This is a genomic window from Kribbella jiaozuonensis (assembly GCF_005233875.1).
In the GTDB taxonomy this organism is placed as follows: Bacteria; Actinomycetota; Actinomycetes; order Propionibacteriales; family Kribbellaceae; genus Kribbella; species Kribbella jiaozuonensis.
Window position 1 is genome coordinate 1,749,557 of sequence record NZ_SZPZ01000001.1, and the last position, 57,671, is coordinate 1,807,227.

Annotated in this window: 47 protein-coding genes and 1 pseudogene (2 of these 48 running past the window's edge); 19 read left to right on the top strand and 29 right to left on the bottom strand. The window is 65.6% G+C overall.

What is annotated here, in order from left to right:
* Window positions 1–123, top strand: partial view of an alpha-(1->3)-arabinofuranosyltransferase gene (locus FDA38_RS08495; RefSeq protein ID WP_137253471.1) — the 3' end only. The gene continues 3,990 nt to the left of window position 1, outside the view; 123 of the gene's 4,113 nt are visible here — the last part of the coding sequence; its start codon lies beyond the left edge, outside the window; it ends in the stop codon at window positions 121–123.
* 20 nt (window positions 124–143) lie between these two features.
* On the opposite strand, the pseudogene FDA38_RS42950 reads toward FDA38_RS08495, so the two are convergent.
* Together FDA38_RS42950 and FDA38_RS08505 are read right to left on the bottom strand one after the other, a co-directional pair.
* Window positions 144–1,181, bottom strand: a pseudogene (locus FDA38_RS42950) (acyltransferase family protein); the annotation flags it as partial.
* Window positions 1,178–2,938 (bottom strand): hypothetical protein, encoded by a 1,761-nt coding sequence (locus tag FDA38_RS08505; protein ID WP_137253473.1) that lies wholly within the window; start codon window positions 2,936–2,938, stop codon window positions 1,178–1,180. The pseudogene FDA38_RS42950 and the gene FDA38_RS08505, both read right to left, overlap by 4 nt.
* 111 nt (window positions 2,939–3,049) lie before the next feature.
* Between FDA38_RS08505 and FDA38_RS08510 the strand changes: the two genes are divergently transcribed.
* Complete coding sequence (locus FDA38_RS08510; protein WP_137253474.1) at window positions 3,050–4,141, top strand: DUF3068 domain-containing protein; 1,092 nt, start codon at window positions 3,050–3,052, stop codon at window positions 4,139–4,141.
* A 22-nt stretch (window positions 4,142–4,163) separates the two neighbouring features.
* On the opposite strand, the gene FDA38_RS08515 is transcribed toward FDA38_RS08510, so the two are convergent.
* The gene (locus FDA38_RS08515; protein WP_137253475.1) at window positions 4,164–4,829 is read right to left on the bottom strand and encodes a fasciclin domain-containing protein; all 666 of its coding nucleotides are present in this window, start codon (window positions 4,827–4,829) and stop codon (window positions 4,164–4,166) included.
* A gap of 144 nt (window positions 4,830–4,973) precedes the next feature.
* Here FDA38_RS08515 and FDA38_RS08520 point away from each other — a divergent pair, with 144 nt between their 5' ends.
* Window positions 4,974–5,840 (top strand): MerR family transcriptional regulator, encoded by an 867-nt coding sequence (locus FDA38_RS08520; RefSeq protein WP_137253476.1) that lies wholly within the window; start codon window positions 4,974–4,976, stop codon window positions 5,838–5,840.
* Between the two features lie 14 nt (window positions 5,841–5,854).
* Here FDA38_RS08520 and FDA38_RS08525 read toward each other — a convergent pair whose 3' ends face one another.
* Window positions 5,855–6,466, bottom strand: coding sequence for a class F sortase (locus tag FDA38_RS08525; protein ID WP_137253477.1), 612 nt, complete (start codon window positions 6,464–6,466; stop codon window positions 5,855–5,857).
* Between the two features lie 29 nt (window positions 6,467–6,495).
* Window positions 6,496–7,335, bottom strand: a complete 840-nt coding sequence (locus FDA38_RS08530) for a DUF4397 domain-containing protein (RefSeq protein WP_137253478.1) — start codon at window positions 7,333–7,335, stop codon at window positions 6,496–6,498.
* Between the two features lie 152 nt (window positions 7,336–7,487).
* Here FDA38_RS08530 and FDA38_RS08535 point away from each other — a divergent pair, with 152 nt between their 5' ends.
* The 3 genes from FDA38_RS08535 to qcrB all read left to right on the top strand — a co-directional run bounded on the left by FDA38_RS08535 (window position 7,488) and on the right by qcrB (window position 10,586).
* A complete protein-coding gene (locus FDA38_RS08535) occupies window positions 7,488–8,066 on the top strand; it encodes a sigma-70 family RNA polymerase sigma factor (RefSeq protein WP_233714596.1) in 579 nt (192 codons plus the stop codon).
* Window positions 8,047–8,817, top strand: coding sequence for an anti-sigma factor domain-containing protein (locus FDA38_RS08540; RefSeq protein ID WP_137253480.1), 771 nt, complete (start codon window positions 8,047–8,049; stop codon window positions 8,815–8,817). The genes FDA38_RS08535 and FDA38_RS08540 overlap by 20 nt, the downstream gene beginning before the upstream one ends.
* Window positions 8,818–8,954: 137 nt before the next feature.
* Window positions 8,955–10,586, top strand: a complete 1,632-nt coding sequence (qcrB, locus tag FDA38_RS08545) for a cytochrome bc1 complex cytochrome b subunit (RefSeq protein WP_137253481.1) — start codon at window positions 8,955–8,957, stop codon at window positions 10,584–10,586.
* Between the two features lie 240 nt (window positions 10,587–10,826).
* Here qcrB and FDA38_RS08550 read toward each other — a convergent pair whose 3' ends face one another.
* Together FDA38_RS08550 and FDA38_RS08555 are read right to left on the bottom strand one after the other, a co-directional pair.
* Complete coding sequence (locus FDA38_RS08550) at window positions 10,827–11,483, bottom strand: response regulator (RefSeq protein ID WP_137253482.1); 657 nt, start codon at window positions 11,481–11,483, stop codon at window positions 10,827–10,829.
* A complete protein-coding gene (locus tag FDA38_RS08555) occupies window positions 11,480–12,619 on the bottom strand; it encodes a sensor histidine kinase (protein WP_137253483.1) in 1,140 nt (379 codons plus the stop codon). The genes FDA38_RS08550 and FDA38_RS08555 overlap by 4 nt, the downstream gene beginning before the upstream one ends.
* Window positions 12,620–12,781: 162 nt before the next feature.
* On the opposite strand from FDA38_RS08555, the gene FDA38_RS08560 reads away from it, so the two are divergent.
* Both FDA38_RS08560 and FDA38_RS42115 read left to right on the top strand, forming a co-directional pair.
* Window positions 12,782–13,258 carry a DUF6326 family protein gene (locus tag FDA38_RS08560; RefSeq protein ID WP_137253484.1) on the top strand — a complete coding sequence of 159 codons (477 nt, stop codon included), beginning with the start codon at window positions 12,782–12,784 and terminating at the stop codon, window positions 13,256–13,258.
* 396 nt (window positions 13,259–13,654) lie between these two features.
* The gene (locus FDA38_RS42115) at window positions 13,655–13,831 is read left to right on the top strand and encodes a hypothetical protein (RefSeq protein ID WP_170989630.1); all 177 of its coding nucleotides are present in this window, start codon (window positions 13,655–13,657) and stop codon (window positions 13,829–13,831) included.
* A gap of 4 nt (window positions 13,832–13,835) precedes the next feature.
* Here the strand turns inward: FDA38_RS42115 and FDA38_RS08565 are convergent, their stop codons facing one another.
* Window positions 13,836–14,075, bottom strand: coding sequence for a hypothetical protein (locus FDA38_RS08565; RefSeq protein ID WP_137253485.1), 240 nt, complete (start codon window positions 14,073–14,075; stop codon window positions 13,836–13,838).
* Window positions 14,076–14,080: 5 nt separating this feature from the next.
* Window positions 14,081–14,890 (bottom strand): alpha/beta hydrolase, encoded by an 810-nt coding sequence (locus FDA38_RS08570; RefSeq protein ID WP_137253486.1) that lies wholly within the window; start codon window positions 14,888–14,890, stop codon window positions 14,081–14,083.
* 199 nt (window positions 14,891–15,089) lie between these two features.
* Between FDA38_RS08570 and FDA38_RS08575 the strand changes: the two genes are divergently transcribed.
* On the top strand, window positions 15,090–15,431 hold the full coding sequence (locus tag FDA38_RS08575) for a hypothetical protein (protein ID WP_137253487.1): 342 nt from the start codon (window positions 15,090–15,092) through the stop codon (window positions 15,429–15,431).
* Window positions 15,431–16,297 carry an NmrA family NAD(P)-binding protein gene (locus FDA38_RS08580; RefSeq protein WP_137253488.1) on the top strand — a complete coding sequence of 289 codons (867 nt, stop codon included), beginning with the start codon at window positions 15,431–15,433 and terminating at the stop codon, window positions 16,295–16,297. Before FDA38_RS08575 ends, FDA38_RS08580 begins: the two co-directional genes overlap by 1 nt.
* 53 nt (window positions 16,298–16,350) lie before the next feature.
* Here the strand turns inward: FDA38_RS08580 and FDA38_RS08585 are convergent, their stop codons facing one another.
* The 5 genes from FDA38_RS08585 to FDA38_RS08605 all read right to left on the bottom strand — a co-directional run bounded on the left by FDA38_RS08585 (window position 16,351) and on the right by FDA38_RS08605 (window position 22,589).
* A complete protein-coding gene (locus FDA38_RS08585) occupies window positions 16,351–17,124 on the bottom strand; it encodes an SDR family oxidoreductase (protein WP_137253489.1) in 774 nt (257 codons plus the stop codon).
* Entirely contained in the window at window positions 17,121–17,978 is an 858-nt protein-coding gene (locus FDA38_RS08590; RefSeq protein ID WP_137253490.1) for an enoyl-CoA hydratase/isomerase family protein, read from the bottom strand. Before FDA38_RS08590 ends, FDA38_RS08585 begins: the two co-directional genes overlap by 4 nt.
* Window positions 17,971–19,320, bottom strand: a complete 1,350-nt coding sequence (locus FDA38_RS08595; RefSeq protein ID WP_137253491.1) for a dihydrolipoyl dehydrogenase family protein — start codon at window positions 19,318–19,320, stop codon at window positions 17,971–17,973. The genes FDA38_RS08590 and FDA38_RS08595 overlap by 8 nt, the downstream gene beginning before the upstream one ends.
* A 124-nt stretch (window positions 19,321–19,444) precedes the next feature.
* Entirely contained in the window at window positions 19,445–19,861 is a 417-nt protein-coding gene (locus FDA38_RS08600) for a VOC family protein (protein WP_137253492.1), read from the bottom strand.
* 1 nt (window position 19,862) lies between these two features.
* Window positions 19,863–22,589: a helix-turn-helix transcriptional regulator gene (locus FDA38_RS08605; RefSeq protein ID WP_137253493.1), complete on the bottom strand. Its 2,727-nt coding sequence runs from the start codon at window positions 22,587–22,589 to the stop codon at window positions 19,863–19,865.
* A gap of 227 nt (window positions 22,590–22,816) precedes the next feature.
* Here FDA38_RS08605 and FDA38_RS08610 point away from each other — a divergent pair, with 227 nt between their 5' ends.
* The 4 genes from FDA38_RS08610 (at window position 22,817) to FDA38_RS08625 (ending at window position 30,427) form a co-directional block, all read left to right on the top strand.
* Window positions 22,817–25,582 carry an ATP-binding protein gene (locus FDA38_RS08610; protein WP_137253494.1) on the top strand — a complete coding sequence of 922 codons (2,766 nt, stop codon included), beginning with the start codon at window positions 22,817–22,819 and terminating at the stop codon, window positions 25,580–25,582.
* A 218-nt stretch (window positions 25,583–25,800) separates the two neighbouring features.
* The gene (locus FDA38_RS08615) at window positions 25,801–28,638 is read left to right on the top strand and encodes an ATP-binding protein (protein ID WP_137253495.1); all 2,838 of its coding nucleotides are present in this window, start codon (window positions 25,801–25,803) and stop codon (window positions 28,636–28,638) included.
* Window positions 28,639–28,733: 95 nt separating this feature from the next.
* Window positions 28,734–29,558, top strand: coding sequence for an alpha/beta fold hydrolase (locus FDA38_RS08620; RefSeq protein ID WP_137253496.1), 825 nt, complete (start codon window positions 28,734–28,736; stop codon window positions 29,556–29,558).
* 14 nt (window positions 29,559–29,572) lie between these two features.
* Window positions 29,573–30,427, top strand: a complete 855-nt coding sequence (locus tag FDA38_RS08625) for an alpha/beta hydrolase (protein ID WP_137253497.1) — start codon at window positions 29,573–29,575, stop codon at window positions 30,425–30,427.
* 881 nt (window positions 30,428–31,308) lie between these two features.
* Here FDA38_RS08625 and FDA38_RS08635 read toward each other — a convergent pair.
* The 7 genes from FDA38_RS08635 to FDA38_RS08665 form a co-directional block, all read right to left on the bottom strand.
* Entirely contained in the window at window positions 31,309–32,385 is a 1,077-nt protein-coding gene (locus FDA38_RS08635; protein ID WP_137253498.1) for an MBL fold metallo-hydrolase, read from the bottom strand.
* Window positions 32,385–35,177, bottom strand: coding sequence for a CHAT domain-containing protein (locus tag FDA38_RS08640; RefSeq protein WP_137253499.1), 2,793 nt, complete (start codon window positions 35,175–35,177; stop codon window positions 32,385–32,387). Before FDA38_RS08640 ends, FDA38_RS08635 begins: the two co-directional genes overlap by 1 nt.
* A 249-nt stretch (window positions 35,178–35,426) precedes the next feature.
* Window positions 35,427–36,044 carry a hypothetical protein gene (locus FDA38_RS08645; protein ID WP_137253500.1) on the bottom strand — a complete coding sequence of 206 codons (618 nt, stop codon included), beginning with the start codon at window positions 36,042–36,044 and terminating at the stop codon, window positions 35,427–35,429.
* Window positions 36,045–36,139: 95 nt separating this feature from the next.
* Window positions 36,140–36,601, bottom strand: a complete 462-nt coding sequence (locus tag FDA38_RS08650) for a hypothetical protein (protein WP_137253501.1) — start codon at window positions 36,599–36,601, stop codon at window positions 36,140–36,142.
* Window positions 36,602–36,799: 198 nt separating this feature from the next.
* Window positions 36,800–37,291, bottom strand: a complete 492-nt coding sequence (locus FDA38_RS08655) for a hypothetical protein (RefSeq protein WP_137253502.1) — start codon at window positions 37,289–37,291, stop codon at window positions 36,800–36,802.
* Window positions 37,292–37,510: 219 nt separating this feature from the next.
* Complete coding sequence (locus tag FDA38_RS08660) at window positions 37,511–39,355, bottom strand: hypothetical protein (RefSeq protein WP_137253503.1); 1,845 nt, start codon at window positions 39,353–39,355, stop codon at window positions 37,511–37,513.
* Window positions 39,356–39,454: 99 nt separating this feature from the next.
* Complete coding sequence (locus FDA38_RS08665; RefSeq protein WP_170989633.1) at window positions 39,455–40,537, bottom strand: DEAD/DEAH box helicase; 1,083 nt, start codon at window positions 40,535–40,537, stop codon at window positions 39,455–39,457.
* A 429-nt stretch (window positions 40,538–40,966) separates the two neighbouring features.
* Between FDA38_RS08665 and FDA38_RS08670 the strand changes: the two genes are divergently transcribed.
* Entirely contained in the window at window positions 40,967–42,958 is a 1,992-nt protein-coding gene (locus tag FDA38_RS08670) for a patatin-like phospholipase family protein (RefSeq protein ID WP_137253505.1), read from the top strand.
* 17 nt (window positions 42,959–42,975) lie between these two features.
* Here the strand turns inward: FDA38_RS08670 and FDA38_RS08675 are convergent, their stop codons facing one another.
* Window positions 42,976–43,170, bottom strand: a complete 195-nt coding sequence (locus FDA38_RS08675; RefSeq protein WP_137253506.1) for a hypothetical protein — start codon at window positions 43,168–43,170, stop codon at window positions 42,976–42,978.
* A gap of 206 nt (window positions 43,171–43,376) precedes the next feature.
* On the opposite strand from FDA38_RS08675, the gene FDA38_RS08680 reads away from it, so the two are divergent.
* The 3 genes from FDA38_RS08680 to FDA38_RS08685 all read left to right on the top strand — a co-directional run bounded on the left by FDA38_RS08680 (window position 43,377) and on the right by FDA38_RS08685 (window position 45,319).
* Window positions 43,377–44,129, top strand: coding sequence for a hypothetical protein (locus FDA38_RS08680; RefSeq protein ID WP_170989634.1), 753 nt, complete (start codon window positions 43,377–43,379; stop codon window positions 44,127–44,129).
* A gap of 138 nt (window positions 44,130–44,267) precedes the next feature.
* A complete protein-coding gene (locus tag FDA38_RS43380; protein ID WP_267901738.1) occupies window positions 44,268–44,399 on the top strand; it encodes a hypothetical protein in 132 nt (43 codons plus the stop codon).
* A gap of 110 nt (window positions 44,400–44,509) precedes the next feature.
* Window positions 44,510–45,319 (top strand): hypothetical protein, encoded by an 810-nt coding sequence (locus FDA38_RS08685; protein ID WP_137253508.1) that lies wholly within the window; start codon window positions 44,510–44,512, stop codon window positions 45,317–45,319.
* Window positions 45,320–45,428: 109 nt separating this feature from the next.
* On the opposite strand, the gene FDA38_RS08690 is transcribed toward FDA38_RS08685, so the two are convergent.
* The 7 genes from FDA38_RS08690 to FDA38_RS08720 form a co-directional block, all read right to left on the bottom strand.
* Entirely contained in the window at window positions 45,429–47,345 is a 1,917-nt protein-coding gene (locus FDA38_RS08690) for a hypothetical protein (RefSeq protein WP_202877593.1), read from the bottom strand.
* Between the two features lie 199 nt (window positions 47,346–47,544).
* On the bottom strand, window positions 47,545–48,678 hold the full coding sequence (locus FDA38_RS08695; protein ID WP_137253509.1) for a hypothetical protein: 1,134 nt from the start codon (window positions 48,676–48,678) through the stop codon (window positions 47,545–47,547).
* Window positions 48,679–48,767: 89 nt separating this feature from the next.
* Window positions 48,768–49,928, bottom strand: a complete 1,161-nt coding sequence (locus FDA38_RS08700) for a hypothetical protein (protein ID WP_137253510.1) — start codon at window positions 49,926–49,928, stop codon at window positions 48,768–48,770.
* An 81-nt stretch (window positions 49,929–50,009) separates the two neighbouring features.
* Window positions 50,010–50,993 carry a hypothetical protein gene (locus FDA38_RS08705; protein ID WP_137253511.1) on the bottom strand — a complete coding sequence of 328 codons (984 nt, stop codon included), beginning with the start codon at window positions 50,991–50,993 and terminating at the stop codon, window positions 50,010–50,012.
* Between the two features lie 170 nt (window positions 50,994–51,163).
* Window positions 51,164–52,840 carry a UvrD-helicase domain-containing protein gene (locus FDA38_RS08710; protein ID WP_137253512.1) on the bottom strand — a complete coding sequence of 559 codons (1,677 nt, stop codon included), beginning with the start codon at window positions 52,838–52,840 and terminating at the stop codon, window positions 51,164–51,166.
* Window positions 52,837–54,777: an ATP-dependent nuclease gene (locus FDA38_RS08715; RefSeq protein WP_137253513.1), complete on the bottom strand. Its 1,941-nt coding sequence runs from the start codon at window positions 54,775–54,777 to the stop codon at window positions 52,837–52,839. The genes FDA38_RS08710 and FDA38_RS08715 overlap by 4 nt, the downstream gene beginning before the upstream one ends.
* Before the next feature lie 84 nt (window positions 54,778–54,861).
* Window positions 54,862–55,239, bottom strand: a complete 378-nt coding sequence (locus FDA38_RS08720; protein ID WP_137253514.1) for a hypothetical protein — start codon at window positions 55,237–55,239, stop codon at window positions 54,862–54,864.
* A 248-nt stretch (window positions 55,240–55,487) separates the two neighbouring features.
* Here FDA38_RS08720 and FDA38_RS08725 point away from each other — a divergent pair, with 248 nt between their 5' ends.
* Window positions 55,488–57,671 carry the 5' portion of a beta strand repeat-containing protein gene (locus tag FDA38_RS08725; protein ID WP_137253515.1) on the top strand. Its footprint extends 3,204 nt past the window's final position, so the window shows 2,184 of its 5,388 coding nt (coding positions 1–2,184); its start codon is at window positions 55,488–55,490; its stop codon lies off the right edge, out of view.

Genomic DNA, 57,671 nt, shown 5'->3' on the forward strand with positions numbered 1-57,671 from the left:
GCGGTCCAGGCGTCGGTGCTGTTCGGCTGTGCGCTCGCATCGCTGTCAGCCTTTGCGGGTGAGACGTCGTACCGGCTGTCTCGTCTGCCCCGACGCATGATCGGGCGCTCCACCCCGAAGTAGCTCGCCACGGCGACAGCGACGGAGATGACGAGGGTTGACGCGAAGATCGGGACGAATCGGCCGCTGAACAGGGTGTAGCCGGTGAGCTGCTCGATCAGGCTCAGCACGATCAGGTGGTACGCGAAGACGCCGTACGAGATGTTGCCGGCGAGGTGCCCGGCGCGGCCGCCGAGCAGCCGGGCCGAGCGAGTCGTCGGCGTCAGCGCCGGGAACAGCGCACACGCTGCAACGGCTGTGTAGAGCAGGCTCTTCATCAGTGCCTGTGCAGGTGTGGGCGCGGACAGGTTGTACGGTCCGGCGATCGGAGTCGTGGCTATCAGCAACAATGCTGCGGCGGCCGTCCAGACCGTGCCGGGGATCTGGGCCAGGGTGTCGAGAGTGGGGGTCGTCAGCTGCCCGCGGGACCGGGCGACCTGCCACAGTGCGAAGCCCATCCCGACCGCGAACCAACCGAGGTACCCGGGCAACCAGAGTCCTGCCTGTGGGTGGCCGGTGGCGTTCACGCCTGCCATCCACACCGGACCGAGCACGGCCAGTGCGGTGAGTACGGCGATTCGCCCAGCGACACTGCGGCGCGTCGGACGGCCGCTGCCGGTCAGCAGCTTGGCCAGCGCAGGCAGGAGTAGGTAGAACGTGACCTCGGTCGCCAGGCTCCACATCTGCGTGAGGCCGTCGGCGGGCGGGCTGTCGAAGTAGATCTGGGTCAGAGTCGCGTGTTGGAGATAGGTGGCCCAGGTGACTCCGTTGTTGTGCGGAACGAGGAGGGCCGACAGCAGTACGGCGATCCACAGCGCCGGGAGGATCCGGAGTGCGCGGTTGCGGAGGTACGGCAGGACGCGTGGCGGCTCGGTGCTGTCGTACCAGGCTGCCACGTGCGGGCGATAGAGCAGGAACCCGGAGATGGCGAAGAAGATGGCGACACCGACGTCCAGCCGGGCGAGGAGTCCGGCGAGCGGGCCGTTCAGCGACGTACCGGTGTGGAACCCGACGTGTGTCGTGAGCACCGCGAGTGCGCCGATGGCGCGCAGGCCGTCCAGGGCAGCGAACCTGGTCTTCATTGCGGGAGTCCGATCTGAAGATCCGTGACACAGAGGTTGCTTGCCGGATCGGCGGACCGGAGCCGCAGTTCGGTGGCGCGGATCCGCTGCGACGGGCCGAGGTACATCGTGGTGGCGCCGGCCGGCCAGTTCCTGGCAGGCAACGCTGTCACCGCTCCATCGGCGTCGAGTAGCTCGACCGAGACCTCGTTCTCCCGATTCGAGAAATAGGCGGCCTTGACGAACCACTCCGCGACCGCGACCTCGTTCTGGGTCGGACTCAACTGGATGGTCAACGGCTCGGTGCCGCGGAGCAAGAAGTTGCAGAAGGCGTTCGGCACGGCTGGTGCGGCGTTGCGGGACCACACCGCGAACGAGGCCGGCCGGATGTGCCCGGTGTCGTCGACGATGAGTGGCTCGCTGCCCGGCTCCTGCACCCGGAACTGCCGACCGGCCATCTGCAGAACAGGGGACAACCGACGGTCCGACATCAAGGCGGTGCCGATGGGCTGCGGCATCGCGGTGTCCCACAGGTTCACGTTGGTGCCGGTCCGGTCCAGCTCGGCGTCGACAGTCGCGAAGTACGCCTTCGCCGGGTTGTTGCCCCACTGCTGGGCGAAGCCGGCGTCCGAGACGATCACTCCGGCGGCGAAACCCACCAGGAGCAGCATGGGGACGAAAGCGCGAACCTGCCGGGCCGCGAGTACGACGGCCAACGTCAGCGGGATCGAGAGATCGGACCAATAGTGGTAGTGCACCGTGAGTACGGAACCGAACGTGGAGAAGCGTCCGTACGACACGAGCACGACCGTGGCCGGTACGTAGACGGCTACTGCGATCCAGAAGAGCAGCGCGCGGCGGTCGCGTCGCCACCCGACCGCCCACAACAGCGCGGTGAGCAATCCACCGGCCAACAGCGCCGCGAGCGGTGGCGCGGCGAGGCTGAACGCCTCACCCGTCCGTGCCCAGGTCCACGGTCCTCCGACGATGGCCGACAGGGGTACCTCGAACCCGCGTCCGAGGAGTCCGACCAGGTCGGCAGGTGCTGGTACCTGGCCTCGCGACGGGCTGGCATGGGTGATGTAAAGGTGCCCGAATCCGAGGACCGCCGCGCCGAGCGCCGCCGCGAACGGCCACGTTCGCCGTAGCCATTGACGGAGAGGTTCATCCCGGAGATACAGCGCCATCGCCGCGACTGTCAGCAGGATCAGGCCTGACTTCTCCCAGCAGGCAAGGGATATCAGCAGCGACAGGGGGCCGTAGGCAACGGCGCGGCGGCGATGGCCGTCGTACCAGTCAATCGTTGCGTGCAGCAACAGTAGGCCGAAGACGTGTGCGGACAGGTTGTTGACGCCGCTGGACAGCGACATGAACGACGGCATGCTGACCGGCATCAGTGCGTAGAGCGCCGTACCGGGAATCACCCACCAGGTCGGACCCAGAACGCGGATCAGCAGCAGGCCCATCAGCGTGATCGCGAGCGCCTGCATCAGGATCCGCCAGATGACGGTGACGTCGTAATTCAGCGGGGCGACAGTCGCGAAGGCCGCGTAGATGAAGCGGAGGCCGGGGGCGATGTGGTCGTTCACCGGCTCGAGCAGTTCGTGCGGCGCGAAGCCACGGCCGCCCTGCACCAGGAAATCGAGATCGTCGGACAGCCATGAACCGCGTCGCGCCAGCAGGCCGAGGACGGTTGCTTGCAGCACGGCCAGCGTCACCACAATGCCGCGGAGAACCGATGTCTCCGGCGAGTTCGGCACGCGTGAGATCCCCCTCATGGGGCGGGACTATATGCCAGTTCGACGTCCCGCGAATCCGTCGTTGTCGGCGTCTTCTCAAAGCCACTTACTCACTGGTAGGGTCCCGCGAACAGACCGGGAGGGGATGCAGTGGGGACTCGTATTCGTGCGGTGCTGATCGGGCTCGGGGTGTTCTGCGTCGGCGTCGCGGCATTGACGAAGTTCTACGCCTATCCGGCATTGGCGGTCGCACCCGCGGATCAGATCGCGCACACGGTGTCGGACGGTCCGAATGCGACGATCTTCAGCGTCGCGGACCTGAAGGTGAAGAGGAACATAGAACTCGAGGCCCGCCGCACGGTGCGCGGTGACGTGGTCGCGGCCGACAAGATCAGCAAGGCGTTGAACCGCAAGGTTGTCGTGTACGACACCGCCGTGGTGACGGACGACTCGAAGAACTACCAGTTCCCCGACGATGCGTCGAAGACCGCGGAGATGCCGCTGAGCTTCGTCCAGGAGCGCGTGGTGCTGGATGCGCGCACCGGTGAGTCGGTCCGGTGGAATCCGTCGGGCAACGACGACAGCGGCGAGTACGTCACAACCACGCTGGAGAAGGCGGACCGGCTCAGGCCCGACCCGAAGAGCGCGCTGTTCAAGGGCCACGAGGGCCTGGTGCTCAAGTTCCCGTTCGGCACCGAGAAGAAGACGTACAACTTCTGGGACACGACACTGCGGAAGGCGTTCCCGATCCAGTTCAAACGCGAGGACGAGCTGTACGGGCTGAAGGTGTACGTCTTCGAGCAGGAGATCCCGAAGCAGGAGGTCCCCCAGGCCAAGCCGCTGGAGGTTCCCGGGAACCTGGTCGGCGAGCCGGGGAAGGACTCGGTCGTGGCGCAACGCACGTACAAGAACACCAGGACCCTGTGGATCGAACCGGTCACCGGCGCGATCATCAAGGGCAAGGAACAGCAACTCGCCACCATCGCCTACAACGGTGCCGACAAACTGACCGCCACGCAGGTCTCGATCGAGTACGACGACGCAACGGTGAAGAAGAACGTCAACGGCGCGACCGAGAACGGCGTGGAGGAGGGCGGCTACCAATCAAAGGCCGGCCAGCTCCACGCCATCGGATTCTGGGTACCGCTTGTGTCGCTGATCGTCGGACTCCTACTCCTCGCCTTCGCCGGCTTCGGTTACACGAGGTTCGGACGCCCGACGTCAAGCAGCGTGAGGGAGTAGCTGACGCCAGGCGTCCGAGCCGTCAGATGTCGAGTGGGCGGAGGACCAGGGTGATGCCGTGGGCGATCTGCTTGTTGCCCTTGTTGATGTCGAGGGCACATCGGTTGAGCCGCGGGTTGCGGTCGTTGGGGTCGGCGTCGATCAGCCGGACGATCCGGAAGCGCTTGCTGATTACGTCGACCCTGATCGAACCGCCGGGCAGAGCCGTCTTGAGCGTGGCGCCGTCGGACCTCAGCGCCGTACGGCTGTCGATCGTCGCCCCTGGGATGACGTGGTACAGAAGGACCGCTTCGATCGTGTCGACGCCGAGCAAGCCGGCCAGACCGGTGAACAGGGCGCTCTCGGACTTGTACCACTTGCCGGTCAGGTCCTTGGCGAGAAGCCGGAACGCGCGATCGCTGGGCAGGAAGGCCGTCAGCGGGACATTGCCGTTGGCCAGAACCTTCACCGGGCTGTTCGGTTTGGCGGCGAGGACGGCACCCACAGCATTCGTGAGTACGTCGTAGTCGTTCCAGTTGTGGTCGAAGGTGTCGCCGTCTGCCGCCAGCACGGTGGCGAGGCTGCGACTGCCCGGCTGGTGATGGGCCGACGCCTGGGTCGTGGTCGCGACTGCGCTCGTGACGACAACTCCGGCTACGACCAGCGCGGTCGCCAGGGAACGAGTCAGGCGTCGTGAGATTTTGCGCATCGGACAACCTTTCGATGAGCACGGCCGCGCCGTCGCGACCGCTGTCACCTACCCTTCCGGTCCGGAGCGCGACACGGATGCAGAAGTTGTGCAGTATCGGTGCAGGATGCGTGCTCAGAAGAGGTTTCGTGTCATCGTAGGAAGATGCCAGATCGTCCGACCGTGCGGGACGCCGGCCACGGGGAGATGGTGTGGCCAGTAGGTCGCGTCGCCGAGATGCTCGGCGTTCCGACTGTCACCATCCGCAGCTGGGAGCGACGGTACGGCATCGGTCCGTCGCAACGCAGCGCAGGGCAGCACCGTCGATACTCTGCCGCGGACGTTGCCCGACTGCGCCGGATGATCGCGCTGATCGCCAAGGGCGCCTCGGCGGTGGATGCAGCTCGGCTCACCGGACGTTCGAGTGCAGTGTCGTCCGCGCCGGACGATCTGCTCGCCGCTGCCGAGTCCTACCAGGTGGCCGCGATGGCGGAGACGCTCGACACTCTGCTCGAGCTGCAGGGGGTCGAGCGAGCCTGGAACGAGGTGGTGACACCTGCGTTCCACGAGCTCGAACGACGATTCGCTGACCTCGGTGATTGCATCGATCTCACCTTCCTGCTCGCTGGGACAGTCGAGGATGCGATCGAGCGGTACGTCGTTGATCGGGGACTCCAGCACAGCGGAAGACCGTGCCTGCTGGTCCCTTGCCCCGACGAGCGCCATACCTTACCGATGACGGTCCTCCGCGGATCATTGCTCGAACGAGGCGTGCCGGTCATCGCCCTCGAGGCGGGTTTCAACGACGCGGCTGTCCTGGCGGCAGCTGAGCGATCTCAGCCGACAGTCGTCGTGCTCTGGACCACGAGGCGACGCGGCGGTCAGGCCGCCCTGAGGCGTCGGCTGGAGAGACTCGGACACCACGTCCTGAGAGCTGGACCTGGCTGGCCCCGACCGGATCGTGATCTGAACGACCTCGACGGAGCCATCAGGCGAATCGTGGCGGCGTCCCGTCGTACTCAGCACTTGTGATCGCAGCAGTGGGATCACGTGGGTTCCGCGGTGACCACGAGGTTGTCGCGGTAGCCTCCGCCGTTGTGATCGTACGGTCCGCCGCAGGTGATGATCCGTAGCAGCGGGGCACCGTCGCGGTCGAAGACCTTGTTGAGGGCCAGGCTCGACTTTGCGATGTCCTCGACAGTCCGGACGCGGTAGCTGGTCACCGAGTTGTTGCTCAGGCGAATCACCGCCATGTCCCCGGGGTGGAGTCGCCGCAGCCGCGCCAGCGGGCCAACGCCGTACTGCTTGCTGTCTATGTGACCGCCCAGGACGACTGAACCGCGGTCGTCGGTGGTGCTCGGGCCGAAGCGGTACCAGCCGATCGTCGCGGGATTCGGGGGAAGCGCCATCTGCCCGTCCGGAGCAACCCCGACGGCAACGACCTGGACGTCTATCCCGACGCCGGCGAGCTGCAATCTAACCGGTTGTACGACGCTCGTCGTGTCGGGCGGATCCGCTGGTCGAGCGCGGATACGGCTGTTCCCCGCAGTAGAAACGGACTGAGCCGGTGACGGGGTGGCAAGCACCGGCGCGGTCTGCACGCTTCGGTCGCGGGATGTGCAGGCGGTAAGCGAACTGCCGACCGTGAGTGCGGCCATCGCCAGGATGGCCGCACCGTGAGTCCGGATCACGACCGGGTACGCGCCCGGATTGCCGTCGCGCCGAAGCCGATCACGCCGAGCCCGATCAGCCCGAGAACGCCTGTCAGCCACGGGGAGCTGGTCGACGTGTCCTGCGCAGCCGCCTGGCCGCCAGTTCCTCCCGGAATGCCGGACGGGTTGCCGTGCAGACCGGAGATCGTTTGCACGGCGAGCTTGAGGTTCTTGCCCGATGCGCTGCCCCAGGCATAGACAATCGTGTTCGTACCCTCCTTGAGGTTCACATCCGCCGGGCCGATCGCGACGGTCGACGTTCCGGCGAGAACTACGTCGGCCTTGACTGTCCCGGCAGGCAGGTCAGCCTTGACCTCCTTCGGGTTGGTCAGGCCCTCGAACACCGGCTTGCCACCGGCACGGACGTCGACGGCCGGCGCCGCTGCATCGTGCCGAACGGTCAGCCGAGCCTTGCCCGCGGCGAGCTTGGACACATCGTTGACGTACGGCGTCAGCACCGGCTTGCCGGACGCTGAGAGGTGGGCTACGACGGTGATGTTCGCGCCTCCTGGGACGTTCACGTCGTTCGCCTGGATGAGTGCCGCGCCCTTCGCGCCGGCACCGGCCTTGGTCACCTTCAGGTCGTACGCACCTGCCGGCAGCTGAACCGGGTCGGTGAGGGTACCGGGCTTGAAGTTGGTGAGGAGCGCCTTGCCATTGGCGTAGACATCGACGGTTGCACCGGGAACCGCATGCAGCACCGACACCGTGGCCGTGGCTGTCGGTTGGGCCTGAGCGCTTGCAGCCACAGCCGCTGGGGCGCCGGCAACCACGAGGCCGGCGGCGAGCAGGGCAATGACTCGACGGACGGACATGAGGGGTCCTCCTAGGGATCGGACTACTTGTCCCTTCTTCCGTCGGTGCCGGCCGCTCGGATGCGGCAATCAATGCAAAAGTTGTGCAAGGTCGAGCTTGCACAAGTTCTGCATCGAAAGTTGCGTCCGCTGGATTGGGTAGAGTTCGAGGGGTGACCAGTACCGAGGCCGGCTTGCCGTCGCCGGCCGAGATCGCGAAGAGCTTCGCGGAGGGCCGCGAGGAGAGTCTCGCGCACGCCTATCGGCGCTGGTCCGGCCTTGTGTTCACGCTGGCGCTGAGATCGCTGGGGGATCGAGCCGACGCCGAGGATGTGACCCAACAGGTCTTTGTGTCCGCGTGGCGAGGACGGGCGACGTTCGACCCGGCCAGCGGGCAACTCGGCTCGTGGCTGACCGGGATCACCCGGCACCGGATCGCCGATCGGCTGGCCGCACGCGGTCGCGAGCATCGCAGCGTCGAGGCCGCCGCCGGACTCGCACAAGCGCCCGCGGCGACGGAGAGGCTGGACGAACACACTGTCGACCGGGTCGTGCTGGCCGACGAACTGGCGAAACTCGAGGATCCCAGGCGAACGATCCTCCACCTCGCCTTCTACGAAGATCAGACCTATCCGGAGATCGCTGAGCAGCTGGCTCTGCCGTTAGGCACGGTGAAGAGCCACGTACGCCGAGGCCTCCTGCATCTGCGGGACCGACTCAAGGAGGTGAAAGGTGACGACGCATCTCGATGATGAGCTGCTGGCCCAATGGGCCCTGGACGGCGACGAACCCGACCCAGCTGCCGCCGATCACCTCCAGCACTGCGCACAATGCCGTGACAGCCTGGACGAACTGCGGGCTGTCGCCGCGGCGAGGGGCCAGCTTCACCGGCTGGAGCTCCCGCCGGATGATGTATGGCTACGGGTCAGCGCCGAAGTCGATCTCGAGTCCCGTCCGACCGCAACCTCGCCGCAGCCCGCCGTACCCGCAGATCACGCGAGCTCGAACCACCGCGCCGACGGGCCTGGTGCCATTACCCGCCTCACGCAGAAGCCTGCCAAGAGGCGCTGGCGGGGCTTTGCCGTTGCCGCGAGCGTCGCGGCGGTCGTCGGGGTCGCCGCCGGCGTGATCGGCACATTGCTGGTCACCTCGGATGACAACACCCCGCCTCCTGCCGAGGCGGTTATCCAGCTCCAACCACTCGCAGGCAAGTCGGGCGACGGGAGTGCCGACCTGATTCGCGACAACGCGGGCAACCAACTGAAGGTCGCCGCATCAGGTCTCGCCAACACTCCAGGCTTCTACGAGGTCTGGCTGATCAACCTCGACGGCAAGCGCATGGTCTCGCTCGGCGTACTCAACCCTGAAACAGGTGGGACGTTCCAGATTCCGCCCGATGTCACCGCGCAGGGATATCGGATCGTCGACGTCTCGCTGGAGCCGGACGACGGCAATCCCGAACACTCGCACAACAGCATCATCCGGGGAACCCTCCCGAGCTGACGCGATCGGTGCCATGGATGTCTTCTGCCGCCGGCCGGTGCGTGGATGCAGTGACATATCGAACAGGTAGCTAGGTTGCGGCCTGCAACGACGTCGTGCATCACTTGTGCATAAGTCCTCGAAGAGGCGGTTGACGTATGGCACAAGAGAACTTCCCGCCACCGGTCAAGTGGTTCGACGACCGGCTCGGCATCGGCAAGATCGGGAAGAAGAATCTGCGGAAGGTCTTCCCGGACCACTGGTCCTTCATGCTCGGCGAGATCGCGCTCTACAGCTTCATCATCCTGATCCTGACCGGCATCTTCCTGACCTTCTGGTTCAGGCCGTCGATGGCCGAGGTCGAGTATCAAGGCTCGTACAGCCTGCTCAAGGGTCTGCATATGTCAGAGGCCTACGAGTCCGCGGTGAACATCTCGTTCGACGTTCGCGGTGGTCTGCTGATGCGGCAGATCCACCATTGGGCCGCGGTGCTCTTCACGGCCGCGATGAGCATCCACCTGCTTCGCATCTTCTTCACCGGCGCATTCCGCAAGCCCCGTGAGCTGAACTGGCTGATCGGCATCGCGATGCTGTTCCTGGGCATCATCGAAGGCTTCATCGGTTACGGCCTGCCGGACGACCTGCTGTCCGGCACCGGACTACGGATCACCCAAGGTCTCGTGCTCGCCGCTCCGGTTGTCGGCACGTACCTGGCGTTCTTCATCTTCGGCGGCCAGTTCCCCGGCGACGACTTCGTCTCCAGGTTCTACACGGTGCATGTGTTGCTGATCCCCGGAATACTGCTGGCCTTGATCACGGTCCACCTGTTCCTGGTCGTGTACCACAAGCACACGCAGTACCCGGGGCCGGGCCGGACCGAGAAGAACGTGGTCGGCTACCCGTTGATGCCGGTCTATATGGCCAAGGCCGGCGGCTTCTTCTTCGTGGTGTTCGGCGTCACCGCGCTGATGGGTGCGCTCTTCCAGATCAATCCTGTGTGGTTGTACGGGCCGTACAACCCGGCCGAGGTGACGGCGGGCTCGCAGCCCGACTGGTACATGGGCTGGCTGGACGGCGCCGTACGTCTGATGCCTGGCTTCGAGTCGCATTTCTGGGGCATCTCGATCAGCTGGAACATCTTCCTGCCTGCTCTCGTGGTACCACCGCTTTTCATCGGTTTCGTTGCCTTGTACCCGTTTATCGAGGCGTGGATCACCGGGGACAAACGCGAGCACCATCTGCTGGACCGCCCGCGCAACGTGCCGACCCGAACCGGTATCGGCGCCGGCCTGATCACCTTCTACGGCGTGCTCTGGCTCAACAGCGGCAACGACTTGATCGCTACTCACTTCCACTCCTCGATCAACACCATCACCTGGGTCTGCCGGGTCTTGATCGTGGTCGGCCCGGTTCTTGCCTTCTGGATCAGTCGGCGGGTCGCGATCGCCCTGCAACGTGCCGACAGGGAGCGCCTCCTGCACGGACGGGAGAGTGGGATCATCGTCCGTTCACCGGAAGGTGCGTACGCCGAGAAACATCTACCGATCTCGGTGTACGAGTCCTACCTGCTGACGGCGAGGGATCGCGACACGGTTCTGGAGGTTCCGCCCACCACGGACGAGAACGGCGTTGCCCGGCCGCATCGCAGGCGGGATCGTCTCCGAGCAGCACTTTCGCGGTTCTACTTCGCCGACGCAGTCCAAAACCCAACCCGCGCCGAACTCACCGCAGCGGACCATGACTCCGGGTCAGCCTCCGCGAGGCGACGGTCGGTGAACGCCAATGACTGAAGGGCCGATGCATCCGCGGCGATGACGGCGTCGGGTGCCGCTCGGCGCGAACCTGCGCCGACGCACGATCTCCGCCCCTCGAGTTCGCGGAGCCGCTGCGACAGCACGTTCTCGCCGATCGGCCTCGATCCGACTGACCCGGCCGAGCCCGCTCCTCAAGTGCAAAATGTGTGACAGCGGCTCTGGACTCGTTCGGGATGCTACGGAACCCCCACGGGCCTACGCTGCGATCTGTATCCGCTAATCGGCTCTCACGCGTCTGGTGTCGTGGGCCCACATCGCGATCTCCACGCGGTTGCGTGCGCCGAGCTTGGTCATCAACGAGGCTACGTGGGTCTTGACCGTGCTCAGGCCGACGAAGAGTTCAGTGGCGATCTCGGCGTTGGTGCGGCCGCGTGCCACCAGCACGAGCACCTCCTCCTCGCGTTCGGTGAGCGGGTCGACGGGCTGGACGGGTACCACCGGCGCCTGGTCGGCGAAGGTCGCCAGCAGCCGGCGGGTGACGTTGGGGGCGATCAGCGCGTCCCCGTTGGCCGCCGCATGGATGGCCTGCACGAGGAGCTCCGGACCGGCGTCTTTGAGCAGGAAGCCGCGGGCGCCGGCGCGGAGGGCGCCGAGGACGTACTCATCGAGGTCGAAGGTGGTGATCACGACGACCGCCATCGGATCCGTCACGTCCGGCCCGGCCAGGCGCCGGGTCACCTCGACGCCGTCGAGCCCGGGCATCCGGATGTCGACGAGGAGGACATCGGGACGCAGCCGGGTCGCCAGGTCGAGCGCTGCGAGCCCGTCTGCTGCCTCCCCGACGACCTCGAGGTCAGGTTGCGCGCCGAGGATCATCACCAACCCGGTCCGGACCAGGTCCTGGTCGTCGGCTACGACAACACGGATGCTCATCCCAATGCCTCCACCGGCAGCACGGCCTCGACCACCCAGCCACCTCCGGGCCCCGGGCCCGCGGACAGTGATCCGCCGAGGAGCTGGGCGCGTTCGGCCATGCCCAGCAGGCCGAATCCGGGCCCAGGGGCCGTCCCCGGCTCGGTCCGGCCATCGTCGCTGACACGCAGCCTGACGGCGTCGCCCTCCCGGCGTACGTCGATCCCGACGCGGGTCGCGCTCCGGGCATGCCGTACGGCGTTGGTCAGCGACTCCTGCGCGAGCCGGTAGAGCGCGGCGTCCACGGGTCGTGCCAGCCGGGTCAACGAACCGTCCAGCGAGACCTCGACGGTTGGCGTCGCGTCGGCGCGCGCCAGCGCAGGCAGATCCGCGACACCCAGCTGCGGTGAGTAGGCGACGGCTTCTTCCTCACGCAGTACCCGCACCATGGATCTCATCTCGGCCAGGGTTCGCGACGCTTCACGCTCGATCGCGGCCAGGATCTCGGCAGCCTTGTCAGGCTGGAGGCCGGCGACCACCCGACCGGCCTGCGCCTGCACCGCGATGGCCGAGACGTGGTGGGCCACGGTGTCGTGCAGCTCGCGAGCCAGAGCCACCCGCTCCTGATTGCGGATCTCGCGCCGTTGGCGGCGCCAGAGGTCTGCGCGGTAGCGGAACACCACCGCGAGGGCGACGAACAACAGCAACAGGACGCTCCCGCCGAAGACCTCGGACCAGCCCGCCGAGGCGGCGTACATCCCCAGCAGGACGACGACTGTCACGAACGCCGTCCCCAAGACGATCTCCCGGCCCGAGCCCCAGCGCACCAAGGAGTAGAGCAGGATCACGACGGCCGTCATGGAATCAAGGCCGAGGTCCCCGGTGTGCACGGTCAGCTGGAGGACCGAGAGCAGCCCGGCAACGCCCCACCCGACCAGGACGGCTACCAGGGGCCGGGCCCGCCGCCAGAGCAGCGCAGGCATCACCGCGAGGGCGAGCACCGTCACAAGGGGCCGCCAAGCCAAGCCCGGCCGAACGATGCCCTCGACCAAGGCGGCGGCCGCGAACACGCCCGCCAGCAGCCAGTCGAGCCGACCGATGGGTGGGGCATCAGCGGGCCGCGGCTCGTGCCAGATGGAGCGCCGGACAGTGACCACGGCTCCAGCCTAGGGCTCGGCCACCCTCGGCGTACCAGCCGAAAGCACTAGAGGGAGACCGTGCCATCGGCCAGGTGAACCCCGGCCTCCGGACCGAGGCGCCCGCCGCCAGGCCAGGCGATCGTGGAACTACCGATCCTCACCACACCAACGGAGTCCATGATGAGAACACCTGCCACCCTGGAAGACCAGCCGGTCCCGGTGCGAGCCAAGCTCGCCGCCGCGTGGACAAGCCTCATGTTCCTGTATGCCTACGTGGACATTCTCAACTTCTACAAGCCCGGCATCGTCGAAGACATCCTCGCCGGCAGGGTCTTCAAGTTCGACACCTCCCAGACCTTCACGACCACGTCGCTGGCCCTGATGGCCGTCCCGATCTTCATGGTCGTGGGGTCGATGACGCTGCCGGTCCGGGCGAGCCGCAGCACGAACCTGATCGTGGCTTCGCTCTACATCCCCGTCACGGCATTCAACGTTGCGGGCGGGTCCTGGCTGTTCTTCTACGGCCTCGGCGTCGCACTGGAACTGATCCTTCTCGCCGTCATCCTGCGCTACGCCTGGACCTGGCCCCGCACCGCACCGTCGGTGACCACCGCGACCAGCCCGGACCGTGAAACCGCCCGCGCCCAGCAAGCGTGAACCACGAGCAGACCCGGTCCTGTCCGGAGCCATCTGCCTCGGTGCCGCCGTGTGGGCCTCCTGGCGGTGGGACACCAACTACCACTGGGACGTCGCCTAGGGGCCTTCCAAGGCCCCTACCGGCGCGTCATCGATGCGCAACAGGCCCACCGCGTCGTCGACGCGGCGGGCCCAAGCGCGTCAACGTCGTCCGCGGCTGAGGCGATCATTGAGGGGGTTGAGGCTGCGGAGCCTGATGGGCGTTGGGCGATGACGGCGTTCAGTCGGTATCGGTTGTGTGAGTTGCTGGAGATCATGCCGTACGTCCGGTACGACGGTGATCTTGATGCCGATCTCATGGTGGCACCGGCAGCGAGTGGCTCATGATGTGTAGAACCGCCCCACAATGTGGTGATCGTGCCGTGGAAGCCCGCAGCGAGCCGCTGCGATGATTCTGGCGGCTGCGCTGCCTGCGGCGGCGGGTACGAACCGATCTGGAAGTACAACTACAAGGTCCTGGCCAAGGACCTCACCGCTCACCTCACCTACGGTCTGACCACCGCAGCGGCGTACAAGATCTTCCGCCGGGCGTAAGTGTTCAACGTGGGTTTGCGCTTTCGGTCCATTGCTGGAAGAGGTCGGTCCGGGCTTCGGGCCAGGCGGCGTCGCAGGGCATGGTGCCGGCCCGGAGGCGCGCGAGGATGCGGTCGGAGTGCCGGCTGACGTCGTCGTACGACCACAGATCGAAGTACCGGAGCATTGCCTGGCGGTCCTTCTCGCGGAACAGCGGCTTGATGTCGCTCTCGAAGCCAGGCGGCTCGGTGCGGTTGTCGGCCATGACTGTCACTTGGTCGCGGTCGGCCAGCCGGCCTGGTTGACCGCCCAGGTCAGGGCGTAGTCGGCGACTTCCTCCCAGCCCTCGTGCGCGGGCATGAGGTGCGGCATGCCCGGGTACTCCTTGATCTCGGTGACGGTCTTCGGCGACTTGTAGTGCTTGGCGTTGGATCGCTGGATGCTGGGCGGCATGAGGTGATCGTCGCTGCCAGAGATGAACAGCAGCGGCGGCCGGTTGTCGTTGTGGTAGTCGACATGGACGTCCTGAGGGCCGGGTTCGAAGTTCGCCAGCAGGCTGTTCCAGAAGATCCGGCCGGACGCCGGTACGTGGTACCGGTGGTACAGCTCCAGTGACTCTTCGTCGCTGAAGGTGTTGGCGAACGTGTACTTCCACTGCTCGGGTGTCAGACCGACAGCCTTGTGCCGGTTCGCCGGATTCTTCAGAACCGGGAACGACGCCCTGACCTGGGACAGCGGGGTGACGCGCACGCCCTCGGTCGGTGCCGAGTTCACCGCCACGCCCGCGACGCCGTACCCGTGGTCCAGCAATACCTGGGTGAAAGCGCCGCCCGCGGAGTGTCCGATGATGATCGGCGGCTCATCGAGGCCGCCGACGACCGATTCCAGGTGAGAGATGATCGCCGGCGCCGTCAACTGCTCGATCGGCGCCGGGTCGGCATTGAGCGCCTCGACCTCGACCTCCAGCCCCGGGTAGGCGGGCGCGACGACGTTGTAGCCGGCCTGCTGATAGCGCTCGATCCAGTGCTCCCAACTGCGCGGAGTAACCCAGAACCCGTGGACGAGAACGATGGTCTTCATGGCGCGAGATCCTTTCGGCGACCAGGTGATCTGCCCCTACACCAAGAAGACCGAGCCTGCCGGCATTCTGTGACAGAGGTGGTAGGCGCTGTCGCACCGGTTCCCTCCTAGGGCGTGGCCACTGCCGCCAGGCGCGGGGTCTGATGGTCCGGTGGTTTCTACTGGTGCGATGGCTTGGCTGGCGAGCGAGCCTGATGCCATGACCAATATCAGTAGTGGTTCGATTCTGGACGGGGCCGTGCAGGGCGCGGATGCGGTCCGCGCCGTCATCGGCGGGGCTCGCCAGTTGTACGACCGTCAGGACTTCAACTTCGTCGGCCCCTGGGGTGACAACAGCTTCATCGAGGACTACACGGCGGAGGTCCGCGGTACGCCGATCGGGGCTGTTCATCTGATCGAGTTCAACGCGGACGGGGAAGCTCAGCACATCATCGTCAACTACCGGCCGCTCAGCGCGTTGACGTTCTTCTCCCGCCTGCTGCACGAGAAGTTCGCGGGAACGCCGTACGCCGAGCATTATCTTGCCGATGAGGAAGCCTGATGACTGTCGCAGTGATCGGTGCCACCGGTCACGTCGGCAGCGAGATCGTCCGCGGCCTGCTCAAGCGCGGCGAGGCGGTCGACGCGCTGGTTCGCGACGCCAACGGGGCCCGTCGAATGTTCGGCGAGCCCGACGGTCTGAAGATCCGCTCCACGCAGCTGGACGACCCCAGTGACGTCACCGAGGCGCTGAAGGGGATCCGCACGATATTCATCGCGATGGGATCAGTTGGGATCCAGGGAGTTCTGCAGCGAATCGCGATCAGCGTCGCCTCCACGATCTCCTCGATCGAGCAGGTCACCCGCCTCTCGGTGCTCAATGCCTCGGCGAACTCGCTGGGCATCAACCAGCGAGCCCACGACAGCATCGACCGCCTCGCTTCCGCGCTCGCAGTGCCGTACTCGACGATCCGTCCCGCGATCTTCCAGCTGTCGCTGCTCGCCGCGGGGCACCAGGTGCGCGCCTCGCGCACCTGGACCGGCCTCGCCGACAGCGGCCGGGTCGCCTTGATCGATCATCGCGACGTGGCCGAGGCCGGACTGCGCGTGCTCACCGAGCCCGCGTTGTGGGGCCAACACCATGACCTGACAGGACCCGTCCCCGTGTCATGGCCGGAGGCGCTCGAACTGCTGTCGGCCGAGCTAGGCGAGACGGTCACCTTCCGAACCGCAACCGTGCCGGAGTTCCTCGCACGGCTGATCAACGCCGGCATACCGGCCGGAGAAGCCGAACTGCTCATCGCGCGGGAGTGGGCGGTCCTGGCCGGTGAGAACGACTACACGACCGACTCCTTCCAGCAGATCACCGGCCGTTCCCCTCGCCGCCTGGAGGATTTCCTCCACGAGCACCGGGCAGAGTTCGCTTGATGTCTGCTCAGCACGTCCGCGACCTCTCGCCTTCGTCTCCTAGAAGTCGATGATCAGACGGCGCCGGCCTTGGCCAGCTGAGCAGTGCGGTCGGACCGCAGCATCGCGATATAGCCGTCATAGTCACGGGCCTTGACCGCGAACCTCTCCAGCACCCACGGGTGCGTCGAGATCATGAAGTGCTCTTCGTCGAGACCCTTCACGACGATGTCCGCGAGCTGATCCGTGGTGATCGCGCCCCTTCCCTCCGGGGTGTCCTCCTTGCCCGCGAGGATCGGAGTGCGCACGGCCGCCGGACACAGCACGCTGACGCCGATGCCCTGATCGATGTACGTCGCGGCCAGCCACTCGCTGAAGCCGATCGCCGCGTGCTTCGTGACCGTGTACGACACGGTGTCGAAGATGACCAGCAGGCCCGCCGCGGATGCAACGTTCAGCAGGTAGCCGCTGCCTTGCTCCAGCATGTGCGGGATCGCGTACTTGGCCGCGAAGATCTCCGACATCAGATTGACGCCGATGATCTTCTGCCACTGTTCGGTGGTCGTCTCGATCCCGCCGTCGATCGCGATGCCGGCGTTCGAGACGAACAGGTCGATCCGCCCGAACCGCTCGACGGTGGCCGCGACCAGTCGCGCGATGTCCTCCTCGCGACCGACATCGGCTGCGACCGGGAGCGCGCCGATCGGCTCGGCATGCTTCTCGCACGAGTCCTGATCGAGATCGGACAGTACGACGTGCGCGCCGTCCTGAGCGAATCGGGTGCACAGGGCCAGGCCGATGCCACCGGCCCCGCCGGTGACGACTACTACCTTGTCCTTGACGTTCATCGTTCGTCCTCCTTGTCCTGCTGGTCGTTGAGTTCGGCGAGAATCGAGCCGAGGGCAAGCTCGCCGTCGGGCGTTTGCAGACCGCGTTCGAAAGCGGTTCGGGTACGGCGCTGCGACTCGGCGCTGCCGACGTGGGATCCGAAGAGGTCCGAGTCGAGTTGGAAGTCCTCGACCGGGGCGAGCGAGATCGCATTCACCCGGTCCTTGATCGCAGTCAGCCCGGCGAGTGGAAATGTGCCGATCCGCTGGGCGAGGGTCTCCACGAAGTCGCCGAGCTCGTCGGCCGGCAGGGCGCGGTTGATCCAGCCGTACCGTTCGGCGAGCCCGGCGTCGAAGTCATCCCCGCTGAGCAGTACTTCGAGCGCACGCGCCCGTCCCATGACCCGAACGAGATACTCGACGCCGCCACCGCCGGGGACGAGACCGAAGGCCGCCTCGATCTGCGCGAAGATCGCCGTCTCCCGCGCGGCGAACCGCAGATCGCAGGCCAGGACGAACTCGCTGCCGGCACCGCGGACCCGGCCCTCTATCTGAGCGATGGTGACCAGGCGGCTCGCGCTCAGATACCGGAAGAGCAAGGCGATCGACGGTACGCCGGTCAGCTTGGCCGCCTCGGCTCGGTATTCCGCGACCTTGTGCAGATCGACGTGCGAGATGAAGTACTGCGGATCGGCGCTCCTGAACACGAGCACCTTGACGTCGTGCTCGGCCTCCGCGCGCTGGATCAGCGATACGAGATCACGAACCAGTTCCGGGCCGAGCAGATTCATGGGCGGAGCCCCGATCTCGACGACCAGCACCGCACCCTCGGCCCGGACATTGAGGGTCTCGAAGGGCCACGCCGGGCTATTCACGCTCGTGCACCCCGGAGTCGAGCGATCCGAGAAGGGACTTCAGCGCCTCGAGATAGATCTCCGAGAACGTCGGAAAGGGCTGGATGACATCGCGGAGCACCTCGAGCGGGATCTGGGCGCGGATTGCCAGTGTGGCCTGCTGAAGCCATTCGCCGGCCTCCGGACCGAGGGCGTAGGCACCGGTCAGGCGTCGACCGTCGCTCAGAAGCGTCAGGAAACCGTTCGAGTCCGCGTAAGCCCGGGTGTATGTCGCCAGCTTGGCGATGTCCGCCAGCCGCGCGGTGCCTCGATACGGCGCTTCCGTTGCGCCGACGGCGGCGGCCTGCGGGTCCGTGTAGACGACCCGTGGTACGGCGTCGTAATTCGCCTCCCGCGGTTCACCGAGGATGTTCGCCGCAACCACCTCGGCCTGGTACTTGCCCACGTGGGTCAAGGGCCACAGCCCGGTGACGTCGCCGACCGCCCAGAGACGGTCGCCGGCCCGCTGCCGGCTGTCGACCCGGACGCCGCGCCGATCGATGGTCGCCCCAACGGTCTCGAGTCCGAGGTCCTCCACCCTTGGGCGTCGGCCGGTGGCTACCAGCAGTTTGTCTCCGGAGAGCTCGCGTCCGTCTGCGAGGACGACCACGTAGTCGCTGTCAGCCCGTCGTACAGCTGTCACCTCGGATCCTGTGAACACCTCGATCCCGTCCCGGCGGAGGGCATCGGCCAGCGCCTCGCCGAGCGGTGCCGGCTCGCGGTCGAGGAGGTGCTGTGCGCGTTCCACAAGCGTCACCTTGCCGCCGAAGCGCCGAACGACCTGGCTGAGCTCTACGCCGACGGCGCCGCCGCCCAGGATGATCAGGTGCTGGGGGACTGCCTTCATGGCGGTCGCGTCCCGGCTGGTCCAGACGCCGTCGAGCTCCCGCAGTCCGGGGATCGGCGGGATGATCGGCTCGGAGCCGGTTGCCAGTACGACGTGTTTCGCGGTGTGCCGCTTGCCGTCGACCTCGACGACTCCTGCGCCGGCGAGGCGGCCGATTCCGCGTAGGAGAGTGATGGTGTTCTTCTCGAGCCACTCCTCCTGACCTGCGTCGGAGTAGCCCGACACCATGAAGTCACGCCAGGCCAGCGCAGCCTCGACATCGACTTCGGCGTCGGCCAGAGCGTCTCGAGCACCCTGTACTGCCTCGCCGGGACGGAGCAGTGTCTTCGACGGGACGCAGGCCCAATAGGAGCACTCGCCGCCGACCAGTTCACGCTCCGCCACCGCGACGCGCAGACCGCCTGCGGCCAAGGCTCCCGCACAATGCTCACCCGGCGAGCCACCGCCCAGGACGATCACGTCGTACTCGTCCGTCATCGTGCTCTCCTTCCGACTGCTGGGTCGGGTCCCACGCTCCTCCTGCCACGGCGAGTTCGCACCAGTAGTTATCCCTGGTCACGAGGGCTGTCCGGGTTGTCGAAGATGATCGTGATCTTGGTGGTCATGACGGCCAACCTCCAGTCTGTGTGGGTTCTGGCGAAGCGCGACCAGGGGCGAAGAGCTCGATCGCGATGTTGTCCGGATCCTTGAGGTTGAGATGGGAGCCGAACGGGCTGGTCTCGATCGGCGAGCAGGTCACGCCGGCCGCCAGCAGGCTTGTTTCCCAAGCTTCGAGCTCGGCGCGGGACGGGACCTGTAAGGCCACGTGGTCCAGGCCGACCCGGGCAGGGTCGAAGGTCGTACCAACGATCTCGGGGTGGTCGCAGAACGCGATCATCACCGGGCCCCGGGCGACGATGACGAGGTGCTCTCCGACGAACACGGTCTCGGTTCCGAGCACGCCGTTGTAGAACTCCGCGCTGCGCTCCGCATCCGGCACTGTCAACGACACGTGCGAGAAGGCGTCCAGGCCCGGCATGTCAGCCCACACCCGCAAGGGCGGTGCGCAGCTGGCGACGAGAGCTGATGCCGAGCTTGGAGAACGTCTTGCGCAGGTGCCACTCCACCGTCCGGGGGCTGATGAACAGCTGCGCTCCGATCTCGGAGTTCGTCAGGCCGCTGCGGGCCATCTCGGCGATCTGTGCCTCCTGAGCCGTGAGGTCGTTGTTGGTGTCCGGCCGGCGTTTGCGGACGGTCTCACCGGTTGCGAGCAACTCGTGCCGCGCGCGATCTGCGAACGCCTGGAGTCCCATCTGCATCAGAGCCTCGTGAGCTGTACGCAGGTGAGTACGTGCCTCGCCCCGTCGGCCTTGGCGACGCAGCCACTCGCCGTACAGCAGCTCTGAACGGGCGAGCTCGATCCGCAGCTCGGTACGGCTCAGATGGTCGATCGACTCCTGGTACGACGCTTCATCACCGGTGAGCAGCGCGCGAACTCGTGCCTCGAGGCCCCGACCCCAGTCGGTCGGCGTGGCCGCTACCCGCTCGCTCAACCACGTCAGGCTGGTCTCCACCAGCTTCGAGTCGCCGGTTCGGGATGCGGCTTCGGCGAGCTCTCCGACGACGAGTACGCCGTACCCGACGATGTCCTGCTCGAACACCCGCCGGGCAGCGTCACACGCTTTCTCGTAGCGGCCGAGGCCGTTGTGCAGCACAGCGTCGGCGTACGTCGCGAACGCGGCCATCCGGCCCTGGCTGCTGTCGGCGGACTCTCGGATTGTCGTGGTGATCAGCCGGCGAGCTGTCGCTTCCTCGCCCCGGAGTGCATCCAGAAGCATCCGCCCGACGCCGACCTCGCGGTTCCCGGTTGCGGCGGCGAGCTGGTGTTCCTCCTCGACCAGTCGCGCGGCGGCGTCAAGATCGCCCGTCATGCACAGAAGGTTGGACCGGAAGTTGAGCGCGAACTGAAGCTGGACGAGGGCGCCGGTGCTGCGCGCGATCCGTTCCTGGCGCGCCGCGAGCTCCAGCGCGGTGCCGAGATCCCAGACCTCGATGGCGATGGTGCCGCTGACCCGGTTGCCGGCGAGCCAGAGCCAACTGCCGACATCCTCTGTGGCGACCTCTCTCGTGCGCGCCCTCCCGAGGGCCTCGATCAGACTCGGCGCCGCCGCCGGATAGCCGCGGGTGAAGCGCAGCGCCAGCGCCTGCAGCAGACGGTCCGGCAGGGGGTCGGAGTCAACGGGGCGAGGTGCCGCCGCGGCCGCGTAGGAGAGGATCCCGGGTGCGTCTGGTCCACTGGCCCAAATTGCGGCCGACATCGCTTCGAGGTAGGCCATCCGGGCACGGGCGGGATCGTGCGGGTCGAGTCGCCGGGCTGCGTCGAGCAGTGTGCTGGCAGCCTCGCGGGCTCGGCCCTGGTCGAATGCGATCTCACCCCGCAGCTGCGCGACCTCAGCGGTGCGCAACGGATCTGTGGGGCCGCGGTCGGCATCGGACAGCAACTTCAGCGCGGCTTCGAGGGCGCCGGCGCTGCGTTTGGCACGAGCAGCGGACAGGGCGCGTCCGGCGCGTCTGCCCGGGTCGAGGGTCAGCGTCGACGCACGTTCGAGGAAGGCGCTCGCGGCGAAGAATCCGCCTCGCGCCTGCGCTCGCACCGCCGAACGCTCCAGCTCGGCCGCCACGTCTTCGTCGGGCCGGTCCGTGGCCTGAGCTCGGTGCCAGGCGCGACGGTCCGGATCGGCGTCGGGATCGGTGACGGCGGCCAGCGCTGCGTGTACGGCGTACCGGTCGTGCGGCGTTGCGCGCCGGTAGATCGCCGACCGCACCAGCGGATGCCGGAAGCGGACGTGCTGGCCCAGCGTGACCAATCCCGACTCCAGGGCTTCTGCGGCCGGATCCGCACCGAGCTGGAGATACTCGGCTGCCCGCCAGAGCAGGGTCGGATCGCCGAGAGGCTCGGCTGCGGCTATCAGCAGCAGCCGTCGCGTGTCCGCCGGCAGCTCATCGATCTGGCGGACGAAGCAGTCCTCGATCCGGCTGACGAGCGGTCCGGAGCTGAGGCCGTCGGCCAGCTCGGCGGCGGTCCAGGCACGCGGCAGCTCCAGCAGCGCAAGCGGATTGCCGCGGGTCTCAGCCACGATCCGGTCGCGTACCCGGGGGTCGACCGGCGTCGGCAGGACCGACTCCAGCAAGGCGCGCGCCTCGGTGTCCTCGAGGCCGCGTAGTACGAGCTCCGGGAAGCCGGTGAACTCGTGCTCGATCCCGTCGCGGACCGCGAACAGCATCACGATCGACTCCTGTGCGAGCCGGCGGGCGACGAACGCGAGAATGCGGGCCGACATCCGGTCGAGCCACTGCGCGTCGTCGACGATGCACACCAACGGTTGCTTCGACGCCGCGTCGGAGAGCAGGTTGAGTACGGCGAGGCCGACCAGGAACCGGTCCGACACCGGCGCTGTGACGAGGCCGAACGCGCTGCGGAGCGCTTGCTGCTGTGGTGGCGGCAGTTGGTCGACGCGGTCGGCGAATCGCTGGCAGAGCTGGTGAAGCCCGGCGTACGCCAGTTCCATCTCCGATTCGATCCCGGTGGTCCGAGCGACATCGCAGTCCGGTGCGTCGGCAATCAGCGAATCGAGCAGCGCGGTCTTGCCGACGCCGGCCTCACCGCGCAGGACCAGGGAATCGCTCTGCCCTGATCGCGCCGCCTCGAGCATGTCCTCGAGCAGGGCTAGTTCTTGTTGCCGGCCCCGCAGTTCGCGATCCTCCATCGGTACCCCGCCGTGGTCCGGGCGTCCGGACCGCCCGGACGCCGCAACCAGCTCAGGCTGGCACCGTCCCGCAGCCCTCCGCAATGGTCCTACGGCGAGACTGTCCACTGGACAGTCCCTGGCTGTTCACTGGTCATATCTGTCGGGCGGACCAGTGACTTTCGCCGGGTCGAACCCGCGCTTGACGGGTCTAAAGTAAGGCTCTTGGGTGGATGTGGGAGCAGCCGATGGAGAGACCCGGACAACGGCGCTCGTTCAGCCGCCCGCATCGCTCGGTGGAGATGCGGGACCGGCAGGCAGAGCGCGAAGTGATAGCGGAGTTTCTGAGGGCGGTCAGGACCGGCGCCGGCCGCGCCTTGGTCGTGCGCGGCGAGCCTGGCGTCGGAAAGAGCGCGCTGCTCGACCATCTCACCGAGAGTGCCTCGGGCTGCCGCGTCGCGCGTGCCGCGGGAGTCGAGTCCGAGATGGAGCTTGCGTACGCCGGACTCCACCAGCTGCTGACCCCGATGCTTCAGCGCGTCGAAGGGCTGCCTGGCCCGCAGCGTACGGCGCTGCGTACGGCGTTCGGCCTCAGCGACGGAGCGCCACCGGATCGCTTTCTGGTGGGGCTGGCGACGTTGAGCCTGTTGTCGGAGCTGGCCGAGGAGCACCCGCTGGTCTGCGTCGTCGACGATGAGCAGTGGCTGGACCGAGCTTCGGCTCAGGTACTCGGCTTCGTGGCGCGGCGCCTCGATGCAGAACCGGTCGGTGTCGCTTTCGCATCGCGTGCGGTCGCCGACGACCTGTCCGGACTGCCTGAGGTGCTGATGCGCGGGCTGGAGGACGCGGACGCCCGTGAGCTGCTCGCCGCCTCGTTGTCCGCGCCACTGGACCAGCAGGTCGCGAACCGCCTTGTCGCAGACTCCGGCGGCAACCCGCTCGCGTTGCTCGAACTACCGCGCGGTCTGACGCCGGCCGAGCTGGCCGGCGGGTTCGCGCTGCCCAACGCGATGGCATTGCCCGGACGTATCGAGGCAAGCTTCCGGCGCCGGCTGGACAGTCTGCCCGACGAGTGCCGTCGGTTGCTGCTCTTGGCCGCTGCCGAGCCGATCGGCGATCCCGTCCTGGTCTGGCGGGCCGCTGAGCGCCTCGGGCTGCCTTCCGATGCCGCCGTACCGGCGGCCGAAGCCGGGTTACTGGAAGTCGGCGCGCACGTGTGGTTCCGGCATCCACTGGTCAGATCCGCCGCCTACCGCGCGACCTCGGCCTCTGCCCGGCAGGAAGCGCACCGGGCGCTGGCGGATGTGACTGATCCTGTGTCTGATCCGGACCGGCGTGCGTGGCATTTGGCGCACGCTGCGTCCGGCCCGGACGAGAGCGTGGCGGCCGAGCTGGAGCGGTCGGCCGAGCGGGCACAGGCGCGTGGTGGGATGGCAGCGGCCGCAGCCTTCTTGCGCCGTGCCGTCGACCTCACGACAGATCCAGCGCTGCGGGCGGAGCGTGCTTTGGCTGCGGCCCAGGCGAGCTTCCAGGCCGGTGCCTTCGATCCGGCACTGAGTCTGCTGGCGGCTGCTGAGGCGGGCACCCTCGACGACTTCCAGCAGGCTCGCGTCGATCTCCTGCGCGGCCACATCGCGTTCGCGTCAGGACGCTTCCAGGACGCGCCACGACTGCTGCGTCGCGCGGCCGGCCGGCTCGAGCAATTCGATCTGCAGCTGACCCGTGAGACCTACCTCAGCGCGTGGGCGGCCGCCGTCGGCGCGGGGCATCTCGCTGAAGAGGGCATCCTGCTCGACATCTGCCGGGCGGTCGGTGAGCTGCCGAAGTCCGGGACTGATCCACAGCCACTGGAGCTCTTGCTGGACGGGCTCGCATTGCTCATCACCGATGGCCGAGCGGCGTCGGCTCCTGCCCTCCTGAGGGCAGCACGGATGTTCGCGACAGGCGACCGCACCGTCGAGGACATGGTGCGCTGGGGCTGGTTGGCCGCCGCGGTGAGCATCGCGGTCTGGGATGACGACGGTCGGCTCGCGATCGCGGAGCAGACCGTTCAGCTGGTTCGCGACGCCGGTGCGCTCGCGCAGCTGCCGGTGATACTGACCGTACTCGGCACTGCGGCTCTGCTGAGCGGAGACTTTCCGCGGGCAGCGTCGGCCATCGCCGAGGGGGACACCATCGCGGCTGCGACCGGGAGCATGGTGGCGCCACACATCTCTCTGCGGCTACTCGCGATGCAGGGCAAGGAAGCCGAGGCCTTGGCGATGATCGAGGCGACCATCAAGCAGGCCGGAGAAGACTCGATCACAGCCACCAACGCGTTCTGGGCGGCGGCGATGCTGCACAACGGCTGCGGACGGTACGCCGAGGCCGCCGCGGCCGCACGGAAGGCGACCTCCAACACGTTCGAGCCCTGGATCTCCATCTGGGCACTGCCCGAGCTCATCGAGGCGGCAGTCCGCGGGGGAGACCTCGCGACTGCGCGGGAGGCCTTCGAGCGGCTGACCGAGACCACACAGCCGAGCGGAACCGACTGGGCACTGGGCATTGAGGCACGGTCACGCGCCCTGTTGAGCGACGCCGAGGAGCTCTACGAGGAAGCGATCGAGCGGCTCGGCCGGACCCAGCTCCGTCCGGAGCTCGCGCGTTCGCAGCTCGTGTACGGCGAGTGGCTGCGGCGGGCGGGTCGACGTACGGACGCTCGCAGACAGCTGCGTGCGGCGTACGACCAGTTCGAGGCGATCGGCATGGGGGCCTTCGCGGAGCGGACGCGCCGGGAATTGGCGGCGACCGGAGAACGGGTCGGCGAGCGCAACGAACCGGCCGTCGGAGACCTCACGGCACAGGAGGCATTGATCGCTCAGTTGGCCCGCGACGGGCTGTCGAACCCCGAGATCGGTGCGCGGCTGTTCCTGAGCGCGCGGACCGTCAAGTACCACCTGGCGAAGGTCTTCACCAAGCTGGACATCACCTCCCGCGCACAGCTCGACCGCGCGCTGCCCGGCCCTGGTCAGTAGCCGGTCCGTGGGGCTGCCCTACCGTCAAGCCTGGCTCGAGAAGTACGGCAGGTACCGCGCCGTCAGCTGGGGGAGGGCGGCTACGAGGAATCCGAGTCGGTGCTCCAGCGGCTCCTCGACGAAGCCGGTGCAACCGGTTATGACAAGAAACCGGTCCGAGTCGACGCCATCGGAACGATCACCTACCTCTTGAACACCGAGCCAGCCGCCGTGGGCGCATGAGCTCTGGCACGACGGTTGGCAGGGGTGGGTCGGCGCGGCAGGATGTTGCTGTGGGTGCCGAGGGGCCGGTCGCGGAGGGTCGGGGGAGCGCTGAGGCGTTGCCGGGTCTTGTTGGGCGGGAGCGGGAGTTGGGGTGGCTGCTCGGGCTCGTGAAGGGGGTCCGGGAGCGTGGCGGTGCGTTGGTGGTGCGGGGGGACGCGGGGATCGGCAAGTCTGTTCTGTTGGCCGCGGCAGCTACGGAGGCGGGACGGGACGGGATTCGCGTCTTCAGGACCACGGCGGTGGAGTCTGAGACTCGGTTGCCGTTTGCTGGACTGCACCAGTTCTTGCTGCCGTTGCTTGACAGGCTCGAGCGGCTTCCGGAGGCTCAGCGGCATGCACTCGAGATGGCGCTCGGGTTGGCTCCGCGTGAGGTGGCACCAGACCTGTTTCTGATCGGGCTTGCCACGCTCGGCCTCGTCGCCGATGTCTCGGCGGAGGGTCCGGTGTTGTTCGTCGTCGACGACGCGCAGTGGATCGACAGCTCGTCGGGGACGGTGCTGAGTTTCGTCGCGCGGCGCCTCGAGATGGATCCGGTGCTGATGTGGCTCGCCGTACGGACGGGTGTGGCGAGCGAGTTCGACGGCGCGGGGCTACCGGAGTACGACGTGGGCGGATTGAGTGACGAGGTGGCCGCCGCGTTGCTGGACTCGCGCGGGCACGGTCTGTCGGCGGGCATCAAGCGGCGGATTCTGGCCGAGGCGCTCGGCAATCCGCTTGCGCTGATCGAGCTCCCGGCGGCTGCGCGCGGCGTGACGAGCGATGTGCGCTCGTCCCAGATCGGATCGCTCCCGTTGACAGCACGGCTCGAGCGGACCTTCGCGGCGAAGCTGGACGGGCTCGACGACGACACACGGGCGCTCGTCCTGGCCGCCGCATTGGAGGACTCGGAGCCGTCCGAACTGCTCCAGGCCGCGCGCGCGGTTCGAGGGCCTGGCGTTGGCGGATGGGATGCAGTCGTAGCCGCCGGCCTCGGCACACTCACTCCGGATCGCTTCCGGTTCCGCCATCCGCTGGTCCGATCCGCCGTCGAACAAGCGACACCTCGAGACGACAGACGTGCGATGCACGCCGCTCTCGCCGACGTACTCGCGGACGATCTCGACCGGTCGATCTGGCATCGAGCGGAGGCGACGAGGGGGTACGACGAAGTCGTGGCGGCTGCCCTCGCCGCCGCGGCGGAACGCGCGGAGAACCGCGGTGCCAACGATGCAGCGTTCGCAGCCATCGAGCGGAGTGCATCTCTCACACCCGAAGCTGACGCTCGAGCGCTACGGCTGTGGCAGGCGGCGATGCTGGCGCTGGAGCTCGGCCGCTGGCAGGAGAGCAGCCGTTTGTTCGCCGAGTCGCAGCACGCGGGACTACCGCCGTACGAGCATGCCGAGGCCACCCTGTGGATGGAGACGTTCAGCGGGACGCTGTCCACCGGAGCCGCGATTCTGGACGCGGTCACTCGCGTCGTCGAGGGGTTGGTTGCGCAAGGCGACGATCACAAGGCTCTGCAAGCACTCTCACGGGTCGCCGTGCGGACGTATTGGCAGGACCTCGATGACGACACGCGTCGTACGGCGACGGAGGTCGCCCGAAGCATCGACGGACCAGCTGACGACCCGTCGCGGCTCTGTTTCCTTGCCAATGTCGACCCGATCGGGAACGGGCGCTACGTAGCGACCCAGCTGTCGCACATGTCGCCGGCGAGCATCGACAGCGGGATCGAGTTGTTGGCGGTTGGTGTCGGCGCTGCAGCAGTGTGGACGGATGACCTGGGACTCCCGTTCCTTCGAGCAGCGGCCGACCGGCTTCGCGCCGAGGGCAAGCTCCAACCGCTGTGCATCACACTCGGCACCGAGGCGTGGGCGCACGTGCACCGCGGAGCAGTCCTGCCCGCTGTCACCGCTGCCGCCGAGTCCGGGCGGCTGGCGGTGGAGACCAGTTCGACGCTCTATTTGCCGGCGGCGAAGCTGGCCGAAGCGGTTGCCACGGCACATCGCGGCCACGACGAGGCAGCGCGGGGACTGATCGCTGAGACCGAGGAGATCCTGCTGCCGTTGGGGGCAACGTTGCTGCTCCCGATGGTCACGCTGGCGCGCGGTCGGGTCGAGCTTGCGGCCGGTCACTACAAGGACGCCTACGAACGACTGAAGCGACTTTTCGACCCGGACGACGTCGCGTTCCACCGCTATCTGAGGGGTCACGCCCTTGCCGACCTCGTGGACGCTGCCCGGAGCGGGGACGGCGATCTTGAGCTGGTGCGGCATCTCGTGGACGAGTGGCGACAGATCGCGACGGCCGTAACAGCGCCCTACCTTCACGCCCAGGTCTCCTACACGACTGCCGTCCTGAGCCGGGACGATGAGGCTGAGCAGCTGTTCTCCACGGCCATCGCCTCCACTCCCAAGGGCTGGGAGACCTATGCCGCGCGCACACAGCTGGCGTACGGCGAGTGGTTGCGCCGCCAGCGTCGCGCCGGGGACTCTCGTACTCCGCTCCGCGAGGCCGCCGAGACATTCACCGCCTTGGGGCAGACGGCCTGGGCCGAACGGGCTCTCGGCGAGCTCCGCGCCTCCGGCGAGGCCGCGCGTCGACGTACCCCTGAAGCTTGGGCCGAGCTGACCGCGCAGGAGCTGCAGATCGCACAGCTGGCGGCCCGAGGGCTGTCGAACAAGGACATTGGCGAGCGGCTGTACATCTCGCACCGGACAGCGGCCCGTCACCTGTACAACATCTTCCCGAAGCTCGGGATCACGTCGCGCAACCAGTTGCGCGATGCGCTGCGGCCGGTCAGTGACTTCTGAGTCCGCCCAATATGCGTCACGTGACGCATGCGACCGACGTACCGGCGTTCGTAGCCTCGCAAAGTCCGTTCGACAGGCGAAAGCGAGGGAGAACCATGGCAGAGTTCACGACCAGCGACGGAACCCGGATCTTCTACAAGGACTGGGGCTCCGGTCAACCAATCGTCTTCAGTCACGGGTGGCCGTTGTCGGCCGACGACTGGGATGCACAGCTGCTCTTCTTCCTGCATCGCGGCTACCGGGTGATCGCCCACGACCGACGCGGCCACGGCCGCTCCGCACAGGTCAACGAGGGCAACGACATGAACCACTATGCCGACGATCTCGCGGATCTCACCCAGCATCTGGACCTGCGCGACGCGGTTCATGTCGGGCACTCCGCCGGCGGTGGAGAGGTGGCGCGCTACCTCGGCCGGCACGGCGAGGATCGCGTCGCCAAGGCTGCACTGATCAGCGCGGTGACGCCCAGCGTCCTTCAAACTGACGCCAATCCCGCTGGCACACCGCTGGCTGGCTTTCAGGGGTTGCAGGCCGGGATCGCGGCGAACCGATCGGAGTTCTATCGCAACGTCGCGGCCGGGCCGTTCTACAACTTCGACCAGCCGGGCGTGACGCCGTCGGAGGCTGTCATCCAGAACTGGTGGCGGCAGGGAATGATGGGCGGCGCGAACGCGCAGTACGACTGCGTCTCGACCTTCATCAACGACGACTGGACCGAGGATCTGAAGAAGATCACGGTGCCGGTTCTCGTCATGAACGGAGACGCCGACCAGATCGTCCCGTACGCCAGCTCGGGTCCCAGGGCGGTCCAGCTGCTCAAGCAGGGCACGCTGAAGACGTACGCGGGCTACCCGCATGGCATGCCGACCACGCATGCCGACACGATCAACAAAGATCTACTGGCCTTCATCGAGTCATGAGGAGGAGACGAACCATGCGCACAACGCGGAAGGCTTGGATCCTTCTCGTCGCGGCTCTATGTCTCGCTGGCGGGCTCGTCGCGCCGATCGCCAGCGCGACGGGATCCGATGCCCGGCCCATCCGGTGTACGGCGTCGGGCCGCGCCCCGATCACGGTCGTCTTCGTCCACGGAGCCTGGGCCGACAACTCGAGCTGGACCGGGGAGGTCAACGAACTGCTGCGCGACGGCTGCAACGTCCGGGCAGCCGACGTACACGTGCAGGATCTGGCAGCAGACGCGGCAGCGGTCGCCAACTTCTTGCGCACGATCCCTGGACCGGTGCTGCTTGTCGGCCATTCGTACGGCGGCGCAGTCATCTCCAACGCAGCCGCCGAAGTGAGCAACGTCGTCGGACTCGTGTACGTCGACGCCTACGAGCCGGCGGTCGGAGAGGCGATCAGCGACCTGGGCGGAGCGACCTCGGCCATCGTCACGCACCCAGCCTCGGAACTCTTCGAACCGATCCCGGGCGCGCCGAGCGGCCAGCAGAACCTCATCCTCCAGCAGACCGCCTACTCGAAGTACTTCGCGAACGATCTGCCCCGAGCGCAGGCAGTCGAACAGTGGGCGACCCAGACCGTCGCATCAACCGCGGCCCTCACCGCCCCCACGACTCAAGCAGCCTGGAAGACCCTGCCGTCCTGGTCCTTCATCTCCACCGGCGACCAGATCATCACACCGCAATCCTTACTCGCGATGTCACACCGCGCCCACTCCCACATCACGCTCTTCAAGGGCGGATCGCACGTCACCCTCGTGTCACATCCACAGGCGGTAACGGCAGTGGTCGGCACGGCACTCTCGTCCCTACTCCACAACAACAAATGACCACCTAGGCCCCGCCGCTCGCGGCGCAGAGCAAACTAGGTCTGGTCGACCGCGGTGAATCTCGGTAAGGACGCCAAGCAATGTGATGTGACACACAGTCACGATCAGAGTGAGGCTCTGCACGAGATCTCGGACGGATGGGATCGCGCCGGGGTCAGTCGCTGTCGAGGCAAAGAGGTGAGTAAGAGGTGACCTATGGACAACAAAAGGCCCAGGCCACTCACGTGACCTGGGCTGTTGTGCGCCGCCAGGGACTCGAACCCCGAACCCGCTGATTTTCGACTGACGTTGATCACGGGTTGTCGGTGATGAGTGAAATCTCTTACTGGCAAGGGATTCGTGAATACTCGGGCGCGCGTCGGTGCTCATCGCTTACCATCGTCTCGCGCTGATTGAGGTGCGTAAAGAGGTGCGCCGGTTGTGGTGCTCGCCTGCGAAGTCCAAGCCGGGGGAGTTACATCGACGATGCCTTCGCGCAGGGTGCCGCCGGCGTGACAACGACCACGGCGCGTAGGCGAAACGGTCAGAGAGGGCCCTCTCGGTCTGAGTCTGGATGTGCGGCTTTTGCTGAGCAACATAACCTACGAGCAACGCCGCAGACCGGCGAGGATGTCGACCCCGGTGGTTCGTGCTGAGTTGGATTCTCTTCGCGACAACATCGACGCCGCTCCCGTCCCCATGCTCGCCGAGTGCTTCAAGTACACGCAGCAGGTCGGGGCAGCTCAAGGCCGTCCACGCGTTCCAGCGTTGTCCTGTGCGGAAGCTCGTGGATCAGCGGTGTGCGACGCCCGAACACGCCTTCGAGGATCGCCGCGTCGTCGCGTGATCGTTCTGGCAACAACGTGAACACTCGCTAGAGTTCGATGAAAGTCGACACGACCTCACAGCTCGACGCGGAGCCATTGGTTGCCGTCGGCAGGAAATCTCGTGCTGTAGTGGAACTTGCGCTTCACTCGGCGCGACTCCCACGGCTGGGTGAACTGCGTCTGGTAGTTGAATTCGAGACCGGCGCCGTCATGAGTGGTGATGACACGCGACACCGCGACGCGGTCAGGGTGCTGATAGATGTCTCCGTTGGTGGAGAAGAGGAAGCGCTCACAGTCAAGGAGGGACAGCAGGTCGAGGCTCAGATTGTTCCGGGATCCGTGGTGGGGGACCTTGAGCGCGGAGAGCTGGGCGCGGCTTGCGTTTCTTTCCTGAAGGTGACGGCGAAGGCCGGCCGAGAGGATGTCGGCGCGGGCGTCTCCGGTCAGGAGCAGACTCTTGCCGTCGAACTCGGCGATGAAGGCGATGCTGCTTCCATTCGCCTCGCTGGGGTCGTTCTCGAAGGGCTCGGCGGCGAGCGCCTTGGGATCGAGCGGCTTCTCGCCCAGGACGTCGGGCTGTTTCGCCCTCTCGTCCGCTGCGGCCTGTCCTGGCACCAGTCCGGCCTTCTCGACTTCTCGTTTCCACACTGGCCGCAGGGCGGCGAGAGCCTGGCGTGTCGGCGAAAGAAGCGTTATGCGCATCCCGCCAGGAAGATCGAGCGATGGCAGTGCGCCGGTGTCCTCGACTTGCACCGCGCGCCCGGCAAAGTCGGCGTTCCAAGGCATGCGGTTGCGCACGATCGCGGCACTGAGGCTTTCCCCTTGCTTGGCGCCGAGCAGGTCGCTGGGTAGGTGATCCCATCCGTTGAACCACACGTCTCTGGGGCGAAGGACGATGGAGCGGTTCTCGAACAGTTTGAGCAGGCCGGTGATGTGGTCGGCGTCGATGTGCGTGACCACGATCAACTCAAAGTCATGCTCGCGCTGGCTTTCAGCACCTATGCGGTCGGCGATCAGGCTCTCGATTGCCTTGCGGGTGATCGTACTGCTCGGACCGCCGTCGATGAGAATGCGGTGTGGGTGCTCCGCGTCGCCGTACTCGATCCACAGCGCGTCTCCATGACGGGCAGGTAGCAACTCGATGGCGAACATCACGGTGAAGCCTTGGTCACGAGCCAGTCCGCGTCACCGAACGCGACGAGCGCAAGGACAGGTAGCACGCCGTCGGCGACGAGCCGTCGCCGCAGCCGGACCATCACCTCGCCGACACCGCGCGGTTCGCTGGCACAAGATGCGTACAGCTCCTCGACAAGGCGGCCGGCCAAGGGTGCGGCGTGGCGGCCCAGGATCTCGGTGAGGGTGGCGATCACGACCGCAGCTCCCGCGAGGCGCAACCGGCTGGGGAAGCGCTCGTACCCGACCTCACCTGCCCGCGCGGTCTCACAACCAAGTAGCGCAACGAGGGCAGGCCGGTCCTCCGGGGGAAGGAAGTCCGCGGCGATGTCGGCGGCCCAACGCGTGGAGTTGCTGCCGATCTCGAGGCCGAACTCGTCGAGGTCTTCCGAGAAGACCGTGTGGGGAAGGAGCATGAGCAATGCCGGCTTGTCCTGCGCGACCGCCAACGACCAGTCGGTCCAGGCGCTGACTCGTTCACTGGTGCCCGCGGTGGACTTCAACGTCGTTGTGACGCCGTCGATCGATCCGGCCAGGAAACTGTCGACACGGTCGCTTGCCGCGAAGACAATCGGACCGAGGGAAATCAGGTCGCGGTCCCGCACAGGCGTCCCCCGCAGCAGCATCGTTCCGGCGACCTCGTCGGCCGGCTCGAACGCGTGACGCTCGATGACCCTGGTCAGACCCCAGAACCCGAGTGGGCACACAACGGCACTGGTGTGGAGGCCGTGACACTTCAGGTCTGGGTCGTCTGAGGCGAGGGCCGCGGCCGGACAGAGTTCGGCGTCGGGCGCAGGGGCTGGGAAGTCATAGGCGAACTCGAACGGGAAGAACGCGTCCGGCTTAGCCGAAACCACCTGTAGGTAACGCGATCTCGCCAGGATCGGTGCAAGGTTCAACGAGTCCGTGACCAGAGCCTGTCGCATTTGGGCCCCGCTGCGCGCGAGGAAGATAAGTAGCTCGACCGTACCGGAGTCGTCCAGGCTGACGAAGTCATCCGGGGCCTCGACGATCTCACCAAGCCGTTTACTGATCTTGGTCAGCGCCTCGACCAGCGTCCTGTCGTCGAGACGAACAACACCGGCAAGTCGACCTGAGACTGCGGTGAGCCGACCGATGCCATCGTCGCTCTTGTTGACGATGAACGCGGCGTCGAAAGCTCGACGGTCGCCCAAGTCACTGATCGCGGGAGCGACGAAAGTCTCCCGTGTTGTCGCCGCCGACCATGGGACTGCGGTATCAGATGGTGCGGATCTGATCGCGTCCACTTCGCGTGGAAGCCGGGCTGTCTGGAGGACTCGATTCCCCGAGAGCAAGGTGAGGCGGGCATCAACCTCAGTGGTGTCGGACTGCGTCGCCAGCTCGAAGCTGATCACCTCGCTGGCTCCGAAGGCAGGCAGCGCGATGCTCTCGACCAATGGACGCGCAAGGAGATGTGGTTCCGTCAGCATGATCGTCAGACTGCGCTCGACGGGCGCAGTCGACTCCTCCGGGAACGGCGACTCGCCCTCGAGCCATTCGATGTCGCTGGGACCGATCCGCACATCGATGACATGGGCGGTGTTCGCCCGGAATCGGTCGAGCGACACGTCCCGGTTCTCCGCAGGCGTGATGCGAGCCTGCAACCAGCGGGCAGCTGTCGCTTCGTTGACGAGGGGAGCGGATCGACGCTCCAGTTCCACCAACTCGGAGGCCTCTCCACTCTCACTCACGAACCGTCCGGTGCTGGCGATCCGATCGAACTCGGAGGCCAGAACTTCCCCCCGCGGCGGAAAAGTGCCGGGTTCCTGAACTGCTCTCCGGGCTTCGATGAGGCGCAGCGACTGCGCTACTACTCTGGCTCGATATGCGGCGCGCTGTTGGTCGACGTCATCAGTCTGCGCGGCAAGGACGCCGTGCAGATGCGATGTGGTGACTTCGAATGCCCAGTCGAGCGGGAGGTTGTGCGAGAGCTGCCGGCAGAGCTCCACGAGCCAATCAGCAGGGTCGGGGACTTCGCAGAAGCCGACCGCCCAGGCTCGTGTCTCTACAGCAATATCGAGTACAACCCTGTCGTCCCATGGATCGAGCGCATGTAGCCCGAGCACAGCGCCGGCCCGCACCTGCCGAACTCCTCGTAGTGACCGCAGTGCGTCGTACGGCGAGGTCGTCAGCACGAGGACATCGCACGTTACCCGTTCGCGGCCGATGATCATCGGGTCGATCAGTACGGCGCGCCACGACGAGTCGCCGAAAGCCTCGACAAGCTGATCTCTGGCTGCTCGTCCGCCCTGTCCGTCGAGGAAGCCGATCCGCAGCGGAAAACGCCACGGAGTCTGCCAGGTCCCATCGCTCAAACGTGTCGGGAGATCGACGAACGACGACACGGCGGACACGCCAGCTCCCCGGAGGATCTCTGCCAGCCAGCGCGGCGACAGGTCGCCGTAGAGCGTCAACGCAAATCGCACGCTGTAGGTGAAGCCGAGCTCGTCCCAGGCAGCCGCCCAATCGTGCGCCGGCTGCGTCGTCGCCGGATCCCATCCGCTCCACCGCGGGGCTCTCCACGTCACGACGGGCCATGGATCGTCGAGCGGACCTCTTGAACTGTCAGAGGCAGTGATCGATTGCGACTGCAGGTCTGCACGGAGACGGCTGGCGATTTCCGCGGCTGTGAAGACGCCCGCGAGTACGTCAGGCGTGCGTGCGGCCGCGAGGCCCAAAGCCGCTATTGCCTTGGCGAACTCTTCGTCACTCAAGCCGTCTGCCCACGGTGAAAAGTATTCGCGGCTCATGGGGACGGTGCTTTCTCGGCGTCACTCATCGCATCTCCTCCCGTTGCCGGTGGGGACGCGTTGTGCCCGATAGTCCGCCAGGCAGAATCTCGCCGTGGCTGAGTTCGCACACGCAAGCGAGCGCGATGTCCCCCTCGGAACCCCTCTAACTCAGGTTGCTACCGAGGAGCTGAATGCGCAAGACGGAGAAACGAGGATCCACACAGGACCCCTATCGATGCGCCCGGATTTGCCTTGGGGCAGCACGTTTCAAGCGATCGATGGTGAGCCGGAGGCGTCCGCCGCCGAGGTGGGCGCTGATCGAATCCAGGATGTGCAGGCGAGGTCCAGGCCGTCGCGGATGCTGGTGGCAACGGAGTTCGACGCGTCGTCTGCGGCGAACTTGAAGCAGAACGAGTGAGCTGCCGCTGGAATGTAGCGATTGCACCAGGGCTTCGTACGCGGCTTACCGACTGTGTTGCCGTGCACGGCAACGTCCTTGATGCCGAGGCCGAACGTGGGAGCGAGCGGTCCACCGAACCAGTCGCCGAAGATGCCGAACTTCACGGGGAAGAAGACGTTGGTCCAGCGAACCACGGCGAAGGGGCGCCTTCGTAGATCACTCGCCGCTTGACAAACCCCCTTGGCGTCCTTGGGACCGGCCCAGACCTTCTTTTCCCATGGGTAGAAGCGCCTCGTCTGGTGGATGTTGTTGTGCTCGGATTCCTCGTTGTGCGGCGGGCACGTAGGTAGCTCGCGTCGGTTGATCCGGGACGCGAAGGACCGGCCGTCCTTGCCGTCCATGAGTTGATCGGCGAAGTACATCGGGGTCCCCGCGCTGACGAAGTCGGTGATCAGCCAGGGGTTTCCCTGCGATCTGATCTCCATCCAGAGATCGCGCTGCGCGGATCGGCATGCGTCCACCAGCGCGGGGCTGGCGTCACCGGCGTCGGGCAGGTCAGACGCTGCCTGCTCGAGGCCCGCTAGCGTCGTGAGGCCTTGTCCACCGCCTCGGTGTTGTCGGTCTTGGAGTTCATCGTGCCCCAGAGGTAGGCGATGGTGTCGTACGCGATGTACGCGCCGAGGCTGTGTGCGACCTGGACCACGCGGTCGTACTTCGGTTGTTGCGAGGCTTGGAGTGCCTGCAGCATCTCGACGAGACCCTCGCAGATCTCGCGGCGGACCTCGTACGAGCGTGGGCTCGTGTCGAGGTAGCGCACGACATCGACGAAGCTCGCGGTCAACCAGCCCGGCAACACCCGCGCCATCAGGTAGGAAATGAGCCCGGCAGTCAGTCCTCCGGACACCAGGGCTCCGACGGCGGCCGTGACGGGCTCGTCCTGGCCTATGACCTTGTCTTTGAGAGGGCCGGCGAGGACGGCCCAAATTGCCCAGATGATCACGATCCAGGCGAGTACCCACACCGCCCGCAGGCCTGCAGGCACTCTGGTCGGACGTTGAACGAGGATCCGACGGAATGTCGGCCACAGGTCGTCCAGCCCGTGAGGTGGGGTCCGAGGGTCAATTTCGTCGTCGGAGTTGTCCTGAGCGCCGGACGCAGCCAACGACGGGGAACCTGTGTTGGGTCCTTCTCAAGCCAGCTCGGTGAGCTCGAATCGCCTCCGGATGCCAGCCACGTCGGATCAGGGGTCTATGGCTAGTGCCGCTCGTATTGCGGCTGCGGCTTGTGCCTCGTCGACTCCCAACTCTTGGAAGTCGGTCAGGGTTCTGTGAATGGCTTCGTCGGGTTGGTTCGACGCGAGATCACGGCGCAAGCTGCCTGACTCGGTGACTGCTTCCAGCGCCTGTTGGCGATACCCGAGCGTGGCGGGTCGTTGCGCCTGGTTGTCGAGCGCCACCGCGAGCGCAGCCTGAAAATCGCCGACTTCGCCGGCGAGAAGGTCGCGAAAGAGCGCGCCTGCATCGCTGATCGCCTGCAGCGCGTTCTCGTGTTGTCCGAGTGCGGAGAACTGGTTCGACTGGATGGTGAGCGCCATAGCGAGCCCGGGTACAAGGGAGTCGTCGCCCGGAACAATCCCTCCGTGGTAGATGTCTACCGACTGGTTGCTCAACGCCAACGCCGCTTCGATCTGCCCGAGTGCGGAGAACTGGTTGGACAAGTTGGACAGGGCCATCGCCAGGTCGACACCAAAGGTCGTGTGAGCGCGCGCGTCGAGCTGCCGATAGAGGCCGAGTGCCTGTTAGATGGCGAGATCGGCATTCATTCCGGGCGCGCCAGTTGCCTGGGTCCATCATGCACACCAAGCGCTCGATTGTGTGCACGCCAGCCCGGTACGTTCACCGTACGGGAGTGATCCCACAGATAGCGCGCACCGGTGCCGATGGTAGGTGAACTAGTCGCTGGTGAGTAGAGCGATGTCCGCCACCTGTGAGACTGCGTCATGCAGGACGATGAGGAACTCCCGAAGCTGCTGGGCGGCGAGTGTCGGTTGAGCGGCGGCGAGCTCGGCCCGGAGCTGCTTGAGCGACAGACCAGGCTGAGCAATCGCGATCCGACCGTTCAGAATCGGAGGTCGACGGGCAAGGCCCCAGTCTGGATGCCTGGAGTTCGCGCCGCAGAGGAGCAGGAGTAGGCGTCTACTTCCCGCGACGATGTCGATCTCCGGGCTGTCGCGGCCCGTCAGCCGTGCTCCGAGCACCCGCCAGAAGGCTGGATCTGTGATGTATGCACGGCTCTTGATCGCTTGTTGGACAACGGTCTGCATGTCGTTGACCCGAACACCGGGGCGCCGGTTGTTCGCCGCCTTCGCATGCCACAACGACACCGTGACCTGCCGGCCCGGATCCATCTCGATCACGATGTAGTCAGCAATCTCTCCTTTCCCGTCGTTGCACAAGATCCACCGCCGGCGCGTGCTCTGTGGCTGCGCCTTCAAGTAGGTTTCGAGGTTCTCGTGGATAGAGATGCCGGCATTCTTCTCGGCCGCCTTGCGCTTGGTTTCGCTGGTGAGATCGACGGTGGTCCAGTCGGTGGTTCGATACTTGATCGGAGGCAGTGTCGTCGTGCGGCCGAGTGATTGATAGCCGACAGCGCCGAGCACTGTCTGGCCATCGAGGAAGAAGATGCTCGGCGGATGGCTGGTGAGCAGGGCCTCGTACGGGACTGGTGAGCCATAGCCCAGCTGAACACCTAGGTTGGTTCCGGCGGCATGGAAGCGGCCGCTGATGTCCTGGTATCCCGTCCAGATCGGGGTGTCCGGGTCTTCAGGGACGAAGGCGGCAATGGGGAGCTCATAGTCGGTCCTGACCTGACTACTGTCGAATTGCAGCTCGAGTTGTTCGACTGGAGCCTGGTCCGCGGTGACCCATCCGATACCGCGAATCCTGGGGCTGGTCTCGATCACGGCGACGTCCGACTTTGGAAAGCCTCGTAGTCGCTCGCCTCGAGTGACGTTAGGTAGGAGACGTCCCGCCGCTGCGACAATTGGCAGCCAGTATTTGGCCGCCAACTCTGCTGTGAACACCTCGTAGTTCCGCAGCGACGGCGCTCGCGACTCCCAGTACTTGCCCTTACCGGTTGCTACTCCGGCCGAATAGGAGCCTCTCCCCGACCCGATCTGTGCTATTGCGTGCCCAAGCGCACGCCGTCCTGTGTCGGCGTCCCGCAGTCCACGATCGACGCCGCTGCCCGCGAACATCGTGTATGACGGGACCTCGACGCTACCGCCGCGATAGGTGTTACGAACCCCGATGGAGGAGACCGAGGAGCGGTCGAGGGCGTCAAATGCGGCCTGCAGTCGACGGGGATCCGCTATCCGTGTATGAGATTCAGCGCCTACAGCGCTCAGGATGCCGTTCATTACGCGGCGATCGTGAGTGTTCAGCAGCAAGAGATGCGGCCTGTCCACCCGCGGTGCGGGTCTCCAGGTCAGTAGATGCAGGTCGTACGACGGAGCGTCGAGGCCCGGACTCGAGGAGTGCCACTTTGGTCGCGTGATCTCTACCGTCACGATGAGGAGGGTTGATGTTGTTGGGCTGACCGCGCTGTAGAAGATGGTTTGGCCGCTGAGTCGCCGCCCTTCCTGTAGTTCCTCTGGGACAGTCCCGGAGAGAAACCCCGGCTCATAGCCTGCGTCTGTTGGCACCTCGAAGATCGTGACGCTGCATCCCGGTTTCAGCGCCTCCAACGCGAGTGACGGCGGTGGGGGCGAGAAGCCAGTGGCGAAGGTCTTGTCCATCTTCTGCTCGGCGATTTCGTCGTCGATCAGCCCGGGAAGTACCTGCGCCCAGTCGCTGTCCTCCTTATAGAGCTCACGGACGGCGTCGCGTAGCTGTGGCTAGACATCGATGTCTCTAGCAACGATTGTGGTCGAAGGCTGCGGGTGCTCCGGATGCGGCCGGGCGAATCGGCCCAGGAACTGGGCGGTAGCCGCCAGGGATTTGTGCTTGTCGTGGTACGCGGCGATTCGCAGACGAGGGAGGTCGAAACCTTCGCCCAGCATGTTGACGACGGCAACGGCCCGGCACTCACCTGAGCGCACGCGCGCGAGCAGGTCGTCGTGTGCCTGGCGCGGCATCCCGCTGTAGAGGGTGGGTACCGCGAGCCCGAGCTCTCGGTACAGGTCGGCGAGCACCTCGGCTCGTTTCCGAGTATGGGCCCGGATCAGAATCGAGCTCGATGCGTGCTCCGGCAGAGCCGCGATCTTGACTGTTTCGGCCGCGATCACCCGATCGACGAATTCCCGTGTCGACGCCGCCGGTAGATCGATGATGTACGGCTGGACTGGTTTGTAGAACCCCTGCTGAAGTGCCTGCCGAACCGGGTAGTGGTACAGCTCTTCGCCGGGCAACTGCTGCCCGTCACGCCGTCGAGGCGTCGCTGTCAGCAGCAGTGCCCTCGCATCATGGAAGTGGTCCAAGACGGCGCGCCAGGTGCGTGCAGGCGAGTGGTGTGCCTCATCGATGATGACGAGGTCGAACAGGTCATGGGGCGGCTGGTTGTCCGCGTCGTAGTACGTCGGGCTGATCGTGTTGGGGAGAGCAACGACGACATCTGCCCTCAGGAACTCTGTCCAGTCACGAACCATCCCGGAGACCTCCGCGACCTGTGGATCCTGCTTCCCTCTCAGCGCACCGATGTCACGGAGCACGTGCTGGCTCCGGAATGCTTCGGCCAGTTGCCGCCGCAACTCTCGTGTGGGCACAACCACCAGTGACCGGCGTGGCGCGACGAGATATGGCGCGGCCAGCGCCACGGCGGTCTTGCCTGCGTCGGTAGGGAGCGAGATTAGTCCTGGCTGACGAGACGTTGACCAGTCGGCAACGAGCGCTCCGATAGCCCCCTCCTGCGCGATCCGCCATCGAGGCCTGACCGGCCCCGCGAGAAAACGGAAGCCGCGCGGACTTTCGTAATAGTTCACATATGCCCCCTGAGTGCAACAGCTGCATCTAATTCCCGGTCGATATCGTTACACATGCCCAACGTCAGATGACCGATCGTCCGTCTGCGGCGAATGGCATGCATTCAAATGCTCGATTGCCGCACATCGATCCTCAGTGACCCACTGGTCAGAGCATTCCCGCCTCCGAGTTCGTGGCATTTGCTGGCGGCGTAGAGGCATAATGACGCAGGGAGCGGCCTTCTGGCCCAGGGGTGATGTGTCGTGAGCGAACTCGAACGACCAGTCGCGTTGGACGGCGTTCACGTCAAGGTCTGTGCGTAGGAAGCAGAAGTCGATCCAGGACATGCGGCGGATCGTCATCGAAATCGACTCGGAGTACCTCGTGGTGACCGAGCAGGTCAGCGAACCGTATTTCGTGTGCGTCCTCGGCTCGCGAAGGAGCCTGACATGACCGACTATCCGTCGAGACCCGAGCGGGACTGTGACATCTTGATGAAGGGCGGTATCACCAGCGGCGTGATTTACCCGCGCGCCGTCTGCGAGTTGGCCACTCAGTACGGACTGCGCTCGGTCGGTGGCTCCTCAGCCGGCGCGATTGCCGCAGCCGCAGCCGCGGCCGCGGAATCGAACCCATCTAGACAAGACGGTTTCGAGCGGTTGGAAAGGTTGCCGGCTGACATCACTGCGAAGCTCCCAGACGGGACGGCGGTGCTGGGGGGACTATTTCAGCCACAGCGCTCAACGAGGCCGCTGTATAAGGCGTTCACTGCGGGACTTGGTCGGTCCGGTCCTAGGCGGGTCGTGGCGATCGTATGGGGTGCGCTGATCGGATTTTTCTGGTGGGCGCTCGCGGGCGCAATTCCGGGTGCCGTATTGCTGGTGCTGGGAATCATCGGCGAAGGCCTCGCACGTTGGGCGGCGGTGATCGCGGCGGTCGTGTTGCTGATGACCGGCGCCGTCGCCGGGATCGCCTGCGGCGTCCTGCGTAGTGTGTCTGCCCGTCTTCCCGCGAACGGCTTCGGTCTGTGCAGCGGGATGCCCGGCACGGGTTCGGGCTCCCCGGCGGCGCTGACCCCGTGGCTGCACAGCGTCCTGCTCGAGTTGGCCGGCCGGGAGTCTGTGCTCACCTTCGCGAATCTCGACGCGGCGGATGTCAAGCTGCGGATGATGACCACCAATCTGACGCGGCGACAGCCGATGCGGATGCCCTGGTTCGGGCGCGAGTACTTCTTCTGTCCCGATGAGTTCCGCGCTCTGTTCCCGGCCGACGTTGTCGACTGGATGGAGAACCACGCTCCGCCACTACCTGAGCCGACCAGCGCCAGGGCGTGGCGGAGCCATCTGCTCCGGGAGCAGGCCAAGCCGCGGCTGCCCTTCCCCTCGCCACCAGACTTGCCAGTCGTCGTTGCGACCCGGATGAGTCTGAGCTTCCCTGTCCTGATCGCGGCCGTGCCGTTGTATGCCGTCGACTTCACCTTGCAGCAGAACCAGGACGCCGTTACGGCCGCTGCCGAGTGGCGGCGCGAGCACCCGAATGCCAGTCCAGCGGAGGCAGCGGCCGCCTTGAAAGGACCCGAGTTCGAGGTGAACTGGTTCTCTGATGGCGGCATCGCCAGCAACCTACCGGTGCACTTCTTCGACACGCCGCTACCCACCCGACCGACGTTCGCCATCGATCTGGCTCCCTTCCCCGACGGCGTGGACAAGGACGACGACGAGTCCAAGAACAGCGGGCTTCCGGGCGCCAACCAGGCCGGCAGGCATCGCCGCTGGTCCCGCTGGAACCGCACCGGGCTCGGTGCGATGCTCGCCTTCGGCCGGTCGATCGTCGACACCGCGCGCTCCTGGGTCGACCAGTCGCAGCTGATCATGCCTGGCTACCGCGATCGGATCGTCACGATTTATCACGACAAGGCCGAGGGCGGGATGAACCTCAACATGGACGAACAGACCGTCGATCGGCTGGTCGAACGCGGCCAGGGTGGCGCCGCCAAGCTCGTCGACTCCTTCGTCTACGGAGACGGCTGGCTGAACCATCGCTGGATTCGGTTCCGGACCGCGACTGCTGGCCTGGACAGGTGGCTGGCTGGCTTTCGGAGCGGGTATGAAACGCCCGGCAGTGGCTATCCCGACCTTGCAGGCGTCGATGCTGCAGGCAACCAGGCGGACGGCCCCGTGCCGTCGTATCCGATGACGGATGGCAGGCGCGTGGCCGTAAACCTGCGCACCGCCGCGCTCGTCAAGCTGACCAAGCAATGGAGCGATCCACCGACTGACGCGTTTACGCACAAGTCGCCCCGACCGAGTCCCGCGCTGCGCCTGGTCCCAAGCGACATACTCGACCGCGCGAGGCGACCCGCCGCCCCCGATGCAGATGGGGAGGAACCGATAGAACCTCCTTCGGACTCGGAGCCAGTCGACGGAACCCCACCGAACTGAACCTCGGGAGGCGCGCCTCACCACTGAGCCTCGACCACGCCGGTGGTGCGGTATTCCGCGGCTGGCGCTACCGGCGGTCCGGCGCTCGGCGCTGTGCCAAGAATCGCTTGAACAATGGGATCGGGACTCCACGGCTGCGTTGATTCGGCGCGATGATACTGATTCTCGAGTGCGGCGTGGTTGATGGCGGCCTCGACCTGCTGGCCGAGCATCGGGTGGTGATCGGTCCTCCTCGCTCGGCCACCACCAGTCGCAGCCGGCTGAGAGCCGAGAACCACGTGCACGGATGTGAGACGTTGTGGTGATGATGGGCAGGTTCATCGCCATGCAGATACCAGACGATCGACTCTCCGAAGAAGGCGACGACGTACAGAAACTCTGTTGGTTCGGCTCTTGTGCCGGGGTCACACTGGTGAGCATGAGCGAGGAGCAGTTGCCCGTCGTCTTTGCGGATGAGAGCAACAACACTGGTGAGAATCTCACCGATGCCAATCAGCCGGTGTTCGCGGTTGCGGGTGTTCATCTGGACGACGGGGCCGCGCAGGACCTTGTCGACCATGTCCTGGCGGCGCTGAAGGTTGGCGCCGGAGAGCCGAAGTACAGCAAGGTGCGTAGGAGTCCGAAGGGAAAGGATGCGCTGCTCGACGTGCTGAGCTCTCTGCCGGCTGAGAGCGTCCAGACGCACGTAACTGGGAAGCGGTTCATGGCGGTTGCCAAGATCATCGATCTTGGCACGGAGCCGCTGATGTACGAGTCGGGCTACAACATGCTGGCTGATGGGTCGGCGCGCCATCTGGCGCACTTAGTGGCCGCGACTGGCCCAGTGCTTGGCGACGCGGCCGCGTTCGGGAAGCTGGTGGACACGTTCGTCGCAGTGGTGCGAGAGGTTCCGGGCGTCAAGGCCATGGACTACGTCAAGGCTGCGAAGGCGTATCTCGCGACGATCAAGGGCGAGAAGCACCCTTTTGAGCTGGCGCTTCTACCCGAGCCGTCCTGGCTGCATCAAGTCATGCGCGATCGAGCCCTGGGCGAGTTGGGCAAGACACTCGACCCTGCGATCCCAGGTGTGGTCGAGATGTGTCGGGGATTCGAGCCCGTCCTCGGGCATTTCAAGCTCATCCACGACCGCTCGAAGGTCATCGGCAGCGCCAAGGCGGATCTTCTGATGTAGGACCAGATCCCCGATCCGTCCGACCCCACTCGGAACAACGCCAGCATCGGGGTCGAAGAGATCGTTTTCGGTGACAGTAAGGATCATGCGCAGTTGCAGCTCGCGGATTGGGTTGCCCGGTTGTCAAAGGATGTCGCGATGGCCCGGTGGGGGTTTCCGAACGAGCAGAGCAGCCCGGAGGTGTTGAAGCTCGCGGAGGGGTGGCTTGCGGGTGGGCCTCTTGCGCTCGACCTGGGGCTGCTCGAGCCGAAGGCATCTCTGATCGGCTGAGGTGGCCTGGTCGGAGACATGGTCTAGTCTCGAGCGGTGAGAGTCGCGCGGTGCACAATTACCATTCTGTGCCCGGTCCCCTTCCTGCCACCTCCGCCGGCAGCGAGCCTATGAAACGATCTGGTCTGCGCGAGTACAGGATCCGACTGAAGTCTGTTGGTCTGGGTCGGATCGGCCTCGGCATGTTCGGCGTGGTCGCCACCGTGACTGGGGGCTTCGCGACATTCATCCCCGGAGCAGCTACGGGCGCAGCAGTCGTATGGGCCGTCATCGGTGCAGCGAGTCTTTACCTGGCCGTCAGTGGCCAGCATCTGACTGCACTTGAGTTCAGCAAGCTGAAGTTGACGATGGGACAGACCGCGGCCAAGGAACTCGAGACAGTTGCGGATTCCGACGCCGACCCATCTGAGCGCATCCGCGCGGCCGGGGCACTCGAGGCGCTGTCACCCGCCTTGTCTCCGGTCGAACAACGAATCGTAAGTTCTGCAATCCGTGACGCTGAGACGGAACTGCAGTATCGCAATCTGGTCATCGATGAGTTGAAATCGATGTTTCCCGAGGGGACAGTCGTTGAGCCTCGACTCAATCCCGAGCGTGGTGTGTCCCTTCGCTTTGACGCGCTCGTTCGTGGGACGAGCGGTGGTGCCGTCTACATCGAGATCAGAGACCTCTCGACCAAGCGCGTGCGTCAGCCCGAGGTCGCGGCCCTGCTGGACCGGTTCATTGCTGCCGGGGCCGGCGTGAACGTCGGACTGCTGATCGTCAGCGACGCGCGTTCGCTCGAAGGCATCGGACGGCTGGATCAGGCAAAGGTCGACGAGCTTGCCTTCCGGGTCGTCGAGTGGAAGACGCCAGTCGACAATGAGGACCTCAAGGAAGCCGTTGAACAGGGTTTGAGGTCGGTCAACGGCGGTTTCTGACGCTTGCCCGGTCCGCCCGCGGAGGCTCTCGAATCTGACATGCAGGTGCTGGTTGGCAACATCTGATTGACAGCCTTTCGCGCTTTGGCGCGGCGGGTTGGTCACGTACTTACAGCGAGTCGGCACGCGCTGCGGCTTCAGCGGCCAACTGGGCACGCCAGTAGCTGGCGGCGTCCAGACCTGTCTGAATGGACGTGAACTCATCTGTCCGCGCCGCGAAGACGGCATCCGGAGCCGTGGCGTCGATGTACGACTCGAGGCCGAGCGCCAGTGCAGTCCCACTCAAGAACTCGGCGTACTCCCGCACGGAGTCGACAATCGCGAAGCTGGAGGGGTTGCCGTGCACGAGGGCATTCCGGACCCGGCTACGTCTCGCCTCCAGCACAACTTGTTCGGTGGCGTGGGTCTCGATGAGGGCGCTGTATTCGGCGTGGTCGGTCACGCTCGCGAGCATGCGGTTGATCCAGCCGCGCTCGGACTCGATGCGACAGACCGAGAGGAGATCGTCCGAGCGGTCGGCGGCGAAGAGAATCCATGGCCGTGGAGGCTTCTGCGCGAACCACTCTTCGGTGAGCTCGGTGAGCAGCGGTCGCCGGTCTCCAACGCCGAGCAGGCACATACCAACGGCGCGCTGTACATCGGCAAGCCACCGCGCGTGTGGCCAGCGCTCGCCTAGGAGCTTGAACAGGTACTTCGGGTCGAGCGCTGCATAGGCCGCGACGTGTTGCACCACCCTGTCGGCAAGCGGGATGACGCTGCGGATGTCTGCGTCGGAGGGTTTGCGCAGCGCCATGTTGCGGCTGAAAGGCTGGTCGGCGGCGGTCTGTACCTCGAGTGCGGCTGCGAGAAATCGAGGAAGCTCCTCGCGGGCCAGCGCCTCGGCGATGCGCAGCCCGTGCTCCTCAATTGCTCTTGCGGTGATGTCGGCGCCGTAGCGGTCATCGGGGAATCCCGTCTCGCGCCGCGCGGTCAAGAAGCTACGCGTGGCGGGCCGACCGGAGCTCAGGATTGCGTGTTGGGCAAGGTGTGGGCGAGCCCCGCCAGAGTTGTGGATCGACACGTTGAGGATGGTGTCCACGATGTCGATTGCGCGGTTCAGGGCGCCGGCTGACGTGGTCGTGCCAAGGTCGACACGAACCAGGAAGTCCACGTCTGATTTCTCGTCGACGAACTTTGCGACCTTGAAGAGTCGGCCATCTCGCACCAGTTCCGAGAGTTCAGACTTGTGTTCGAAGTTCTGGCCGGCAGGCTCGGCGTTGGGTACTGCCCAGTGGGCGCTCATGAACGACACTCGCCCAGCGGAGAGATGCATCCAGTTGTCGCCCTGATAACCCAGCCACACAACTACCGGCTCGATCTCGGCCGGTGTGCCAAGGTAGGTCCGGGCATTCGTGATCCGCTGCTCCAGGGGCAGGTCCCTCCGGATGAGCGGGGAGTCGGAGGGATCACGGCCGAATGCCATGAGCGAGACAAGATTCCGGAAGCTCCGCTCCGCATCGAGGCCGCGTCTGTGCAACTGGTCGAAGAGCAGGTTCGCGATGGGGCGGTGCTCCTGGCCGGCCAAGGTTCGGTCCATGGCTGCGGCTACCAGGTCGTCCCAGCTGGCGCAGGCAGATGCGTCCGCGTCGAGTGCCTCAAGGAGATCCTTCGCGGTCATGGTGAGGTCGGTCCATGCGGCGTCGGTGCGGGTGCCCGGTGACTGCGCCAGGATGCTCTTGTGCGCGCCGATGAGCTTCGTGAATGCGGCTGTGAACTGTGCTAGAGGCGTCGCGACATGCGTGCGCAGCGAGTTGCCGAGCGCATCCATGGACTCCTCGAGGTCGAGGCGCAACGAGTCGCGGTTGGCTGTCTTCGTCCAGGCGTCTGTGCCGCTCGCAAGCTCCAGCCACCCGAGGATCTCGGCCACAATTACGGTCAGCGGCTGTATGGTGCCCGCGCCGTGGCGGCGATCGAGTGACGAGACCAGCGACTTCAGCCAGTCAGGATCGTCAGCGGACCAGTGGTCGCTGACGTTGTAATCGATCATCACGCTAGGAACGCCCATCGTGTAATCATGCGGCAAGTTCGGATATCTGTTCGTCACATCCCTCGCAGAGTATCGAGCATGATCGACAGCAGGCGAAACGCCACCTGGTACAGCGAGATCACTGTTGAGGTTTCCGAGCTGTCCTCACGATCGGGCTTGGAAGCAGCGACAATCAGCTCGACATCTCCTGCGATAGGGGCTATCGGACGAACTCCGCGAGTGGCGGCATCCCTGCCAGGCCGAGATCCTCATCGAGCCAGTCCGGCTCGGCAGAGTAGGCATCTGCCCATACTCTGTGCTCCGCGTCCGCCGCTGGGTTCAAAGGAATGATCGCCGTTTCTCTCGCAACGTGCGGAGCGATGAGCCGACGCAGGCCGGTTCCGCTCTCGGCGTCGAATCGATTGTCTACCTGTGTGGCGTTCGTCGCGCCGATCGCCACACCCTTGGAGGATGAAAGGACCAAGCCTGCGAGGTGGTCGGCACCCTCCAATGCGTAGTGGGTAGCCTCGCTCAACCGGGAGACGCGCTCTGGCCAGCTTAGCGAGGGCCACTCGGTGAGCTGGAAGAATCCGTCGAGGGCATCGACACGGAGCCAGACCGGCTCCTCCCCGGACGACTGACGTGCTTTGTCAACGAGCGTTCGCGCGAGCCGGAACCATCCGTCGGTGGTGCGCAGACTGCCATGAAACGTTGAGCCGGGGTCGTTGTTTTGGTCGCGCCGGATCGAGGCCTGTCCGACGTCGGAGGTGACTATCGTCGGTCGATCTTGACTCGTCTTGCTAGCGACCCGCTCGACCTCGATCAGCCAGGCTTCAAGAGCGTCCGGGGCCACGTCGACCGCCATCTCGACGTCAATGAGAGCGCCGGTGCGCGCCTGAATGCTCTGGATCCTCATCCACAAGCTATGTTCCAGCTCCTCCCAGCGCCGGTCGGCCATCGACCGCGACAGGCTGGTCGTCTCAACCAAGAAGGTTCGGCTTGCGCGAATACGCAGGTCTGCCTTCCTGGGCGCGTCCGCGATGCGGGGCTCGAAGGTGATCGTCTCGCTCGCGGCCTCCCATGCGCGGCTGACCTCCAACTGCAGTAACACGTGGCGCCATGTGGCTGTGTCCACGCCACGTTTGAGGTCCTGCAGAACCTCTTCGAACGTAGGTTCCACCGTCACCGAGTCGACCCGCAGGGCGAACGTCAGAAAGGCCGGCAGCGCGGCGACGTGATGCCCGAGCATCAACAGCTCGTTTGGAAGCCATCCCCGCCGCTCGACCTGCTTCCGCGGCCAGCTTTTCCCCAGGTGCCCTTCCAACATGTCGATGCACCGCGCAACCGCCGCCACGCCGGCCGGACTGTACCGCTGCTCACTTCGACGCCGAAGCTCCGCCCAGTTCGGCCACTCGCTATTCACCGCCAGAGCATCCCACGTTGCTATCGGAACCGGGCATCGACGCGTGGCCAAGGACTGGTGTAGACGAGTCCCGACACGAACTCGTGCGCGCTGTTATGCATGTCAACAAGCCGCTTGAGCGGATCGCGAGGGTACGAGACTTCAGCGGGGGAAAGCTCAGGTGGGGGTTCTGTCTCGTCGCCGGTCTGCAACTGCCGGAAGACGATCGCATTTCGTGCAGTCCAGACGTCGTAAGCATGTGGGTTTGCGCCCAGGAACCAGAAATGGGAGCTGCATCGCTCTGCACGCTCAAGCGCCGCCTGTATCTCGGACGTATCTTCGACAGATATGTCCGGGTACATCTCCAGAGATCTGAGAAAGGTTCGAATCTCGAGGGTGCCTAAGGTCAGCGCATACAGAAGGATCAGTTCGCTGCTGTAGTGATCGAAGCGCGGCCAGTCGTGAGTGAAGTTGCGCCCGTAGGTGTCGGCCAGCAGGTCGGCCACTGGGTGAGTGTAGCCGCTCAAGAATCGGTAATGCGATGCAAGGCGGCCAGCGTCGTCCGGGTCGACCAGGTCGTTCGCTTGGAGGTTAACGAGTAGCGAGCTCCACGTCAGGTAGGTCTTCCACAGCGCGTCGTTCTCCTTGGCAAGTTCGCGAAGCTCGGAGACGTCGATCAAGCCGTCGCCCTCTTGTTGGGCCGGACTGCCTAGTCCCGGACTGTATTGCCGGAGGAGGAAGTAGTAGATGCTCACCTGCTGGCGTCGACCGGCGGCGTCAGGCTCGCTGAAGGGTCCTTCGCGGACGATCCTGACCTCACCCTTCCTGGTGCGCGTCCACTCCTTGATATCAGCTGTCCAGGCTTTCCCGACGGCTTTGTCTGCCTGCCACTGCTCCCAGGTCCGTTCGTCGACGCCGCGCTGGTGCTGAACGAAGGTCCTGCCGAGGAACACCAACCAGTCAACGAGGACCTGCTCCAGGCCCGTACGCACCAGAGCGAAGGCTGAGCTGTATCTCGTCCGCTCAGCCAGAAGAACTGCGCTCGAGAGATGCGAACCGAGTTGCCGCACGCGTTCGGCCTTGTCGCTCACGTCAAGGTATTGGGTGTCGGACCATTGCAATCTGGAGTGCATGCTGTCCAGGATCTGGCTCAGATCGTGCCAAGCTCCAGCCAGCGCGGTGTGGCTGTCATCCGCAGTCATGCTTGGATTCTCCACTTCGAAGCGGAACGACCTGCGACGTCGTCGATTCCTTGACCGCGCTGGCGGTATGGTTCGGCGATGCTAGTTGTTTGCTGAGGCGTGCTCATGAAAGGACTCGCTGGCCACGAGGGTTGTGAGCGCCGCGAGCAGAGCGGCGATCTTGGCGACAGTCGCGAGATACTCAGTGTGGTCGGCGTCGATCGTGGAGTCCTGGATCGACAGGACGATTTCGGGCTGGAGCAGGTCAACTGCGATGACGAAGAAGCCGATGAGCGACGTGGCGCCGAGCAGAATTGGAATGGTCCAGCGACGACTGGTCGGCCGTGTCGGCCGGTTAGTACGTGGTGTGACGACACGGCCAGCGATCCTGCGCGGCCGCGCGTTCGAGTTCTCCGCGCGAGTCTCTCTTTCCGCTATGACCACTGAGGCACCGATCAGGATCGTGAAGATCAGTGCGATTGTGTACCACGGGGTTGCCCGCAGCGCGCTCCAGGCTTCTGAGCTGTAGATCGTCAGGATGAAGGTGGCGCTCACTACAGCGATTGGAACTGCGCCGCGCCCAGCTGCCCTGCCCAGATCGGACAGCGGACGGACCAGTTTTCTATGTGCCAGCGGCTCCGTTACTCCCATGACGCTGCCGACGAGTCCGCCGAGCAATGCGAGGCCTGCTGCCATCAACGCAAGGAACGGGAAGGTGTCTCCTTCGTCAGGTTGCAGTACGCGCTGCGCCGCCAGCGCGACCAAGACGATCATTGAGGCGACAATCACCCCGAGTGTAAGCTTTCGGCGAAGGTATGCAGTTCTCTCGACCGGATTCATCGCCATCAGGATGTTGACCACCCCGACGGCGCGCCCGCCCCGCAGGATGAGCCAAGTGATACCTGAGGCGATCGCGAACAGGCACCATGCGTATGGGTAGCTGGCGCCGAGCGGAGCGCAGTACTCACTGCACTCAAAGAAGGTGTTCCAGTCATCTCGAACGAGCAACACATAGAACATGATGGCAAGTCCGAACGTGAACGCAGCCAACGCAAACCTAATTCGCCACCCGAGCGTCGAACGCATTCAGCCTCCCGTACTCTGGCGATATCCGATATTTTGACTTGTCACCCTTGCTATCGGCGACGATGAGAGCCTTGTTACTGGCGCCATCCACGGGCCGCCTGGCAAGAACTCAGCGGACGACCCATCGCTACCGAGGCCAGTGACTCCGCGTCGGTCGACCCCTTTGACGCTCATCGAGTCCGTTCACGTCGGTCCTGGTCGGCGAGGTCGAGGAAGGTCCGCTGTGCGGTGCGCTGCGCGTCCCAGCGTTGTACCGGAGCGGCAGGTCGTGCGCGGTAGTCGACATGAGTGAGTACCAGTTCGTTCTTTGCCCGTGAGATCGCGACGAAGAACTCGGAGATGGCCGCGCTCGGGTCGCCCCAGAAGAGCTGTTCCTCTACGCCGAGGACGATGACCTTTTCGAACTCGAGGCCCTTGCATTTGTGGATGGTGAGGATGCGTACGGCGTCGAGCTCGGAGAGGCGCTTGAGTGCGCCGGCCGGGCTGCCGTCGACGAGGAGCTCTTTCTCGAAAGCGCCTAGCGCCTCGTCAACTATGTCGTCCAGCCGGGATCCTTGCTGGTAGGCAGGAGACAACGCCGCCAGCACAGGCCTGGACAAGCAGTCGAGGAGCCTGCGGATGAGCGGCGCCCAGGCGTCGATTGCGTCTTCGCCGAAGCTGGGTCGGCGAACCTCGGCTCGCACCTCACGCAAGAGGCGTTTCAGCCGGCTGTCGAAGCGCAGTGCGGCTTCCTCGGAGGCACCGGCGCGGCCGGCGATCCGCATCAAGTCGGTGTAGGCCTGCGGTTGCCTGTCGTCGGCGACTACGCGAATGAAGTTGAAGATGAGGGCTGCGACTGGTTCGGCGTTCAGATCCTGGCGTTCCTGTTCGTTGCGGCAGGCAATGTCGCGATTGTGGAGCTCCTCGACGAGAGGGCCGGCGACGAGACTCGCCTGCTGCCGGACCAGCACAGCGATCTCAGCCGGTGCTACGCCGGCCTGGAGCCACTTCTCGATCAGGTCTGCGACCCCGATTGCCTCGTCGGCATCGGAATCGAAGTGTCGGACGGTGATGAGTCCTTCGTCGCCAACGAGTTCCTCGTCCGGACTGACCGCTTGCGGGTCCATGACGGCGATCATCCGGTTCTGCATCCGGCGCAACCGTGGCGCGGAGCGGAAATTCTGGTACAGCGGCAACGGTTCGGCCGTGAAGTCCTCGGCGAAGATCTTCAGGACTCCATTCAAGGCGCCTGCCCACGCCATGATCCGCTGCTTCACGTCGCCGACTGCGGTGAGGATGACGGGTGTGCCTTTGAAAGCGGCGCAGACGAATCCGTACTGATTTCTGGTCGCGTCCTGGAACTCGTCGAGGAAGACGTGGCTGTAGGTCTGCCGAAGCGCGCCCCGCGCGTGCTGGTTGGTCTCGAGGATCTTGAGCGCGAGCGGAACCAGATCGTCGAATGTGATTTGTTCATCTGCGATCCGGATGGCGGGATCGATTCGGTAGTCCGGAGGCAGCGCGTCCGGCCCGGTCAAGGTCGGCCGGTAGTTGTCGATGAGCCGTTTGGCGAACGCGTGGAACGTGAAGCTGTCGAAGCGAGCTGCGAACTGAGGGCCCGATCGGACCCGGACCCGGTCCCGAAGATTGCGCGCAGCATCGATCTTGAACGAGATCGCGAGGATTCTGCGCGGGTAGGGGCAGATGCCGGTGCGGAGCAGGAAGTCGGCTCGCTGCGCGAGCAGTTCCGTCTTGCCAGCTCCGGGGCCTGCCGCGACCACGACGTTTCGGTCGGTCATGGTGACAGCGGTGAGTGCGTTCTGTTCCAGGCGCAGTTCGCCGACCGGCCGCCAGTCTTCGGGGTTGATCATTCCGGGAGCTCGGCGAGTTCGGTCCGCACGCGCTCGAGCAGACGACTCAGGACGTCTGGCAGGTCCTCGAGCAACTCCTCGTCGATGAGGGAAGCGAGTGCCGCGAGATGCGTGGCCGGTTTGCTCTTCAGGTCGAACATTGCGTGGTAATCCTCGAGCAGGTTCAAGCGGTCGGTTCCGAGCCGGGCGGAGTTCTTGTGCTTCTTGCCGAGGACGGCAGCCAGCGTGGTGTCGTCGGGGCTCTCCGGATCGACGTTGTATGCGTCCGGGTAGGCCTCCAACATCAGCAGGTCGAGGTCCAGCGGTGCGGAGAAGAAGACGCCTTGCTCCTCTAGTGCCTCGACAGGCCCGCCCGCCCGATCGAATGACGGACGGTCTCCGAGGCGAGGGAAGTCCTCGTCGGCGTTCCACTTGGGCAAAGCATCGATGCTCTTGGCGGCAAATCTGCCGGGCCGGATGAGGTTGACTTGTCTCAGGGCGTTGCGGACGCGACCCCAGCCACCGCCATGGCGCGCGGAGTCGAGATCGAGCAAAGTGACGAAGGGGATCTCGATTTCGTTGAGGAGCCGCCAGAAGTGGTTCACGTGGCGTCCCCCGAGGGGGACCACGGAGATGGATGCGTCGTCCTCGGCGATGTCCGCGGCGGCCAGTACCCGCGGCAGGACGACCTGTTCGCTGGCGCCTTCGCCGAGGATCACCAGCCTGGAGAAGTACAACTCCGGATAGGCCCGAACAGCCTCGCGGACGTACTTGGCAGCCACCTCGTCGTCGTCCGGCAGAATGATTCGCCGAACAGTCGTCTCGCGGTCGCTGTTCAGCCGGAGGAAGCGGATCGACTCTGGGTCGACGCGACGCAGGAGCGTGGGGGCGTGAGTTGCGATCAGTGCTTGAACCCCGTGTTGCTCGCATGCTGCGCGGAGCTGACGGATGATACGGCCGAGGTACTGCGGTGCGAGGCTGTTCTCGGGCTCCTCGAGCGCGATGATCGTGTGAACGGGTGGCCGGAGGCGATCCGGATCCAGTGAGGTCTCCGTGCCGGCCAGAACCTTCCTGGCGAGCGACTGCCAGGCAAGAACCAGTGAGATGTACAGCAGTGACTGCTGACCGTCGCTGAGGCGCCCGAATGGCAGGGGCTCAGTCCCGTGCGAAGGCAGGAAGTTCACCGTGAGTTGGCGCAGGATCCCCTCCAAGTCGTCGTGGCCAAAGGCGAGTGATGGGTCCTTGAAGAAGTCGCCGCGATGCAGTCCCGACCACTGTTCGGTGAGCAGGGCGCCGGTGGCGGCGACCGCCTCGTTACCTACCAGAGCGCCGGTAATCTGGACCGCCAGATCAGTCATCTCCTCGCGCTGTGTGGCCCAGTCCGCAGCCCGGAGTGTTCGTCCGAGCAAGGATCCTGTGGTGTAGGCGATGTGATCTGCTGGGTCGCGACGCGCAGGCAGGTAGTGCACCTCGATGTGTCCGCGGTCGTACCGGGACATCTCGGCCTGCTCGATCGGTTCGCCGTCCTCGTCCACGCGGAGCACGTACTCGAGCCTCTCGTCGACGACACCGTCCGAGGCGATGACGGCGGTCAACCGGATGCGCAGCCGGGGAATGTCGTCCGCGGACTCGATCCGCATGTGGGCGAAGTTCGGGGGGATGCCGGCGTGCTGATCGTCAGCGGCGGCCTCGGGAAACTCGATGTCGACTTCGATCCACAATGACGGGGTCTTCCCGTCGCCCTCCGCCGAGGCGCGGGCCAGCGGGACGTGGAAATCCTCCAACCGTATCTTGCGTTGTGCCTGGAGTGGGCTGAACAACCGTGACAGCGCCTCCAATACGGACGTTTTGCCGGACCCGTTCGGTCCCAGCACGTACGTCAATTCGTCAAGCGGGATCGAGGTAGGTTCCGGTCCAAAGGACTGGAAGTTTCGCAACCGGATCCTGACGATCTTCATGCATGCCCCTACCAATTGCCAAAGCGCCTCATGTTCGACGCCAGAGCCTAGGAGATGCGAATTTGACCGGCCAAGTTTCGCTGGTCACCACAGCAGTCGGATGGCGATTGTGATGGTCGAGAAGACCAGAATCCACAGGATCACCGGGCCTGACGCGCCTCGAAACTTGATGAGGGTGCCGATCGACATCTCGATCTTGTCGAACCTGGCCTCGAAGAGAACCACGATGAGGTAGGCCAGCAGGGCGGCCGATGGCAGTCCGACCATGACGGGGTAGTGCTCGATCAGCAGTTGGCGAAACCACGGCGCGCCGGTGACTGACCAGTCGATGATCGACAGTAGGAACGAGAGGCCGATGAGGCCGCCGACAACCATTGCACCCCAGGTGACCATATTTTTGAAGCGCCTGGAGACGTACGTCGGTGGCGCTACCGGCACACTCGAATTCGCCTCAGCCGTCATATCTCCCCCTGAAATGTCATGGTCCCGGCACTGTAGTGGCCTTTGCTGCAGGCCAGCAGCCCTTGCGGACTGAATGATTCCCACTGTTTGGCGTGGTGATACGGCAAGGAATTGACAGTTGCCGGCAGGCCCTTCTCGAACAAACGGCTGCTTGTCGCGGCGTTGGATCGTCGGGTTTCGCGACTGTGTAACGGCAGTCGATTCAGACCGATGTACGGGGAGAGTGGCGGGGCCGGGGGGTGGCCTGGGTGGTCCGAACGGGGGAGACGTACGTGGTTGCTGTTCGTTGTGCTCGGCAACTGATTGCTGCCCGGCGACGGATCGGGTTGGTGACGGTCGGGGCGCTGGTTGTTTCTGCTTTGGTGGTGCCGGTTGCGAACGTCGAAGCCGAGGCAGCCGAGGCAGCCGAGGCGCGGTCGAGTCTGACCAGCGTGCCTACCGTTGCGGCCACGCTGAGTGCCGTGCCTCGAGTTACGGCGGTTTCGCCGGCGGCAGGACCGCTCGCGGGTGGTACGACGGTGACGGTCTCGGGCGCCAATCTGACCGGCGCAACGGCGGTCACCTTTGGCGGCGTCAAGGGAACGTCGCTGGTTCGCGTGTCGGCGACCCGGGTGCGGGCTGTAGTTCCGAAGCGCACCGCGGCGGGCGTCGTGGATGTCCGTGTGGTGACGCCTGGCGGGACCAGCGCTGTCGCGACGACGGCGAAGTACACGTACGCCGCGGCGCCGAAGGTCAGCGCTGTGTCGCCTGTTGCAGGTCCGCTGACCGCCGGCGCTGTTGTCACCCTGACTGGTGTGAACCTGACGAGTGCGAGTGCGGTCACATTCGGGGGAGTGAAGAGCAGCAGCGTCGTGAGGGTTTCCGCGACGCAGGTCCGGGCGTCTGCCCCAGCGCGCAGTACGGCGGGACTTGTGGATGTCCGGGTGGTGACGCCGGGTGGGATGAGTGCCATTGCAGCGGCGGCTAGGTACACCTACACGACGGCACCGAAGGTCACAGCTGTCTCGCCGGCCGCCGGGCCGCTGAGCGGCGGCACGGTCATCACCGTCACCGGCGCGAATCTCACGGGCGCGACTGCCGTGACCGTAGGCGGCGTGAACGGGACGTCGCTCGTTCGTGTGTCGGCAACGCAGGTGAAGGTCGCGACGCCTGCGCGCGCGTCAGCGGGTGTGACGGATGTGCGCGTGGTGACTCCAGGCGGCTCGAGTCCGGTCGCAGCGAAGTTCACCTACACGGCAGCACCGGCGATCACTGCGGTCTCTCCGGCCGGCGGACCATTGGCCGGTGGCACTGTGACGATCAGCGGTACCAATCTGACCGGTGCCACCGCGGTGACGTTCGGCGGTGTCGCCGGAACGGCGCTGACGCAACTGTCTGCGTCGCAGGTACGTGTCGTTGCCCCCGCCCGCGCAACGGCTGGAGTTGTCGACGTTCGGCTCACCACGTCAGGTGGAACCAGCCCGGTCGCGACCGCTGCGAAGTACACCTATTTCGCCTCCCCGACGATCACCGCTGTCGCGCCGAACACAGGATCGACAGCCGGCGGGACGATGGTCACGATCACTGGCACGAACCTCGCCGGCGCCACGGCTGTCACCTTCGGGGGAGCAGCAGGTACGGCGTTGACGCAGATCTCGGCGACTCAGCTACGCGTCACAGCTCCCGCTCGTGCGTCGGCAGACGTCATCGATGTCCGCGTGGTGACGGCCGGCGGCACCAGCGCGATCGCGACCTCGGCGAAGTTCACCTACTACGCGGCCCCAACGATCAGCGCGATCGCTCCGAACACCGGACCGACTGCTGGCGGGACAGTCGTCACCATCACCGGCACGAACCTTGCCGGCGCGACGGCTGTGACGTTCGGCGGTGTAGCAGGCACGGCTCTTGCACAGATCTCGACGACCCAGGTTCGCGTGACGACTCCGCTGCGGACGACGGCCGGCATGGTCGACGTCCGTGTAGTGACTCCTGGCGGGACGAGTTCCCCGGCGGCGTCGGCGAACTACACCTACGCGGCCCCTGTCATCGAGCACTGCGGAGCTCTGATCGAGTCGACAACTTGGGCCGCAGGAACCGTCCACGTGCTTACCTGCCCGGTGACCATGGACCCCGGTGTCACACTCACGATCGCGGCCGGTGCCATCGTCAAGATCAGCGGGGGATCTATCCGCCTCAGCGGCGGTGTACTACGAGCATTAGGCACGGCGGATGCCCCGATCACCATCACCACGTTCGCGGACGACACAGTCGGCGGTGACACGAACGGCGACGGTGCCGCGACGTCACCGACGACCGGCGGCGCGTTCCTCACGACGTACTACGGAACTGTGCTGCTCGACCACGTCGATACGCGATGGGTCGAACGACTGGTCGAACCGGGCTCCTGCTGCCAGGAGTCACCTGACATCACGATCCGGAACTCCAGCTTCAGC

Excerpts from the sequence above, each read along its gene's own strand:
- FDA38_RS08580 (WP_137253488.1), top strand. The coding sequence starts at position 15,431 with ATGACTGTCGCAGTGATCGGTGCCACCGGTCACGTCGGCAGCGAGATC.
- FDA38_RS08675 (WP_137253506.1), bottom strand. The coding sequence starts at position 43,170 with ATGCTCGGCCAGCAGGTCGAGGCCGCCATCAACCACGCCGCACTCGAG.
- FDA38_RS08645 (WP_137253500.1), bottom strand. The coding sequence starts at position 36,044 with ATGGAGATCAGATCGCAGGGAAACCCCTGGCTGATCACCGACTTCGTC.
- FDA38_RS08625 (WP_137253497.1), top strand. The coding sequence starts at position 29,573 with ATGCGCACAACGCGGAAGGCTTGGATCCTTCTCGTCGCGGCTCTATGT.
- FDA38_RS08610 (WP_137253494.1), top strand. The coding sequence starts at position 22,817 with ATGGAGAGACCCGGACAACGGCGCTCGTTCAGCCGCCCGCATCGCTCG.
- FDA38_RS08615 (WP_137253495.1), top strand. The coding sequence starts at position 25,801 with ATGAGCTCTGGCACGACGGTTGGCAGGGGTGGGTCGGCGCGGCAGGAT.
- FDA38_RS08525 (WP_137253477.1), bottom strand. The coding sequence starts at position 6,466 with ATGGCCGCACTCACGGTCGGCAGTTCGCTTACCGCCTGCACATCCCGC.
- FDA38_RS08685 (WP_137253508.1), top strand. The coding sequence starts at position 44,510 with ATGAAACGATCTGGTCTGCGCGAGTACAGGATCCGACTGAAGTCTGTT.
- qcrB (WP_137253481.1), top strand. The coding sequence starts at position 8,955 with ATGGCACAAGAGAACTTCCCGCCACCGGTCAAGTGGTTCGACGACCGG.
- FDA38_RS08670 (WP_137253505.1), top strand. The coding sequence starts at position 40,967 with ATGACCGACTATCCGTCGAGACCCGAGCGGGACTGTGACATCTTGATG.
- FDA38_RS08635 (WP_137253498.1), bottom strand. The coding sequence starts at position 32,385 with ATGTTCGCCATCGAGTTGCTACCTGCCCGTCATGGAGACGCGCTGTGG.
- FDA38_RS08550 (WP_137253482.1), bottom strand. The coding sequence starts at position 11,483 with ATGAGCATCCGTGTTGTCGTAGCCGACGACCAGGACCTGGTCCGGACC.
- FDA38_RS08585 (WP_137253489.1), bottom strand. The coding sequence starts at position 17,124 with ATGAACGTCAAGGACAAGGTAGTAGTCGTCACCGGCGGGGCCGGTGGC.
- FDA38_RS08565 (WP_137253485.1), bottom strand. The coding sequence starts at position 14,075 with ATGGCCGACAACCGCACCGAGCCGCCTGGCTTCGAGAGCGACATCAAG.
- FDA38_RS08705 (WP_137253511.1), bottom strand. The coding sequence starts at position 50,993 with ATGCGTTCGACGCTCGGGTGGCGAATTAGGTTTGCGTTGGCTGCGTTC.
- FDA38_RS08700 (WP_137253510.1), bottom strand. The coding sequence starts at position 49,928 with ATGACTGCGGATGACAGCCACACCGCGCTGGCTGGAGCTTGGCACGAT.
- FDA38_RS08690 (WP_202877593.1), bottom strand. The coding sequence starts at position 47,345 with ATGATCGATTACAACGTCAGCGACCACTGGTCCGCTGACGATCCTGAC.
- FDA38_RS08605 (WP_137253493.1), bottom strand. The coding sequence starts at position 22,589 with ATGGAGGATCGCGAACTGCGGGGCCGGCAACAAGAACTAGCCCTGCTC.
- FDA38_RS08505 (WP_137253473.1), bottom strand. The coding sequence starts at position 2,938 with ATGAGGGGGATCTCACGCGTGCCGAACTCGCCGGAGACATCGGTTCTC.
- FDA38_RS08710 (WP_137253512.1), bottom strand. The coding sequence starts at position 52,840 with ATGATCAACCCCGAAGACTGGCGGCCGGTCGGCGAACTGCGCCTGGAA.
- FDA38_RS08600 (WP_137253492.1), bottom strand. The coding sequence starts at position 19,861 with ATGCCGGGCCTGGACGCCTTCTCGCACGTGTCGTTGACAGTGCCGGAT.
- FDA38_RS08515 (WP_137253475.1), bottom strand. The coding sequence starts at position 4,829 with ATGCGCAAAATCTCACGACGCCTGACTCGTTCCCTGGCGACCGCGCTG.
- FDA38_RS08680 (WP_170989634.1), top strand. The coding sequence starts at position 43,377 with ATGAGCGAGGAGCAGTTGCCCGTCGTCTTTGCGGATGAGAGCAACAAC.
- FDA38_RS08575 (WP_137253487.1), top strand. The coding sequence starts at position 15,090 with ATGACCAATATCAGTAGTGGTTCGATTCTGGACGGGGCCGTGCAGGGC.
- FDA38_RS43380 (WP_267901738.1), top strand. The coding sequence starts at position 44,268 with ATGGCCCGGTGGGGGTTTCCGAACGAGCAGAGCAGCCCGGAGGTGTTG.
- FDA38_RS08660 (WP_137253503.1), bottom strand. The coding sequence starts at position 39,355 with ATGGACAAGACCTTCGCCACTGGCTTCTCGCCCCCACCGCCGTCACTC.
- FDA38_RS08620 (WP_137253496.1), top strand. The coding sequence starts at position 28,734 with ATGGCAGAGTTCACGACCAGCGACGGAACCCGGATCTTCTACAAGGAC.
- FDA38_RS08570 (WP_137253486.1), bottom strand. The coding sequence starts at position 14,890 with ATGAAGACCATCGTTCTCGTCCACGGGTTCTGGGTTACTCCGCGCAGT.
- FDA38_RS08520 (WP_137253476.1), top strand. The coding sequence starts at position 4,974 with ATGCCAGATCGTCCGACCGTGCGGGACGCCGGCCACGGGGAGATGGTG.
- FDA38_RS08655 (WP_137253502.1), bottom strand. The coding sequence starts at position 37,291 with ATGGCCCTGTCCAACTTGTCCAACCAGTTCTCCGCACTCGGGCAGATC.
- FDA38_RS08595 (WP_137253491.1), bottom strand. The coding sequence starts at position 19,320 with ATGACGGACGAGTACGACGTGATCGTCCTGGGCGGTGGCTCGCCGGGT.
- FDA38_RS08640 (WP_137253499.1), bottom strand. The coding sequence starts at position 35,177 with ATGAGCCGCGAATACTTTTCACCGTGGGCAGACGGCTTGAGTGACGAA.
- FDA38_RS08560 (WP_137253484.1), top strand. The coding sequence starts at position 12,782 with ATGAGAACACCTGCCACCCTGGAAGACCAGCCGGTCCCGGTGCGAGCC.
- FDA38_RS08530 (WP_137253478.1), bottom strand. The coding sequence starts at position 7,335 with ATGTCCGTCCGTCGAGTCATTGCCCTGCTCGCCGCCGGCCTCGTGGTT.
- FDA38_RS08715 (WP_137253513.1), bottom strand. The coding sequence starts at position 54,777 with ATGAAGATCGTCAGGATCCGGTTGCGAAACTTCCAGTCCTTTGGACCG.
- FDA38_RS08720 (WP_137253514.1), bottom strand. The coding sequence starts at position 55,239 with ATGACGGCTGAGGCGAATTCGAGTGTGCCGGTAGCGCCACCGACGTAC.